The organism is Paradesulfitobacterium ferrireducens (assembly GCF_017310645.1).
Taxonomy (GTDB): Bacteria; Bacillota; Desulfitobacteriia; order Desulfitobacteriales; family Desulfitobacteriaceae; genus Paradesulfitobacterium; species Paradesulfitobacterium ferrireducens.
The window spans coordinates 1-57671 of the sequence record NZ_JAFLRH010000044.1 but is presented as its reverse complement, the minus strand read 5'-3'; the positions used below and the strand labels follow the sequence as shown (position 1 = coordinate 57671).

The following is a 57671-nucleotide window of genomic DNA, read 5'->3' as shown; positions in this document are numbered from 1 at the left end:
TATTCCGGGAGTCACTCAGACCATGTCCATCGCTGTTTACGATGCCATGATGTCCGGAGACATCGTTCAAGCCAACTTTTTGGCTCTGATCATGACCGCCGTGGCTATCATCGTTCTCTTTTTGCTCTACCGTTTGGAACAAAAGGTTCATCACGAGCACGACCGTAATGTGTAGTATTAGTCAATGCATAATCTATTGAAAGGGCTGGCTTCATGAGTTTACCCATCTTCCAGGCTAAGTTTAAGAAAACCTTATACTCTTTTAATCTTGAGCTGGATCTTATTTTGAATGAAGGAGAGACTCTGGGGATCCTCGGTCCCTCCGGCAGCGGGAAAAGTATGAGCTTAAGAGCCATTGCCGGACTCATCAAACCGGAACATGGGGTCATTTCTCTTAAGGGCCGCTTTCTTTTTGACAGTGATAAAGGTTTTGATGCCCCGCCCCAGCAGCGCCGTATTGGGTATGTCTTTCAGCATTACGCGCTCTTTCCTCACATGACCGTGGCCGAGAATATTTCTTATGCTCTTGCGCGCACTCTGAAAGGAGTAAAGCGCAAAGAGCGAATCCATAAACTCCTGGAGGAGATCCGCCTCACCGAACACGCCTCACGCTATCCTTCTCAGCTTTCCGGCGGGCAACAGCAGCGGGTTGCGCTCATGAGAGCTTTGGCGGCCGACCCTGACCTGCTCTTACTGGACGAGCCCTTTTCCGCTCTGGATGCTGAACTGCGCGGCGAGCTTGAAGCTTTGGTCCTGCGTTTCCGTTCCTCCCATAATGTACCCTATATTCTCGTCACTCATAACTTGGAGGAAGCATACCGTCTCTGTGATAAGCTTGTTATTATCGAACAGGGAAAAGTCTTGCAGCTTGGACCGAAGGAAGAACTTCTGCGGCGGCCGCAAACCTTGGAAGTAGCCCGCAAAGTAGGAGCCAAAAACCTGTGGGAAGGTGAAGTCATAAATACTGGTACTTCCGGAGGAACGGTGTATGTCCCTGCCTTAAACGAGGAACTGATTATTCATAGTCTGCCCGAGGCGGCGGCAACACTTGCTCCATCTAAAGTCTGGCTGGGAATCCGGCCGGTGGAAGCCGTGCTTCTCTCCGGACCCGAACCGGGTTTGCCTAACACTTTTCCGATTGAAATCATAAACCAGATTCGGGGGGTTCAGTCCCACACCTTATTCGTTACCCCTTTAGGGAAGAGAGACGGTGAAGCAATCCAGATTGAAGTTCCCGGTCACAGACTTGGGGCCGATCCGCCTTATCTCTATCTCCCGCCCGATAAGCTTTTTGCCTTAACCCATTAAGGAAAATCTTACCGACAAAAAATTAGAAGGAGAATTTGAATGAAATTAGATCAACGTACCGTCGTTATTGCTCAAATTGCCGCTGCGACAGCGGCCAATGCCATGACCGCACTGCGGGCAGCCATCACTGAAGCCCAGTCCCAAGGAATCCCTAAGGAAGAAATCCGTGAGGTTCTGGCCCTGGCCCAGGAGGTACAGCAAGCACCCATCGCCCATACAGATAGTTTGGCCAAACAGCTGCTCCGCGAAAGCACAACCAAGAAGCCGGAACACAAGCCGGAACATACGCATCGCCATCACCATATACATAGAGACGATTGCGACTGCCAGTCCTAAATAAACCCCAGGCAAGATGCCTTGCAGAGCGAACCGTTCGAGCAGAGGAGCGTCGTGAGCGCAGTCGATGAAGCGTTAAGCCGCGCCACGGTTTACTTCAGGTAATACCCTGAGGTTTGGCGCGGTAGCTGAGTCGACAAGTGAGCAGCTCCGGCGCGTGGTGAGCGGGCAAGGCAGCTTGCCGGAATTACTAAAGAGAGGAGAAAAACTCATGGATCTTATGGAAGCCCTCCAACGCCGCCGTAGTATCCGGTCCTATAAGCCGGACCCAGTGGAACCGGAGAAAATCGCCCTAGTCTTGGAGGCGGCACGCCTCGCCCCCTCTTGGAAGAACCTCCAGTGCTGGCGCTTTATGGTTGTCACCCGCCTTGACAAACGCCAGGGAGTGGCGGAAGCCCTTCCGGAGACCAATCCGGGACGCAAGGCTCTGCTTGAAGCACCGGTAAATATTATTCTGTGCGCTAACCCCCAAGAGTCCGAAGTGTGGGAAGGTAAGGATTTCTACATGCTCGATGCCGGTTTAGCCATGGAGCATTTGATCCTGGCGGCCACCGCTCAGGGGCTTGCCACCTGCTGGCAGGGATTATTCAGCGAAGACAAAATGCGCTCAGCCTTAGGAATACCGGACAACTTCCGGGTGATTGCAGTCACTCCGCTGGGGTATCCCGCCCAAGAAAAAAGCCCCCGTCCGCGCAAGGCTTTAGGAGAAATAGCCTTTGGCGAACACTGGGGACAAGCCTGGACTTAAAGAAAAAAGTTTTGTTTTTCCGGACCGGCACTGGCACAGGCTATACATAACTCCGAATGGTCGAAGATTTGCTTGCCGCAGCGGCTGCAATAACGGGAGCTGCCTTCATGCAGCCTGATTTTGCCGCTGAAGAGGCGGGGGGAGATCATTTTAACCGTAAACTTCAGGGCTTGGGGACGGCAAGTTTCCACGCAGCGTCCACACTGCACGCATTGGTAGGGTTCAAAGACCAACTTCAATTTTCCGTTCTCTTCCCGCTTGCTTAAGGCTCCCTGGGGACAGATCAAAGCGCATACGCCGCAACTGGTGCAGGATTCATCAACCAAAAGGGTGGAAAACGGAAAACGAGTGTGGGGACGTTGGTTTAATAATTCCCGTAGCCAAGTCCGCGCCCGCGGAATGTTGTAAGTTTCATCGCGTTTGAGCCCCGGCAGTAATTCTTCAAGTTTTTCTTTGCCGCGCGCCCTTAATCCTATAGGGCGTACCTCGGGTTCCGTGGGTTGGGGGAGTGATTCGATACCGTTGTCAGGTTTCACGATAATTTTAAGAGGCTCATGCTCCGGCCACTCTGCATGAAGAGTATTAAACAATTTAACACTCTGAGCGCAGGCTGCTTTATCCTCACACTCAGAACACACCCCTGTAAAAATCTTTACCGGCTTTTCCTCAGCCAATACCATTAATCCTGTCCATGTGTCCCGGTCAAAAAGACCAAGACAAGGCACTTCAAAACCCGCTTGAACGGCTAACGGGCAATGGAGATTTATCTCGTCCGCACCCGCCAGATAAGTATAGAACGCGTCAACCGTATGGTCCACCATGCCGTCGCTGGGGCAGACAGCCATACAGGCACCGCATTCCGTGCAGGCGCGGGCATTAATCTCCATTCCCGCCGAAATTGCCCGGTGTGGGCACGCTTCCACACAAAGCCGGCACGGCTGTGCATATGGTTTTTTATGATTAAGGCAATTGCCCGGATGATGAATCATTTGGATTAGCATGGTTATTCCTCATTCTGAATTTCTTTTTCCGTTTTATTATTCGCTTTGGGAAGCGTTCTCTCCTTTATTAAGGTTTAATTCGAAACGGCTGCCAAACCCTTTGGAATTATCTGTTAAACGCAAAATCTCCGGCTCAATACAATGCCAACGCGCGGCAATTACTCCTTTGAACTGAGACGGGGCTTCAAAAATATGGCGCACAGCCGGAAACTTGCGGAGATAAGCAGCCAAAGCCAAAGCCTTTTCTGCCGCAGATGTCACCAGGTACGCACGCCCTTGAATCTGTAAGCCTTGAATGGTCTGCCATTCTTGACAGTCTTCAGTGATAGCGGCCGCTATCATTTCATCAAGCTGCAAATTCCGGCTGTGCTTCGTCTTAGCCTCAGACAAAAAATATAGTTTAAAACCACGGTTGACATAAAACACCGGGGTAGCCCAGACTCCGTCAGAACCCACCGTTGCCAGTACCAGGGTGGTATGCTGCTCGATGTAATTAAGAATAAGTTCCACCGTGGACTCGGCCATGCTCGGAATCTCCTTCAGTATTCGTTAAAACCAGCTATAAGCAAAGGGGGAAATCTATATCTCCAGGGAACAGCGTAAACTAGACCACATCAGGTTGGCTCTTCAAACGGCCTGGAACCCGGGTATGAACGGTTTCCGCGATATTTCTTTAGTATATGAAGCCTTGCCTGAACTTAGTTTGGACGAAATCGATCCATCCTTATCCCTATTTAAGAAAAAGCTCCAGGCTCCCCTGTTAATCAACGCGATCACAGGCGGACACCCGAAGGTAAAGGCCATAAACTTAAGCCTGGCCCGCACCGCCCGGCGCTATGGAATCGCCATGGCTGTCGGCTCGCAACGGGCGGGGCTGGATAACCCTCAGGTGCGTGATACTTATACCATTGCCCGGGAGGAAAATCCGGACGGATTGCTTTTCGCCAATTTAAGTGCCACAGCCACCCCGGAAATGGCTTTGGCAGCCATCGAGATGATAGATGCTGACGCCATCCAGCTTCACCTGAACACGGCCCAAGAATTGGCGATGCCCGAAGGAGACCGGGATTTCCGCGGAATCTCAGACAACATTAAAAAGGTCGTTAAAGCCTCCCCCGTTCCGGTGATCGTTAAGGAAGTGGGCTCTGGCCTCAGGTACGAAACGGCCCGCCGCCTCTTGCGGGCCGGAGTCAGCTGCTTAGACATCGGGGGCAGCGGCGGTACTGATTTTGTCCGGATTGAGCACCTGCGCGCGGATCATGCCCACGCATCACCGGAGGTTCGGGGACTCACCTCGGCCGTTAGCTTGCTCGAAGTATTGAGTCTGAACTTGCCGCCTCTGGTTATTGCCTCCGGGGGCTTTAGCGAGCCTTTGGAAATAGCCGCTGCTTTGGCTTTAGGTGCGAAAATCGTGGGGATAGCAGGACATCCTCTACGAGTTTTAATAGAGCAATCCGAAGAAGCCCTAAATCAATGGATTGAACATCTTATTGCGGGACTGCGCCGGACAATGCTTATGAGCGGAGCGCGCACCCTGGAAGATCTCGCCCTTAAACCCGTAGTCATCACCGGCCGCACTGCCGAGTGGCTGCGGACACGCGATATCCCTTATGAACATTACGCCCGCAGGTAAAGTTAGCGGGCGTATTTTTGTTCTAAAGCTTTGAGCTCCTGTTGGAACGATTGACTGAAACGATAGAGTATTCTCTCAAGGTCGAGACGGTGAATATTCACACTCTCCGGACTTAGGAATTCAATCTTGCGAAATTCCGGTTTGAGCAGCAACGGCAGCAAATCTTCAATATTTTCAGCACGTAACGTAAGAACAATCGGAGCAAAGGCAGACTGCTGCAATTTACGCCCGTTGTCTTCCGTAACAGTATAAATATCCAAACTCAGATCCACATCCTCCAGTACAACCCCTTGCAAGGGGACATTGCGCAAGAGATTGACCTGCTCTTCCCGCATGACCTCTGCCATCTCTTCCTTCGTCTTACCTCCGAAAAAGAAACGGCCTGATCTCGCCTCTCCCCGATAATCGAGGCGGATGCGCACCCGGATGTGCTCGGTAAGCACCTCATCTCCGATTCTTATTTTCATCTCCGTTCCCCTCTCTTCAAATAACACCGCCTATCATGAGTTATTATTTCTCCATAAAGCTTGTTTTTTCCTTCTGATTATATCCCAGACATCACGAAACGAAAGGGAACACCAATTTACGCAAAAATAAGCATGGCACTAAGGCCGGTGAGAATTCCCAGTAAGGCGACCGCACCTGCGACAAACAATATCACCTTCATGGGAAATACCCGTTTAATCATAATCAGGGAAGGCAGGCTGACGGCAGGTAGGGTCATGAGCAGAGCAACCCCTGGGCCAACACCCAAGCCATAGGACATGAGGGATTGAACAATAGGGATTTCAGCCGCAGTTGGTATAATGAATAACGTCCCACCAAGCGCAAAAAAGATAATGGCTATCATGCTGTTTGCCCATTCCGGGTCAAGAGCCGGAAATAACCAGGCCCGGATTGCCCCCAGTAAAACTACTACAATGACATATGCGGGAATCGTGTCAAGAATAAGTGCCCACAGGGCTCGAATCCAGCGCATAAGCAAACTGCCTTTTTCCTCCGAAGCCGCTTCTACGGATCTAAATTTTTCGTTCATGACTCCAGGCATGTTTACAAACATGTCCGGTGGCATATCCTTGATCTTCTCCTGGGCGTTTACAAGATAATTGGCCAGATAACTCACTCCGAAAACCAGAATTATTCCGCCAAAGATCCGGACCAAAGCCAACTCCCAAGATAGCACAAAGCCCATAAAAATAATGGTGGCCGGATTAAGCACCGGATTACCGAGCCAATATGCGAGCGCAGCCCCGACTGACGCTTTTCGTTCTCGGAGTCCGACGGCTACAGGAGCCGCACAGCAGGTACACATCATGGATGGCATGCCTGCCAGACCTGCCAAAGCAGTGCTTTTAAAGCCGGAGCTGCCAAAGACTTTCTGAATCCAGTGCTGTGGAAGCAGGACTTGAACTAAAGAACCAAGCAACAGCCCAAGAATAACAGCTTTCCATACCGACTTAAAATAGGTGATGGTGTAACTCCACGCCGCAGACCAGGAAGGAGCAGGCGGTGTTGCTGCCTGTCCGGAGACGATGGACGCCCCCAGCGAATGCTCTGTTGCAGCGATAAGAGCCTTATGATAATATGGATACCATTTGACATACCAGGCCCCGACAAGAAAAATAGCCATAAATATTAAGACAGGTATGAGATATGGGTGGGCTTTATGCACCTGTGTTTGTTTAACGGTTTGTTTCGATTTAACGTCGGGTCTTAAAATATTTTGATCCATGTATTTCTCCTCTTTCAGTAAAAGTACAACCAATTATAACTTATGACTTATATTAACTATTATCATTATATTATAAACGCTCAAGCTCCTTCAAGAGGTTTTTTTAGGCATTTGTAATCAAAAGAGACGTGTCATTACTAACACATCTCTCTATGCAGGATCAATTTAAAGCGTAGAAAGAACGTAAGGAAGATAACCGATTAACTTCCACCTTCAAGTCCGACAAGGGCACCAGTGAAGTCAGAGCCTGGGCCGCAGGTCCCAAGAAATCTTGGCAATCGTCGGACCAAGGATCGGCCCGGAACCGGCGATAGAAGCAAAATGGGTTAAGTACAATTTTCCTGCACATACTAACAAAAAGGCTCAAGGAGGAACACCGATGGAGAGAACGGTAACTGCTATTTTCAAAAGCCCACAACAAACCAAGGAAGCTGTGGAAGAGATCCAGGGAGAATCCCTCGCGAACAGTAAGATTTCCGTATTAGTGCGTACAGAATATATCCACCAGGGAAGTTTTCAGGAAGAATTTGCCGCCGAATTAAACCTTTACCCTCCGGAAGTCAATCTGGACCGCTTTAATTCTTGGCTGGTTCAAGCGCCTCCGATGGAAGTCCCGAATTTGGGAGAGGTAGTTGCCGCCGGGCCTTTGGCCAACGAATTAATGAAAAGGCCCCATGGGGAAGGATTGGTGGAAGCTCTCTTAAGCTATGGCTTGTCCGCAGAGAGGGCGCGCCATTATGAGCATGAGGTGCGCACGGGGCACTACTTGGTTCTGATCACGACAGAACATGAAAAAGTCAACTCGGTTGCCAATGCCCTGCAGAAATTCGGCGGGCGGGATATAGAGAAATGGAATAAAGAAATTGATCACCCGCTTCATCCCGCTCACTAAAGAAGCCCGACTTCCTGTTTGAGCAGGCGTACTTCGCGGTCATTCAGCTTTCGATATTCCCCGGGTTTTAGCCCGGCATCCAGAACCAACGGTCCGAAGCGCACGCGTTTAAGCTTAGCCACGGGATACCCTGCCGCCTCACACATACGCCGGATTTGACGGTTTCTCCCTTCATGAATCGTAATTTCGAGTAATTCCAGCCCGCCTTTCATGGCGGGCTTTAGCCGTTTGACCAAGGCCGGGGCAGTTTTGCCGTCTTCCAGTTCTACCCCTTCTTTTAATTGAGTGACAGCTTTTTCACTCACCGGTCCAGGCAGCCACACCTGGTAAGTCTTATTCACTCCATAGCGCGGGTGCGTCAGCCGAAAGGCCAAATTCCCGTCATTCGTCAGCACGAGCAAACCAGAGGTGTCATAATCCAGCCTGCCCACCGGAAAGAGGCGCGCGGGTGCATCCCCGAACAAATCTAGAACGGTTTTTCTTCCCCGGGGATCGCTGGCACTGGTAATGACCCCAACCGGCTTATTGAGGATGTAGTAATGCAGTTCATGGCTTTTTTTTATGAATTTCCCGTTAACCGCAATCTGATCATGCGGGTTGACTTTGCTCCCCAGGGTGACAATTTTTTCCCCGTTGACCGTGACATGACCGCCCAGTATGAGCTTTTCGGCATGACGGCGGGAAGAAATTCCGGCCTGAGCCAGCACTTTTTGGAGACGCTCAGGCTTATTATCTGAGTCTGGCAAAGGATTCAACTCCTGTCTGCTCTCTTATCTAACCATATTATACCACAGGAGCTCACCTAAGCATGTACCGAGAATTAGTCATGAAAAGACCCGGTGCACAATCCAGATGGAAGCGATCAACCCGACTAAATCCGCCAATAGCCCGACTTTAAGCGCATAGCGGTATTTGCGGATTCCTACCGAACCGAAATACACCGTCAGTACAAAGAAGGTCGTATCCGTACTTCCCTGTAAAGTGGAAGCCAAGCGTCCGATCAGGGAATCCGGGCCATACTGATTAATGAGCTGGGTCGCCACCCCTAAGGCTCCGGAACCGCTCAAAGGCCTGAGAATCGCTAAGGGTATGATGGCGGTCAGATTGGAATCGAGGCCAAAATAATTAAAGACCGGTGCCAGCAAACGGGCTAAAAGGTCCAATGCTCCGGAATCAATAAATACCCGAATTGAAACCAGCATCCCGATCAAAAACGGGAGGATGCGCACTCCGGTTTTGAAACCGTCTTCTGCTCCGGCCACAAAAGATTCATAAACCGGGACTTTGCGCAGGTAGGCCAAGACCGGAATTAATAATAGCAGCAACGGAATAGCCCAGCGTGAGATTTCGGCGATAATACTCATGGCCTCCTCCTCTGCCTGTGCCTGAAGATAAAATCGGCTAGAATGGCGACCGTCATTGCACACCCGGTGGCAAAGATGGTCGTGCCGATAATCTCAGTCGGGTTGAGGGAATTGGCTTTCAGCCTGACACCGATGATTGTGGCCGGGACCAGAGTGATGCAAGAGGTATTGAGGGCGAGAAAAGTAATCATGGCCGGACTCGCCACTTCCGGGTTCGGGTTTTCCTTTTGCAATTCCTGCATGGCTTTCAAGCCGAAAGGCGTGGCTGCATTGCCCAGGCCCAGGACATTGGCGCTTAAATTCATAATAATCGCCCCTAAAGCCGGGCTTTCGGGCTTCAGGGACGGAAACAGCCTGCGGATAGCCGGTCCGAAAAGGCGGGCGACCAGGCGGATAAACCCTGCTTCCTCCGCCAAGCGCATGAGTCCCAGCCATAAGCTCATTACCCCGATTAATTCGATTGCCACTTCAACCCCCAGCTCCGCTGCTTTCATGGCTGAGGTGGTCACCGTATCGATGCGCCCGGTCATAGCCGCTACGATAATCCCAGTCGCCAGCATCACAAGCCAAATAAGATTAACCATCTTCCATCCCCCTCGTCTCAAATTTATGACCGGCGGGATGGGATTAGAATACAAAAGACCGGGTGCATCAATTCTTGCAACCGGTCTTTGTCAAGTTTATTTTTACTTTACATCAGTTTAAATCTTTATCTTCGACGCTAATCACATCATCTATTTCATCATGTTTTTCTTTTTTCTTAAACATCCCGGCTACTTTATCTAAAAGATCAGGAACAGCGTCAATGATCCGGTCTACCACCACATTCCCTTCAACCGGCAATAGTCTTACCTGGCCGTTCCCAACTACCAGGAAGCCGACCGGCTGAACGGACACCCCGGCGCCGCTGCCCCCGCCGAAGGGTAAGGAAGTCTTGTCATTTTCCTCAGAGTCCCCATTCCCTTTATGTCCTTCGGGTGGCGGAAACTCACTGCCGCCGGCAGCAAAGCCGCAAGCCACTCTGGAAACCGGAATAATCACAGAGCCGTCCGGAGTTTCGACCGCATCTCCTACAATCGTATTGACATCCACTATCTGTTGGATGCTCTCCATCGCTGTCTTCATCAGAGCTTCAATTGGATGATTCCCCATCCCGTCTACCCCCTTAATTCACGCACCAGAGTCCGTGCCAAATTTAATCCGGCAAAAATAATATGGCCTATTCGCAGCTTGAATATGCAATGAACGTCACAGGTAAAACCGGGTTTCTGAAAATCCGGAACCACCTCTAATACCGGTCGTCTCACTTCAACTTTAATTTGATGGTAAAGCCTGGCCAGTGAGTATCCAATCAAGGACCAGAAAGCGCCTGCGGCCAGTCCGGTTTGGGCCGGATCTTTAAAGCCTATACATATGCGCCATTCTAAAGCCGTACAATGTATCCCCCGGTAAAAACGAGCTTTTGCCTGCTGCAGCTTGGCCAAGAAATAGGGAAAACGGGGCCAGAACCGGAAAAAGAAGTGCTCATGAAACCGGCGCACGCGCATTTTGGTTTTCGTTTTGCGCTTGCCCACAACGGCAGAACTGACCGTTTGTTTTGCTTCAAGCTCAGGTCCTTTTTCCCACTCTAATTGGACCGTAGGGATTTCCATGTGAAACTTCCAAACCCCTCGCAGCACACTTAATTCCAGCTCGATATGATCATATTCTTCAATTCTGCGGTAACGGAAATCAACCACCGCTCGCAGCGCCAGCACCAGGGCTAACCACAGAAAAAGGGCGATGAGGAACGCCAAGAAGCGCACACAACCACCTCGGATACAGAAGTCAGGTGTCAAGGAGTCAGAAATCAGGAGTCTGGAGTCAGAAGTCAGGCTCTGAAATTTTAATCTTCCCATTATAAGAAAAAATATACCGGGTAATCCCCGGTATATTTCATATTTGGAATTTACGCAAAGGTGCTTGCCGGCTATCTTCAAGGCAGAATCTACTCTTCTTCCTCAGCCGTACCGGCACTTTCAGCAAAGGCCTCCGTGTCCAAGCTCGGCAACTCAGACAGTGAACTTAAACCAAAGTGCACGAGAAACTGTTCCGTCGTTCCGAACAAGACCGGACGCCCTGGCCCGTCTTTACGTCCTACCTCTTTGACCAACCCTTTTTCAACCAAGGTTGCAACCGCCCGGTCAGACTGAACCCCGCGCAGAAAATCAATTTCCCCCCTGGTCGTGGGCTGTTTATAAGCGATAATGGAAAGAACCTCAAGGGCTGCCGCAGACAGACCCTGCGCAGGCTGTTTGTACAAGGCTTCAATATATGGCGCCAGTTCCGGCTTGGTGCCAAGCTTAAAGCCATCATTGATCCGGATAAGGGCCAGCCCATGTTCTGAAGCTTTATACTTCTGTTCTAATTCCTGAACCAGTTCAGCCGCCTCATGAGGCGCTAAATCCACAAGTTCGGCCAAGGTTTCTATGGTTAAAGGATCTTTGGCCACGAACAATAGAGCTTCCAATGCCGCCATTTCTTTCTCGCGAAAGAGCATCCTACATACTCCAATCTACTTGCTATTTACTATTATCCTCATCCAGATCCTGCAAGGCCGTTTCTGTTGGAAAAACGGTGATCTCACTCCGTACCGAAGGTTGCTCCGCCCGGATTTTCCCTGCTTTTAAGAGCTCAAGCACCGATAAGAAGGCCATCACGATCTCCAGACGGGAATTAAAACGTAAAAGCTCCTGAAAACGAATCCCTTTGGCATGAAGGACAACGCGCCGGAGCACATCCTGGGCCATTTCCTCAATGGTGATTGCCTCCGGAGCGATGCGCTGGATTTCCTCACCCTGCTCTGCCCGCTCGAACACGCGTCTGAAAGCTTCTAACAAATCTCCAAACCCCACTTCGGTCAGGGGATCTTCTTTTGAGGAAAAGGATGAGATGATCTCTTCCACATCGATTTCCCGAAAGTAAGGGTGTCCGGAGGCTGACTCATACGAGGCTAGGACCTCAGCAGCCTGCTTAAACGAGCGGTAAGCCAGCAGTCTTTCCAGCAGCTCCCGCCTGGGATCTTCTTCCTCTGTTTCTTCTTTTTCAGGTTTAGGTTTGGGAAGAAGATATAAGGATTTGAGGTACAAAAGCTGGGCAGCTAAGACCAGAAATTCACTGGTCACTTCCATATCCAAATTTTCCATTTCCCGTACCACCTCCACAAACTGGTCGGCAATACGGGCAATGGGGATATCCCATATATCTACTTTTTCCTGCTGAATCAAGTGCAAGAGCAAATCCAAAGGTCCTTGAAAAGCAGGGAGTTCTACATATGGCAGGCGGTGTCCCTCTTCCATTATACACCCATCGCTTGGCGAACTTCCTTCATAGTCTCCTGCGCAGTCACCCGCGCTTTTTCCGCTCCTTCTTGTAAGACTTTGTCCACGCGTTTTCCGTCAGCCCAATAAAGACGCCTTTCCCTGATGGGAGCCAGAAGTTTATCCAAGTTCGCCGCTAAATTCTTCTTGCACGCAACACACCCGATTTTCCCCCCGCGGCAATTCTCCCGGACTTCCTCAATTTCCGGAGTGTATATCTCATGGAACTTGTGCACGATGCACACTTCCGGATGCCCCGGGTCATCCTTGCGCAGGCGGGCCGGATCGGTAATCATTTGCTGCACCCGCGTCCAAATCTCTTCCGGGGAGGCGGCCAAAGAAATCGCATTGTTATAGCTTTTACTCATCTTGCGCCCGTCCACTCCCGGAAGGAGCGGGACTTTGCCGATTAAAGCCTTCGGTTCCGGGAAAACCGGCTCATACATATAGTTGAACCTGCGGGCGACCTCCCGGGTCAGCTCCACATGCGGAATCTGGTCCTCCCCGACCGGCACTGCGTCCGCTTTATATATCAAAATATCGGCAGCCTGGAGCAGAGGGTAACCCAGGAAACCATAGGTGGAAATATCTTTTCCTTCCTGGCCCAGTTGCTGGATTTGGTCCTTGTACGTGGGCACGCGTTCCAGCCAGGATAAGGGAGTAAACATGGAAAAAAGCAAGTGAAGCTCCGCATGTTCGAGCACGTGTGATTGAATAAAGACCGCACTTTGTTCCGGGTCAATCCCGACACTAAGCCAGTCAAGCGCAATCTCCCTCCGCAAAGCCGGCAAATCCAAGGCATCGGCATAACCCGTCGTCAAGGCATGCCAATCCGCAATCGCAAAATAACTTTCGTACTGGGCTTGCAGGGCAACCCAGTTTTGAATCACACTCAAATGTCCGATGTGCAAAGAGCCTGTCGGCCGCATTCCGCTGAGTATTCTTGGCATGGAAATTCACTTCCTTTATTTTAATAACGGCGATAGAATAAGCACCGTGACCGTTTGATAGAGGTTAAAGAGAAACATAACCGCAGGGCTGATAATCCTTCCCAGGACATTGGTAAACAAGAAGAAGATTAGAATGAACATCCCATATTGTTTGATGGCCCAAAAATGTCCGGCAAAGCGGCTGGGCAGTATGCCGCCGACCACAGAAAATCCGTCCAAAGGCGGGATCGGAATTAGATTAAAAACCCCGAGCCCCAAGTTCATAAATACGATTGCCATAAAGACTTCAGATATCACCGGGGCCCAGCTCGTACCATACAACCAGTGGAGGGTCAGAACCCACAATAGCATACTGACAAATGCAATCAGCAAATTCATAACCGGCCCTGCTAAAGCTACGAGCATCTCGCTCCGGAGCGGATTGCCGCGAAAGTTGTTGGGATTGATCAGTACTGGCTTAGCCCAGCCAAAGCGGTAAAAAAGGGCCATCAGAGTTCCGAAAATATCCAGATGCGCCACCGGGTTGAGAGTGAGCCTCCCGGTCAGACGGGGCGTGGGATCGCCTAAACGGTCAGCCATCCAGGCATGGGCAAATTCATGAAAGGCAAACCCGATCAAAAGCGCGGGAACATTCGCAATCAAACTTGGAAGGTCAAAATTGAACAAATTCACTCCATTCCTTTCCTGTGGAATTCTTAAAGCGAATTCCGGTCAGATCCCGATTCTTCTATACTAACATTCAGCGGGGGTTGAATCCCCCTCTGAATGAAGTCTCCTTCAATAGCTTGGCCACATAATTCTGTTCCTCTGCCGGAGTTTTAATCTTTCCTTCAAGCCATGCCCGGCGGACACGCTGAAGCATTTTCCCGACAGCCGGTCCTTCTTTGACCCCCAGGGAAAGCAGAGCATGACCATCAAGATTCATCTTTAAGTTCGCTAACGCATGCTTATAACCCTGCAAAGCGGTTCTTAGTTCTTGGTCAAGTTCCAGCAAATCCACCAGCCAGGACGGAGTATGTGACAGTTTAACATCCATTTCGCTTAAAGTGAGCGGCCCCTTCTTTAATTCAGAGCGCAAGCGTGCGTACTCCAGGGTACGGGCACGTATTTCCCGGCTTAGGCGTAATCTTCCGAGGACATGCTCAATCTCTGCCTGGTTCATTTTGCTTAAAGTTTTGAGCCAATGACAGATCGTTTTAACGTTCCCAACTTTCTCGCTTTTACCTTCTATCTTAGTAGTTATTTCTTCTTCAGTCAGCTCTGAGTTATTTTCTTTGTCAGTATTCCAGGGCAGCTTCCTCTCAAACCAGGCATCCAAAACTTTCGATTCCTGAAGAACCCTTACAATCCCGGTATAGTTCTCTTCCTGAAAAATAAGCATAAATTCATCCGTAAACCGCTCCATGCTAAGCTTTTGCAGGACACCGGCGTCTAAGGCCGTGTGCACGGCATCCACTGTTTCTTTAGCGAGCTTAAAGCCATAGCGGCCGCCAAAACGATGGGCACGCAGCATACGCGTGGGATCGTCGATAAAGCTCAAGTTGTGCAAGAGCCGGATTTCCCCTTGCTGCAAATCGCGCAAGCCGCCATAATAATCTATTAACTCTCCGTAACGTTCTCCACTTAAAGCAATGGCCATGGAATTAATCGTAAAATCACGGCGGAATAAATCATCCCTGAGGCACGACTCTTCTACCTGAGGCAGTGCACCCGGGAAAGCATAATACTCCCAGCGCGTGCTGGCAACATCCAAATGTGTTCCGTCCGCAAAGGAAATGCGCGCCGTTCCGAATTCCGAATGCAGGGTCAGCTCTCCTTGCGGCAAGCGCCGCAGAAGCGCCCGGGCGAAGCGCAGGCCGCTGCCTTCGACCACAAAATCCAGATCCTGGCTGGGTCTGAGTAATAAAAGATCGCGCACAAACCCGCCTACCAGATAGACGGAACACTCTTGCTCCTGCGCTACCTCGCGCACCAGTCCGATGATAGCAGTCAATGTCGCCGGCAGCCGTTCGAAAAGAGCCATAATATCTTCACGCATGGCCTGGCTGCGCTGGCGGGCTAAAGCAGATTCAATCGGGACGGCACTGCCGTGGATAATGCGCAAGACATCCGAACGCGAGACGATCCCAACCACTTTCCCATGATCTACGACCGGAACCCGCCCGATGTCATGCTGAACCATTAATCTCTGGATTTCCTCCAAGGGGGTACTCGGATGCACGCTGATGACGTCCGAGGTCATAAATCCTTTAACCGGAGCATGTTCCAGTCCGTGCTGCAAGGCCTTTTCCACATCCCGGCGCGAGATAATACCAATCACTTTGCGTTCCTGATCTACAACCGGAACACCGGTATGCCCGTATTTGAGCAGGATCTGCTCCACATCCGCCAGCTTGGTCTCGGCCGCGACAGCCTTTACCGGAAAACTCATCATATCCCCGGCCATATACGGGCGGCGCACCCGGCTCCGAATCTCGGAGCGCAGCCGCTCCAAGACACTTTCGGCATCCATCCCTTTTAACGTAGCAGACGCAGCCTTGGGATGTCCGGAACCGCCAAAGACCTGCACGATTTCATGGACTGCCAACCCTTTGCCGCGCGAACGGGCAACCAGATAGAGCCGGTTTTCCATCTGTACCAGTAAAAACCAGGTGTCAGCTCCCTCCAGCTCTCCCACCCGATGGGCAATGAGCGCCAGCCCTCCGATATATTCCTCGCTCCTGGCTTGTGCAATGTAGACCGAAACCCCGTCAAATATTTCCGTCCGCCCCTGATCGAGCAGTTGTTGCAAAAGCTCCTTTTGTTCCTCTGATAAGCCCTTCCGCAGCAGCTCCGCGATCACGCTTAAATTAGCGCCTTGCTCGAGTAAATAAGCGACAGCCCGGACATCACGCACCGTAGTGTTTTCAAAGAGCAGGCTCCCTGTATCATCATAGATCCCCAAAGCCATTAAAGTCGCTTCAAACGCGCTTAACGGAAGACGCAAACCCGACAAGCGCTCAATCAGTAAGGTGGTGCAGGCTCCCACCGGCTCAATCACCCAACCCGGCTGGAGAGTGCCGTTATAGGGATGATGATCAAACACTTCCAGCTCAATTCCAGGCAGGCGGGCAACCTTATCTCCCAGGCCCCCGGCGCGCTTCAGGTCATGCGTATCAACCAGCACTACCCGTGTCACTTCATCCAAATTCACATTTTGCGCCCGCCTGAAAGGAAGCCGGTCCTTGGCTAAGGCTAAGAAGTCCTGGACATATGGGTTTGATTTTCCGTCCATGACAAAAAAACTGTTTGGATAAAGTTTTTGGGCAGCCACCAGTGACGCTAAGGCATCAAAATCCAGTTGGCGGTGGGAAAGAATGATATCCATAGACCCGTCCTTAAAGCATTTCTTAATATTATATCATGAAACAGCAGCTCACCCAAACGCATCAACGACGAAAGCGCCCCCGCTTGATGCAGAAGCGCTTTACCATTTTTTAGTATGATTACATGGCCTCGTTAATTTCTTCAGTCGCTTGGTCAATTTGCTCTTGAGTTAAGCCCCTTTTCAAAAGGTTAAAATTAATGGCATCCGACCAGAAAGCAGATTTCGCAGCCATTTTTTTGAAGGCCTTGGCCTTATTCTTATCCTGTTTGGAACGGGCATCAGCATTGGCTTGCACAATGGAACAGATATAACGCGCTTTAATCAAAGCATCCTGTTCCAGACTCTGAAAATTGGTGTTGAGTTCATCAATCAGCCGGCGGTAGTATTCCGAGAATTCTTCAAACGGCAACTCTTGGTCCATATGTAAGTATTCCTTTAATTTCTCAAACAGCGTATCCATATGCCCTCCTGTAAATTCAAACAATCGGAGATATTATACCCCGGTTTTAATTCGACCGCAAGGCTTACTTCAGCCATTTCTGTTTCCAGAAGTACCAAAAAGCTAAAGCCGCGATTACTAAGCTAAGAGTATAGAAAACAGGGAGGCCATAAGCTTTATGAATCAAGGGCATGTTTTCGAAATTCATCCCGAAAAAACTGGTGAGCAGATTGATCGGCAATAGAATCGTGGCCATAAGGGTTAAAAGCTTCATAATATCATTCGAACGGTTGTCAACTGCCGCTTGATAGGCTTCCCGTAAGTTTTCAACCAAGTCATGCATTTGGCGGACATCATCTAATTCTCTCTGGGTATCAGCCACAAGATCCTTCCACAGCGCCGGCCCCGCCGACTTCTGAAATTCGGACAGCCTGCTGAAAACGGAGAGATGAGAATTCAGAGATTTTTTAAGCCGGAGAACCTTGCGGTGCAAATGAATAATTCTTTCTTGCTGCCACCTGCGCGCGCCTTTTAAGATCTCCACTTCCACATGATCCATCCCTTGCTCTAATTGTTCAAGCCAAGCCTGATGATGCCCTAATACGAAATAACCAAGGTTCAGCGCTAAATCAAGAGGCTCATTTAGCAAGCCGCGTTCGGCCCAAGCAGCAAGCAGTTCAGGCTTAATTTCACCCCAACCCATAAGCACAAACGCGTCTTTGGTGATAAAAAAACGCATCTTATGTTCTTGGCCTTTGTTATTAAGATCGTTAAATAAAACAAAATGAAGATTAGGCCCGATATGTTCAAAAAGCGGGCTGCGCCCCTCCTTACTCTCCCATTCCTTACTAAATTTTATTTCCGAACCGAATATTCGGGATGAGTGCGTCTTTAATTCCGGAGCTTCCGCCACGACCAAGCGGAAACAATCTTGGGCGCAGCCTTCTTGCAGGTGAGCGCCCATTTTTTTTAATCCATTAGTATGTATCAGAAACTCTTCCATCAATTATCCCTTCCCGGCTTGAGAGGGGGCCAGAACCTCCACTTCAACGATAATGCCGTCTTCAACCTGCTGAAGTTTCAAATTCTCGGAATCAAGCTTTTTGTTGCCCAACTCTGCCTTTTCAAATCCAGTCTCTTCTGAGCGGGCCTTCTCTAATTCAGTCTTCTCGGGTCTAATCTTTTCCTGCTTAATATTCGCCTTCTGGGGTTCTTTCTCCTTTAATGCTATATTATCAGTTAGAACAACTTCCGCCTTTTCGCTATTAATCCCCTGAGCGATTTGACTTTCTACTTTATGCGAAAAAATATTCACCGTTTTCCCGGATTCAAAAAAATTACGGGCCACTTCTTTTGTTTCCTGCGTATTAACCTTCCAATAACTTATTCCTTCCTCTGTTACAAAATTTCCCGGCAAGGTCTGAGAAATAACAGTTGCCTTATTAAGACGCACCATCACATTGGCCAGAGTGAGCATTTCCTTGAAATCCAAATCCGTCTTGATTGAGCTGACTATTTGAGGAATAAGCACCGGTAATTTGGGCAAGGTCTTTAACTGAAGCAGTTCCTGAGCGGCCGCCTTTAAGACAGCCTGCTGGCGGACAGTACGTGAGATATCTGCCAAAGCATCATGACGAAAACGGGCATATTGTAAGGCTTGGTCTCCATTTAGACGCTGCGTTCCTTGTTTAAGATTAATGATTCCGTCTTCCGCATCCCCGGTGATATAGTACATGTCTTTCTCAACCGTAAGGGTAACCCCCCCCAGGGTGTCAATCGTTTTCTTGAATCCTGCGAAATCGGTCAATAAATAGCCATCCAGCTTCAGGCCCAATAAATTTTCCACCATCTTCTTCGTGCTTGCCAGACCTGAACCACCCCTGGCTGCCATATTAATTTTTCCCGTTCCGTACTTCGGCAGCTCTACTTGAGTATCCCTCGGTATTGACAAGAGTCCGATTTGGCCCTTCTGGGGATTAACCTGAGCCACCACAAGCGTATCGGTATTGCTAATAGAAGGTTCTCCCGGCCTGATATCTACACCCACCAGAAGCACTGTCAAAGGGCTCACCGAGCCAGGGACCGGGAGCTCCGGTTCGGCTTCCGGTTCATCTTTAATTTCCCCGGTCTCTGAATTTTGGACCAACGGTTCGGGCAACGGTGACCGGAAATCTAAAAGGGACGTCAAATTTAGGAAATAACTTAATGCTATGAGCAATCCCAGTGCAATCAAACTTAAGATTATAGCTCGTTTTCGCATTTTTGACCAAACGGGAATACCCTCTCTTTTCCTTTTCATACCAAAGCGCCCTCACTCTTTTTTCTTGTCCAACTAAGTTATAGCATCGACAAGAAAGAGATAATTATGCTTTGGTATCTTAATTTTTGTAAGAATAAAACCGGCCGTGAAACTACGGCCGGCAAGTAGATATGCGCAAATTCTTTCTCTAAAAATAAAAGATCAGCAAATAAATCATAGATATGGCTACTGAAACGATCATCATTGGGAATGCCAGCTTCATAAATTTAACAAAGCTTATGGCGTACCCGTTTTTCTCAGCCAGGCCGGCGACAATGACATTAGCCGAGGCACCGATAATGGTGCCGTTTCCGCCTAGGCAGGCTCCAAGAGAAAGTGCCCACCATAAAGGTTCCAAAGCCTGGGGGGTAAGCCCTCCCAAGTTCCCCATCTGGTGAATCAAAGGAATCATGGTTGCCACAAAGGGAATGTTATCCACAAAGGCTGAGGCAATGGCTGAAAGCCAGAGAATGAGCATTCCGGTAAATACAAAATTTCCGGCGGTGACATTCAAAGCCCACTGAGCCAGCTTATTGATCAGCCCAGTCTCCACCAGCCCACCGACGACGATAAATAAACCTAGGAAGAAAAAGATCGAAGGCCACTCCACGGCCAATAAGATATCTTCTGGTTCTTCCCGTGCGATAAACATCAGGAGTGCCGCTCCGGACAAGGCAATGGTGGCGGATTCAAGATGCAAGGACTGGTGCAGGACAAATCCGGTAATAATCAAGGCTAAAACAACCAGACTTTTTTTAAGAAGTCCATAATCTTTAATCTCGTCGCGCGGGTTGACATTGGTTACTTTGCGTTTTACCTCATCCGAAACCTGAAGCTTATGACGGTAGAGAAAATAGAAAATCAGCATAGTTACGATATGAATGACGATGATCACCGGAGTCAAGTTCGTAATAAAATCAAGAAAGCCCAGATGTGTCTGGCTTCCAATCATAATGTTGGGTGGATCGCCGATTAGGGTCGCCGTACCTCCGATATTACTGGCTAAGACTTGACTCAATAAAAAAGGAATTGGATTGAGGCCAAGGCTGTCGGCAATGGTAAAAGTAATGGGTACAATCAATAATACGGTCGTTACATTGTCCAGAAAGGCGGATAAGATCGCCGTCACCGTCGCTAAAGCAATCAGGATCCGGATCGGTTCCCCTTTGGCGATACGGACAGCTTTTAAGGCTAAGTATTGGAAGACCCCGGTGCGCCGGGTGATTCCTACCACGATCATCATGCCGATAAGAAGTCCTAGTGTGTTCCAATCGATGTGCTCAATTGCCTTTTCTTGGTCAAGAACCCCGGCTAAAATGAGGATCATGCCGCCAAGCAAGGCTGCGATCGCACGGTGAACTTTCTCTGAAATGATCAAGACATAAGTGAGGATGAAAATAGCGAGAGCAATAGTGGCCTGCACAGAAAATCACTCCTCCAATGTAATGGCTCCAAAAGATACGGCCCCCTTCACCGTTCTTCGGAGAGTGCGATTCATTTGCGCACACAATGAAAGGGTGGTTCTACCACCCCTAATCTTGTCTCCCATTATATTACATCATTCGTGTCCTTTTGTGAAGTACCACGAAACTTTTTACATCAACCCGACTAATTTAGGCAGGGTTAAGACTCCGATCAGGATTATGAAATAAGCGAAAAAGTCCAACCAAAATCCGGTTTTTATCATTTTTGTAACCGGCACTAGGCCTGAACCGTAGACAATGGCATTGGGCGGCGTGGACACAGGCAGCATAAAGGCCATGCTGGCGGCCAAAGTTGCCCCGAGTGCCGGTGGAATCGGGCTTACTTGGGCCTGGGTTGCAATCGCGATGACAATGGGTACGACCATGGTGGCCGCCGCTGTATTGGAAGTCGTTTCAGTCAGTAATACCGAAATGAAAATCGCAAGTGCAGTAATACTGATAAGGCTGTCTGCCCCGGTCAGGCTGACTAAGCCATTGCCTACGGCTTTGGCCAAGCCGGTTTTGAACATGAGATCCCCCAGCGCAATCCCTCCGCCGAAGAGTAAAAGCGTTCCCCAGTCAATATTCAGAGCCTGCTTGGCTGTGATGGTAAACTCCCGTTTTTTCCAGTTGGTCGGAAGCACGAACAGCAAGGAAGCGGCCAATAAGGCAACCACCGATTCCGGAAAAGTGCTGGCAAAATGCACATAATTCGGGCCTTTGGTACCCTCAATAATGGCGAGAATCCCAGGGTAAACCCAAAGCGCAACGGCTACCAAAAAAGCCAGCAAGGCGTTGATTTGCCCTCGGGTCCAAGAGCCCATGGCTTTTTTCTGTTCTGAGATATAGTCATTGCTGCCTGATGCATCTTTAGCCGGCGGCGGGGAAGTCCTGGAAATATAAAAGTAGAGGAAAATAAACATGATGATCATGATAGGTACTGTGACTTCCATCCATTGGACAAACGGAATCTTTACTTTAAGGATCTTTTCCATGCTTGCCAGGCCAATCAGATTCGGGGGAGAGCCAATCGGGGTGCCGATGCCGCCGATGCTGGCCGTGTAAGCTACCATTAGCATCATGCCGGTGCCGAATTTGCTCTTGCCCGCATCCTCCGCTTTGACGTTGGCGATTGCCCCCAAAACTCCGAGGCCGATCGGGTACATCATGGCAGCGGTGGCTGTATTTGAAAGCCACATTGACAAGAAGGTGATAATGGCGCCGAATGCAAAAAGAATTCGATAGGCATTTCCTTTTACCGCGCTTAAAGATAAAATTCCCAGTGCAAAGCGGCGGTCGAGACCTTGCACCGCCATCGCTTCAGCCAGGATAAACCCGCCGAGAAACAACATAATCGTAGGATCAGCAAAGGCAGCAAAAGCCTCTTTGGCTGTAGTCACTCCGAAAATGACAGTTAAGATAGGGCCAAGGATGGCTGCTATCGGAATCGGAACCGCTTCCGTTATCCATAAAGTAACAGTAAAGACAAAGATGGCGGCTAGATTATGGGCAGCAGGAGACAATCCCGCGATGGGCATATAATAAAATAACAAGAATAAGGCAGGAGCCAGAAAAAATCCCACTGTCTTACGGATGCGTTCAAACTTCTCTTCCCCGGCAGAAATCGTCTGTCCGGGGTGTGCTCCCGGGGCCACGTCAACTTTAGTTGCCATTTTCCTCTCTCCTCTTTCCTCTTTTCCAACTTCTCTTTTTCCAATTTGTGGATACATTTTCTACTTTGCCACGATTAAAATCCATACCTCCTTTTACATGATTATTTGCATTTTATGAATGCATCAAGTTTGGCATTATTCATTATTGCAAAATTTATGCCATTTGTAAATAATATATAAATATTTAGATAAAGCGGTCGAGAGTTAATGTACTCTAGCTGCATCGAGATTACGTTATAATTAAAAATTTAATGAATATATTCTAGTTTATAGAAATTATTTATAATTTTTCAGATAAAATTACAAAACATTAATACATTCAGATATGTAAAGAAAACTTGGCTTGTGCCACCAGAGATTTATGCTTTCTGATGGTACAAAAAAAGCGGGGTTGAATCCCGCTTTGGTACAGTATCTAATAACGTTTAGTTCAGTACTTCTTTAAGTAGTGGAATCAGGTCATCAAAACGCTCGAGCACGTGGGCTCCCGCCGCCTTTAGTTTAGCCATCTTTTGCGAAGGCTTGCCTGAACCGCCCGCAATCATGGCCCCCGCATGCCCGAATACTGTTCCCTCCGGCATGCTTTCCGTAAAGCGGCCCGCCACAAAGCTAAATAAAGGTTTGCTAAACTCTCCGGCCTGAATCAGTTCAGCCGCATCTTCTTCGAAACTGGTCCCGGGCTCGGAGAAGGTGACCACAGCCTCGGTTTCCGGGTCTGCCTGATAGAGCTTTAACAAGTCGCTGATACTTGTCCCAATAAGAGCGTCCCCGCCGATGCTTACCGAGGTGCTGACTCCATATCCTGCCCGCTTCACCATCCAGGATGTTTCGGCGGTCATGCCGCCGCTGCGGGAGATTACCCCCACTTTTCCCGGCACAAAACAGCGCTCGACCTTGTCTCCCCCGATGGCCCCGACTTTCACCCGGTCTTTCGGCGTGATCATCCCCACCGAATTGGGGCCGATGACCTGAACTCCGGCCTGTTTGGCCCGGGCCAGAAACTTAAGAGCGTCAGCCTGGGGCACGTTTTCTGTGGCAATAAGAATCAGTTTAACCCCGCAGGCAATGCTTTCCAGCACCGCATCATAGACAAAGGCCGGGGGAACGTAGACAACCGAGGTATTGATTTCGTGTACCTGTACGGCTTTTTTCAAAGTATCATACACCGGCACTCCGTGAACATCCTGCCCTTCCTTGCCCGGTGTGACTCCTGCTAAAATCATGGTCCCGTAGTCCAAGCTGTGCTTCGTAACCATGGCTGCTTCACGGCCGGTGATTCCCTGAATCGCAATGCGTGAATGTTTGTCTAATAAGATGGACATCCTTAGTTCCTCCCCTCGCCAGCCTCAGAAGCCTGTACTCTTTCTACAATCCGCTTGGCTGCTTCAGTAATCGTGGCATCATCCCCATAATACTCAATCCCTGCGGCTGTAAAGATTTCCCGGGCTGCTTCATCGTTTACCCCTGCTTCCCGCACTACCACCGGAAAGGTTGCCGGGTCTTTACCCAGGTCTTTCAAGGCCTGCACCACCCCTTTGGCCATAATGTCCACTTGGGTATTGTTCGTGATATTATGCGCGACAAACAGCCCTTTAACCCCCGGCTTCGAGAGAATACCCTTGGTAATGCCGTAAACCTTGCGTTCGGGCGGGTTGCCCCCAACTTCACTGTAATTGGCAGGCTTACCCCCAAAGGAGATAATCGCATCGAAGGAGAGCAGGCTGCCGCCCCCGCCGCCGCAGAGAAAGCCGATATTCCCGTCATCCATTTCCGTATACCGGGCTGTCCCCCGGTAAGGGTCGGCTTCATTGACCTCAACCATGGCTTTTTCTAATTCAGTGAGCGGACGCCAGGCCCTTTCACTTCCTAACTGCACCATATTGCTCAGCTCAGGATGGCGGTACATGGCACTGTCATCCACACTCATCACTGAGGCTGCGGCCATGACTTCCCCGCTTTCAGTCAGCACGAGCGGGTTAATCTCTAACAAGGTCGCATCTTTTTCACTGAAAACCCGATATAGCCTAACTAAAGCCTGGGTCGCCAAGGTTAGAGGTTTGCCGCTAAGGCCCAGTCCTGCCCAAATTTCCTTAGCTTCATATTCAGCCAGCCCAAAAAGAGGGTCAACATGTCTGGTGCAGACTTTTTCCGGTTTCTCCCGGCTTAATTCCTCTACATCCACGCCGCCCTCCAGGCTGGCGATGATGACCGGGGCTTGTTTGCCCTTGTCCACGGTAATGGACAGGTACCATTCCTGGGCAATAGCTATTTTCTCCTCCACCAACACTTTTTCCACCGGGAAATGCCTTACCGTCACGCTTAAAAGCTCACGCGCCAGGCTTTCCGCTTCTTCCCCGCTTTGCGCGAATTTAATAGCTCCGGCTTTTCCTCTTTTACCGACAGGAACAAGCGCCTTTAACACCACCGGGAAACCAAGCTTTTCACCCTTCTCCCGGGCTTCCTCAGGGGTATGGGCTACCGCACTTTTCGGTACGGCTACGCCATATTCCGCAATGAGTTGTTTGCTAAAATTCTCCAGGATTTTACCCATGGGGTTCTCCCTCCTCTACCATGCTAGTTATGCTTGCCCGTACTGGGCTAAGACTTGTTCGGCACGCTTGAGCACCGGTTCGTCCAGCATTTTTCCTTTCCACTGCACCGCTCCTTTGCCTTCGGCTTGGGCCTGGCGGTACACCTCAACAATTTGGCGGGCCTCTTCGATTTCTTCAGCAGGCGGAGTAAACATCTCGTTCACAATCCCGATTTGGGCCGGGTGGATGATGAGCTTGCCCTTAAAGCCTAAGAGCTTGCCAGCCAGGGTATCTTGGCGCAAGCCTTCTTCATCTTTGAGCGCCGGATACACGGTATCCACCGGCCCTTCCAAACGGGCGGCAGCAGATGCCCCCACCAGGCGGGCTCTGGCATAGGCCAAAGTTGAAGGATCTCCGGTGTAATTGAGTCCCAGATCAAGGGAATAATCCAGGGCGCCAAAGACCAAGCGTCTTACCCTTCTGCTGGCCCGGGCAATTTCCAAAGCCTGTTCCACTCCGGCAGCAGTTTCGATGAGAGGATAAATCCCGGTCTCATTGTCGGCACCGAGCAGCTGCGAGATGGTCCAGCACACTTTCTTGACATCGGTTGCAATTTCCGCTTTCGGCAGCATGACTCCATCCGGATTGAGCGGAAGCACGGCCAGCAAATCTTTTAGGGCCCAAGGGGAAGTAACGGCGTTGATGCGCACCAACACAGGTTTGATTCTTTCACCCTTTAGCAGGGTGGCAATATTGGTCCGGGCCTGATCTTTTTCAGACGGGGCCACCGCATCTTCCAAATCCAGTACAACGATATCCGCTGTTGAGGCCAGCGCTTTTTCAGCCTTCTTTACATCACTGGACGGGGCAAAGAGAAATGTTCGGCCGCGCATGCAATCATCCTTTCTATTTTCCAAACAATTTTTTAAGAGCGTAGGCGGATGTTTCCCGGTTGAGTTTGGCGATTGAGCGAGTTAGGGGTATCTCCTTGGGACAGGCTTTGGCGCAGTTTTGGGCATTGCCGCAGTCGGCGATGCCCCCTTCGCCCATTAAGGCTTCCAGGCGGGCCTCTTTCCGAAAGGCGCCGGTCGGGTGGGAATTCACAAGATCCACTTGAGCGATGGCTGCCGGTCCGATGAATTTGCTCTTGGAGTTAACATTCGGGCAGGCTTCCATGCAGCAGCCACAGGTCATGCACTTGGATAATTCATAAGCCGCTTCCTGCACGTTTTGGGAAATTTTCGGACCCGGACCCATGTCATAGGTGCCGTCAATATCGATCCAAGCCTTAACCTTGCGCAAGTTAGAGAACATGACTTGCCGGTCCACGACCAAGTCTCTCACGAGGGGGAATTTGGTCAGGGGAGCCAGGCGGATAGGCTGGGCCAGATTATCCACCAGAGCTGAGCAGGCCTGGCGGGCGGTGCCGTTGATAATCATGGTGCAGGCCCCGCACACTTCTTCCAGACAGTTGCATTCCCAAGCCACCGGAGTGGTTGCTTCTCCTTTGGCATTGACCGGATTCTTCTGGATCTCCATTAGGGCCGCAACCACATTCATTTTAGGGAAATACGGCACCTTGAATTCTTCCCAATAAGCGACTGCCTGCGGATTGTCACAGCGTTTAATGATAAACGTTATCTTTTTAGACATTGGCCATCGTCACCTCTTTTGCGACATCGTAACGACGCTGGCGTGGTTTGATATAAGCTGTGTCCACCGGTTCATAACTGAAGCTGGGGCCGTCAGGGGTAAATCCCGCTTTGGTGGTTTTAAGCCAGTTTTCATCATCCCGTTCCGGGAAATCCGGCTTATAGTGGGCACCCCGGCTTTCGTTGCGGTGCAAGGCTCCGAGCGTAATGACCCTGGCTAAATGGAGCATCGGCCAAAGCCTGCGCGTAAAGGGCACGATCTGGTTGCCCCAGGGGGCGCCGTTGCCAACCCCGATATTGTGATAGCGCTCGATCAGTTCCTGGATCTTCTCATCCGTGGCTTTCAGGCGGTCATTGTAGCGGACGACTGTGACATTCTCAAGCATCCATTCTCCTAATTCCTGGTGCAGCTTATAGGGATTCTCTTTTCCCTCCATCTTGAAGATAGCCGCATTTTGTTTTTCTTCCCTGGTCTTCGCCGCTTCGAAAAGACTTGGGGGCAAATCTTCGGAACGTTTACTTAAGCCTTCAGCATAGGCAATCGCTTTGGGCCCGGCAACCATTCCCGCATAAATCGCGGCTACTAAGGAATTGCCGCCCAGCCGGTTGGCCCCGTGGTATTGGTATTCACACTCCCCGGCGGCAAAGAGCCCCGGAATATTGGTCATCTGGTCATAGTCGACCCAGAGCCCGCCCATGGAATAATGCACGGCCGGGAAGGTCTGCATCGGCACTTTGCGCGGGTCATCCCCGACGAACTTCTCATAAATATCCACGACACCCGCCAGCTTGCGGTTAATCTCTTTCGGATCGAGATGGGAGATATCCAGATAGACCTTGTTTTCCCCGTCCACTCCCAGCTTCATATCCACACATACTTTGAAAATGGCCCGGGTGGCAATGTCCCGCGGCACCATATTTCCGTAGGCCGGATACCATTCTTCGAGGAAATACCAGGGTTTGCCGTCTTTGTAAACCCAGACCCGGCCCCCTTCTCCCCTGATCGACTCAGACATCAGGCGCAGTTTGTCCCGGCCCGGAATGGCGGAAGGGTGGACTTGAATGAATTCTCCATTGGCGTAAATTGCTCCCTGTTGATATAAGCCGGCTGCCGCCGATCCGGTATTAATGGTGGAGTTGGTGCTGCGCCCGAAAATCATGCCTAAGCCGCCGGTGGCCATGATCACTGCATCTGCAGGAAACACTTGCACTTCTAAATTCTTAAGGTCTTGCACTACAATCCCGCGGCAGCGTCCCTCGTCATCCTGCACAATGGACAGGAATTCCCATTCCTCGTAACGCCTGACCAGACCCGCATCTTCATAACGGCGCACCTGTTCATCCAAGGCGTAAATGAGCTGCTGTCCGGTTGTAGCCCCCGCAAAAACCGTACGGGAATACTTAGCCCCGCCCAGACGACGCACATCAATGAAACCTTCCGTGGTGCGGTTAAAGGTTACCCCCATGCGATCCATTAAATAAATAATGCTAGGGGCCGCTTCGATCATATTTTTAACCGGGGGTTGGTTTGCCAGAAAATCCCCGCCGTAAATCGTGTCATCAAAATGCTCCCAAGTGGAATCTCCCTCGCCCTTGGTATTAACCGCAGCATTAATTCCGCCCTGGGCGCATACGGAGTGTGAACGCTTGCAGGGAACCAGGGAAAACAAGTCGACCTTATGGCCGCTTTCCGCAATCTTAATCGCACTCATGAGCCCGGCCAAACCGCCCCCGACCACAATCACTTTGGTTGTCACAACTCCCCCTCCTTTTCTTGTTATTCGGAAATTTACTTTCTGAAATTTTCCTATTGATCTTTTACCTGTTTCATAAGAACGCGCACATTCGATTTACTTGAAAGCGAGGAGTGCATTAACTCCGACAACGGTTAAAACGACGAAAACTAAGGTGGATAAATAAGCCGCTTTTCTCTGGGCCCCTTCCCCAATCGTAATTCCCCAGCTGATCAGGAAAGACCAAAGTCCGTTGGCAAAATGCACAAACGTGGCAACCAGACCGATCAAATAGAGAACGATCACTGCAGGGTTGCTCAAAGCCTGCGCGACCACGTTAAAACTGATTTCACCGGATGAAAAACGCAAGATCAGGACATGCCAACCCACAAAAATGAGGGTGATAATGGCGGTGACCCGCTGAACATAAAAAAGCCAGTTCCGAAAATAGGAATACGCCAGGACATTGTTGCGCGTCAGATATACAACCCAAATCCCATAGAATGCGTGAAACAGGATAGGAGCAAAAATGATGATAACTTCCAAGGCCCAGAGGTAAGGGATGCTGTGAAGTAGTGCAACCCCTTGGTTAAAGGCCTTTTCTCCTTTAACCGCTAAAGAATTGATGAACATATGCTCCAACAGAAAAATTCCAATCGGGAAAATACCGGATAACGAGTGCAGTTTGCGCCATAAAAACGAATTTGTCACTGCTAAAACCTCCTCTCTTGCTTATATTCGCGTTAAAATTTAGGTTCTATTTTAAGTACTATTTGTAAACTCACTTTACTAATTTCGACTTTTGACTGCTTATTTGGTATCTTAAATCGCGAATGCTTTTTGAAGCATTTCGGATAGATTCGTCACTTTCTCCAGCTCATTCACAGCATTTATGATGTTTTCTACACCTGATAGGGAGAACTTAAACTGAGCCAACCCCCTGAATTTATCCACCAATTGTTCGTGGGTGACAGGATTTTCCGGATCTCCCTGAGGATAATCCGTTCTCCCTGCAAAGGTAGTTCCTGCTGTATCTGTTATTTCGACTACTGCAGGCCATTTCTCCGGGTAAAGAGCCGTAATCTCAGCATCCTCCACCAGTTCTACCTTCGAAAGAAGGGATTGGATCACAGGGTTATTCAGATTCTCCGGACTAAACTCATATAAACCAGCTTTTCTGGCGGTTGCAGCGAGGGAGACACAGAAAGGCAGACTGAATTTTGCTGCATATAGGGAATCCGGGGCAAAATTACCTGTGATGTCAATGGCAATCGGGTAGGTCTTAACCACAATCTTAGCAATTTGTTCCGGCTTGAGGTGATGTTGTTTTACTATGTCCAGGACAACATCAATCGCATGGTGGGTATGACGGCAGGATGCATGGATTTTATAACAGTTCTCAACGATCTTATACCCCCGGCCGAGGCCCGAGGTGATTTTATCCAAGTCATATTCCGCAGCCGTGGCCCGGATAAACCCTTTTTCCCCCTCAAGGATCTTCTTCGCGGCCGTGAATCCTTTCTGCGCCAATAGCGCGGACAGCAGACCGTTAAGGCACGATTTTCCCGGATGCAGGTGCTTGCTCATAGCCCCATCAGCCAGAAACTCCCACAAGCCCGCAGCCTGAGTCCCGGCACTCCCCAAGGCATCAGTCATTTGTTCCTCATTCAGGCTCAGGATTTTACCCGCAGCTGCCGCCGCTCCATAAGTACCGACGGTACCGGTGGTATGCCAGTAATAGTAATGCGCCGGGGTCACGGCTTCCCCGATGCGGATCGCTACCTCATACCCGACCACGATTCCCTCAATTAAGCCCTTGCCCGTGGCCCCGGCCTTCTCAGCCGCAGCCAGCGCTGCCGGAATAATCGCAGCCCCTGCGTGGATAATCGAAGCTTTATGGACATCATCAAGCTCCACGATGTGAGAGATCGCGCCATTAACCAGCGCCGCTAAAATGCTCGAGGTTTTTTTGCCCGTGCTTAATACCGTGGCTTCGGGATTTCCTCCCAATTCCTCAACAACCTGAAGCATGATCTGCCCCGGCACCTTTTCCGCCCCCGCCGCCGCCGAGCCTATCCAGTCAAGGAATGCGTCCTTGGCGGCCTGGATCACTTCCGGCGGGAAATCATCATAGCGGGCATTGACTGCAAAGCGGGCTAACTCTTGTGAGATCGTCACACTCATTCCTCCCCTCAATAGGTCACACTATTTTGAATTTGCAATTTGCGTGCCAACTTCATTTTAGGCGTTATTATCCATAAAAATTTATTTTAGTCCCGGCTTTCGAGTTTTAATGTTAAATATATGAACAAGTATCATTTGTTTTGTTCACTATCTGAACAGTAATCCGCTTTGCTCGATGAAGTTTATCTGAATAAAACCGTGTGGATATTATCCACACGGTTTTATTGGGGGTAAAGAAATCATGAAGCTTGATCTTTAGTGGATGCCGCCCCTAAATAGACATTGCGAATGTCATGTGTATTAATACTGCTGGTCGGACCCTCCATAACCACTTTTCCATTAGCCAAAATAAACGCATAACTCGCTGCGCTAAGGGCCAAACTTGCATTCTGCTCTACCACTAGAATCGTGGTTCCTTGTTCCTCATTTATCTTCTTTAAGATTTCAAACACATTTTCAGCAACCAAAGGCGCTAATCCCAGGGATGGTTCATCAAGCAGGAGCAGTTTGGGTTTAGTCATAAGAGCCCTGCCAATAGCCAACATTTGTTGCTCCCCGCCGCTAAGGTAGCCCGCCGTTTGGTTTCTCCGCTCCTTAAGCACCGGGAAGTAACGGTAAATTACTTCATAAGCTTCTTTTCTCTCGTTTCGTTTTACATTCCCGATTAAGGTTCCCATTTTCAGATTCTCTTCAACCGTAAGGTTTTTGCATATCTCCCTTCCTTCCATAACTTGGCAGATTCCGCTTTTTGCTAAGGAGACGGTAGGCTTTCCAAGAGTTGACATTTGCTCAAACATAATATCCCCTTCAGCCACTCTGCCGTTTTCCAAAGATAGAAGGCCTGAGATTGCTTTAAGGGTTGTACTCTTACCGGAGCCGTTCGCACCGAGAAGGGTTACAATACTGCCTTCATCTACTTTTAAGCTAACCCCTCGCAAAGCCAGTATTACTTGATTATAAAAGACCTTAATATTTTTCACTTCAAGTAATGTTTTCATTGATCTCCCCCTGCAAAAAGTTCCTTAAATACTACTTTGTAACTTGAACCCAATCGTCGATTTCTGTATATTTTCCATTTTTAATTTCAAGCAGCTTAGTTGTGCTAAATCCCTTGTGATCAGCATAGGTAATGTTTCCTGTTGCTCCGCCCGGATTAAAATCCTTAATGCCTTCCAGGGCGTCACGTACCTGTTTGCGGAATTCGGCAAGTTCCGGAAGTTTGCCATTATTCTTCTTGATAACTTGTTTAATAGCTTCGTTGATCAGCATTCCTTCAACCCAGCCTTTAAGATAATACTGATCCTTCTTCTGGATTTGATTCGATTTGCCGAATTCTTCAATGTCTTTCATAGCCGGGAAATCTGAACCCCAAGATTGATACATTTGAAGTGCTTTGAAGCCATTTGCTTTATCGCCAAGATTCTGAATGATGATAGGACTTACACCATAGAAGTTACCAATAAATTTGTCGGCAGGTACTCCAACCTTCGCAGCATCCCGCAAAATCGCGATGATATTGTTGACAGAATCTTGAATATAGACATAGTCAGGGTTTAATTTTTTAATGCTGAGAAGTTGGGATGTCAGGTCTGTAGCTTTCATGGGGTATGAAATATTAGCAACTAATTCCATCCCTTGGCTGGCAACCCATTTTTCCTTCTCAACATTTGTTGTAGGAGCAGTACCATACTCAGCATCATTATGCAAGAATGCAACTTTCTTTGCTCCCTTGGATTTTGCCCATAACATAGCGGCTTTAATTTGATCTTCATAGGATAAGCCTAAGGTGAAGATATAAGGATATTTTTGAGGGTCTATAACATCACTTAACATGGTTTCAGATACAAAAGGAACTTTGACCACATTATTAATCTCATCACGTAAGGCTTTTGTTACTCCAGTGCTCCAACCATTAATGACTACTGCTTTATCAACAGTGGAGAGGCGTTTGAAAAGTTTAATTTCTTCTTCCATTTGATATTTGCCATCAAGCAACAAGGCGTTATACTTGTAACCATCTACCCCGCCTTTGGAGTTTATGAATTCAAAATAATCTTTTGTTCCATAAGACATGCCATTAACATCGCTATCAGGCCCAGTAATTGTACCCCAAATTCCAACAGTAATTTTGTCTTTTTCTCCCCCGGTTGAACCGCCTGTTCCAGATGTGCTGCTGCCGGCAGAACCACATCCAGCTACGACAAGTGAAAGCACTAAAACAATCACAAGAGCTAAACTTATTTTTCTTTTCCTAAAATGCATTTTTTACCTTCCTCCTCGTTTTCAATTTTTGCTTCCGGGAATTTACTGAATATGAGATAGGTTCCTTGACTCACCCCCCTTTTTTAAGAATAAACCCTTAAACCAACGTCCAATTCTTGGGATAATATCTGATAGACCTTTGGGCTCAAATAATAAGAACAGTATGATGAGTAACCCAAAAGTCATATCACGCAGCGCGGCAAACAACGCTTCCATTGGATAGAACTGTGCAAGAATATTGGTTATATATTCAATACCCTGGGGAAGCAATGTGACAAAGATGGCCCCGTAAATGGCTCCTGCAATAGTCCCTGGTCCGCCGATAATTACCATGGCCACATATTGAATTGATACTGATAAGACAAAGGACTCGGGGACAACAAGTGTCAGATAGAGTGCCAAGAGACTACCCGCGACACCGGCATAAAAGGAACTGATGGCGAATGAAATCAGCTTATATTTGAAACTGCTTATCCCAATAATCTCCGCCGCGATATCGCGGTCGCGAATTGCGATAAAAGCTCTTCCGGTTTTAGTTTTGAATAGGTTAGAGGCTGTCCAAATGGCAATTAAAGCAAATCCCATTGCCAGATAATAAAATCTTTGATCCGTTCCGAAGGAAAAACCAAGGATGGACGGAGACTCAATATACATCCCCGAAACCCCGCCGGTTACACTTCTCCAGTTCTTAAACACATACTCCAAGAGAATCTGTGAAGCCAAAGTGGCCATCGCCAGATATAATCCTTTCAATCTTAAAGAAGGTGATCCAAATATAATACCGGCGATTGCACTTGCTATTCCTCCAATAAGAACTGCAAGCAGAAAGGGAAGATGATAGTTCGTCATCAGGTATCCGGCAACATAAGCTCCCACTCCCATGAAAGCTGCATGTCCAAGCGAGATCTGACCGGTATATCCGGTTAAAATATTCAATCCTACTGCACCGGTCACAGCAATAGCCGCAAGATTGACTAAGGAAAGGATATAGTTTCCACTATACAGAGGGACAGTCGCAAGGATCGCTGCTATGACGGCCCATTTAACAAGCGATTTTTTATTTACCATACTCTACTCTCCTCAATTGTAAAGCTATTCTTTAAGAGCCTGCAATTTCGGCAAAAGTCTATCCTCAGGCGGTAGCGTTCCTTATAAGTAGCGCCTTCGGCGATACTGTCGACAGGACAGTATCGTACCGGAGACTTTTGTCTTACAAGCGCTCTACTTCTTTGGTGCCAAACAGGCCTTGGGGCTTAATCAATAAAATTATCAATAATATTGCAAAAGCGACAACTTGATCGATTGCTCCACTTACTATAGTAGCTAAATATCCTCCGGCCACACTTTCAATAACTCCAATTACAAGTCCACCGATGACAGCACCCAGGAGACTGTCAAACCCTCCAAGTATTACAACGGGAAAAGCCTTTAACCCAACATCACTCATATTAATGTTTAGCAAGCTGATGTTAGCCAGGAGGATTCCACCTAAAGCAGCTACAATTCCGGAAAATACCCAAGATAACCCTACAACCGAAAATACATTTACTCCAAGAGATGCTGCTGCTTTTTGGTTATCGGCAACTCCCCGCATGGCTAAGCCTAAATCTGTATATTTGAAGAAAAAGACGAATAAAACAAAGATAATTACAGCCACAACCATACTCCAGAAATATACCTGCGGTAATTTAATTCCTAAGAGATTAATGGTGCTTTCCGGAAAGATTTTAGGGAAAGAATACATACTCGTTCCCCATACTCCGGTTACTCCGCCCTTTAAGAAGATCGATAACCCGAGAGTAACCATAATTACACTGATAAGCGGACCATGGGCAATACGCCGTAACACAAAGCGCTCTGCCAGATAACCAATGACACCGGACAAGAGTAAAGTTACCGGCAAGGCGATAAAGATGGGTAAACCCCAACTGACTAGGGATGTATACCCGATAAAGGCTCCGATCATCACCAATTCGCCTTGGGCAAAATTAATCACGCGGGTCGCTTTATATATGAGGACAGTTCCTAGCGCAATCAGGGCATAGACACTTCCAATCGATATCCCAATTAAAATGAACTGTAAAAGAAGCATTAGCTCACATCCTTTTCATATTGCTTACCCAGATAAATCGTAATGACTTGTTCGTTGTTTTGTATTTCTTGTGGAGTACCTTCAGCAATTTTTTGCCCAAAGTTCATGACCACGATACGGTCGGAAATGCTCATTACGACCTCCATGTCATGTTCAACCAACAAGATTGTGAGATTCCATGCTTTCTTAAAATGGAGCAAACACTCAACCATATCCCGGCTCTCATCATTATTCATGCCGGCCACAGGCTCATCCAGAATCAACAATTCCGGCCGGGATGCTAAAGCCCGCCCCAAATCCACTCGTTTCTGAAGCCCATAAGGCAGCGTTCCTACAAAACGGTTGCGCACCTCATCCAAGCCCAGCCTTTTTAATATTTCTTCCCTGAGGTATTTCTCTTCCTCACGTTCTTCTTTCTTAGCCCATGGTAAATGAAACATCCCGCTTAAGGTGGACGCTTTCAGCCGGTTGTGTGAACCCAGCTTAATGTTGTCCAAGACACTCATACCTGCAAAAAGTTCTGTGTTTTGAAAGGTACGAGAAACACCCAAAGCCGTTATGTTATATGGCTTGAGCGGATTCAGCAGTTTATCCTTAAAGTAGATTTCTCCCTTCGTCGGTTTATAAAAAGAACAAATCGCATTAATTACACTGGTTTTCCCCGCGCCATTGGGACCGATTAAGGAGAATAATTCCCCTTCTTTAATCTCGAAACTCACTCCATTAAGAGCCTGAATCCCTCCGAATGATAAACTGAGTTTGTCTAGTTTTAGTATCATTGTCTTTTCACCCTTACTACAGCTTTTTTAACCAATAATTCGAATAGATTGCCCCTAACGGATTGTGGGCCAGAACTCGGTCCTTTACCACCAGTGTGGTAACAGGCGCTTCGGAATACTTGGTGAACAGGATATCATGGCCCACACAGAGGCCGACGATTATATTTAAGTCAGTTCCAACCTCTGCCAAGTATTTTGCTTGCCCGATCGGATTGCAGCATGCTTCGTAACGTCCATCAACTACATTAGGAAGGCCGAAGGTCTTTTTATCTACTCCGCCTACCTTGCACAAAACGGATTCCACTTTAAAATCCTTACCTAAAATTCCGCTTAGCACCCGCGCTTCCTTTGCTAAACCCACGCAAAATGCCATTCCCAGGCTTTTATATCCCATTTCTTTGGCAAACATCATCAGTTCCTGCAAACGAGTGAGCTTCATATAATGTTCTGCCTCAAGACGGCTGGCGATTTTCAGTATATTGAGATTAATAGGATCTTCATATTCCGGTCTGATCCATCCTTGATCATAACAGCTGTCCCCTTGATAACAGGCATTCGATTTTGCGCACTCAGCGCATTTCATTCTCATCCCTTCACCCCCTCAATTTTGCAGAATTTAGTAAAAATTCCCACCATTTTGATTCTGTTGAATTATTCTAATACCTGGACTTAACCTTCATGAGTTAACCCTCCTGAATTTACGATTCATTAGTCAATTTCCATACTCGTTATTCGTGAATCTTATCAAGTTCTTCCTCACCAACATCAAATACCGAATTAATAGCAGGATTCGGCGTTTCATTAAAGTATTCGGGAAGTCTATCGTCTAAATTCGTAAACCCAGCCCGCCGATTGAACTCACGCTCCCATTTAACGGTTTGATCCGCTAACTTAAAGAGATCCTCTGCGGATAACTGTGTTCCCAATTGTGAATTTACCAAGCGGCTTAGAACCTCAGGGTAAGGGCCAAGCGCTACTACCGCAAACATACATAACCCTAGATCGTCATAAATCGGGATTGTGTACTGCATTTTCTTTGATAAATCTGCCTGACCTTCGCGGGAGTTATGATCCACTTTGGCTCTAGCTGTTGCCCCTGCCGTATGGTCTGCTCCCATGGGTGAGGTAGCATAAGTTACCCCCATGCCTTTTATACCCCTGGGCTCATAACCGGGCATTGCCTGCCCTTTGACCACAGGAAGATTCAACACACCCAAAACCTTGCCCGCCGTCTCAGCACCCATACCAAGAACTCTGCCCTGAAGCGTACCCTTTCCAATCTCGTGCACCAGATTTAGGGCTCCTTCCTGATCCCCGAAAGGAATTAACCCTCCCGCCATCGCTACCCCAAGGGCTGCACCGGTTTCAATCGTATCCAGTCCATAATCATTGCACAGGTAATTTAGCTTAGCGATGACATCCAGATCATCAATGTTCAGATTCGAACCCATAAGGGCAATGGTTTCATATTCGAGGGGGGCGACGATATCTTTTCCGCTTTCATCGACATAAACATTGGAACAACGGATCATACATCCGGGCATACACGCATGGGTTGTTTTTCCTTTACGCTCGCTAATAATATCATGCATTCTTTCTCCACTGATTTTTTCAGCCCACTCAAATTTTCCGGTAGAAAAATTGCGTGTAGGCAACCCCCCTACAGCATTCGTAACCTGAACCATTGCAGCCGTACCATAAATGTTATAGGCCTCTACAACCGGTGATTCTTTTAGAATCTTGCTGTAATCCTGCATCGCTTGATTAAATTCCCGAACATCCGCCGCTTCCAGGACACCTAAACCTTTATCATCCAGGACGATGGCCTTAAGCCCTTTGGAGCCCATCAGAGCGCCAAGCCCCCCTCGTCCGCTATAACGGCTGGGAACGCCATCTATATCCGTATTTGCAATGCCCGCTGCCAAAAATTTATTTTCTCCCGCCGGACCAATACAAGAAACAGCAACATTCGAGCCATACTTTTCTCTTAGTTTCCGGGCCGTCTCATATACACCCAGACCCCAGTACTGCTCTGCCTCAAGCAAGGCAGCACCGTTTGCGTCAACCTTAAGCAGATATTTCCGTTCAGAACTAGGAAGGCCCTCTACCACAATTCCTTTGTATCGCAGTCGGCCAAGCTTTATTCCCACAACTCCGCCCCCGTTGCTTTCTTTAACGCCCCCGGTAAGCGGACTTTTTCCTCCGATCGAAATCCGTCCTGAACTAAGAACTTTGCTCCCGCCTAGCAAACCGGGTGCAAAAATCAACTTATTATGTTTTCCCAACGGTTCGCACGTAGGTTTGACTTCGTCCAGCAAAAGCTTAGCAATGAATGCGCGGCCCCCAAGAAGTTTATACTCTTCTTTAACAGGTTCCTCTTTAATACTTAACTCCGTCATATTTACGCGCAATATTTTATTCAATTGTACAAACCTCCTCAGAAAAACAATGTCTTATTGTATTGTTCAAGTGGATTAAAATTCATAAGTAAAAAAATGGCTTTTCATATACTCGGACAAGCCCGGAGAGTCTCTCAAGGCTCTCCGGTTGCCCATATGATTAAGGAGGGGATCGCCAATATTATGCCGCTTCTGTTAGTCATTTAAGGCATTGCTATAAATTGCTTGAATATCTTTTGCCGTTAAAACATATGGGGTATTACCAAGAAGCCTGGTATCGGTAAACGCCGTTTCTGCAAGGGCCGGAACCAGTTTGGGATCAACTCCGATTGATTTTAACCCAACCGGCAAAGATGCACCCAAACATAAACGGCGAATGGCTTTTAAGAATGCCATGGCACTGTCATATTGAGATAAACCGCCGACTTTTTCACCCATTGCTTCAGCCATATTGGCATAGCGTTCTAATAAAGCGGGTGCGATATATTCCATGGTATGAACGAAGTTTACAACATTGGAGATTCCATGGGAAACGTGATATTCCATAGCGACCGGATAAGCGAGCGCGTGAACCGCCCCTGCACCGGCATTGTTTAGGACGATTCCCGCTAACACACTGCCTAAGGCCATATTATAACGCGCTTCAAGTTTGCTTCCGTTTTTGACTGCGGGAATCAAGTTTGCGGCGATGAGACGGATAGCCTCCAAGGCTATCGGGTCAGTCGCCGGATTTCTATTGACTGCTATATAGGCCTCGACTGCATGAATAAAGGCATCAATTCCTGTCGCAGCCGTAACATGGCCAGGCATTGAAATTGTGAGTTCAGGATCGACAAAGGCAGCCCTGGCCATAATATTCGGGCTAGAAACAGCTGTCTTTCTTTTGATGGCATCGTCCCCGAATAAAGCAAACTTTGTAACTTCAGAACCTGTTCCGGAAGTCGTCGCAACTAAAATTACCGGGGCTGCCGGATTCGGGACTTTTTCGACACCTAGGAAATCCGATACTTCCCCCTCATTTGTCATCATCAGAGAAGCCAGCTTCGTAACATCCATGGCGCTCCCGCCGCCAACCCCGATAAAGAAGCTGAAATCACCTTCTTTGGCAATTTTCACAATCTCATGCAGGCTGTCGAGATTTGGCTCAGGCTGAACTTCAGAATACACCTCAAATTCTATCCCAGCATCTTTTAGAGGCTGTTCAATTTTCGGAAGTATCCCTGCGCTTACAACCCCTTTATCCGTGACAATCAAGACTCTGGAAGCTCCTAATTGTTTAGCCTTAATTCCTATCCCTTTTACAGATCCGTTTCCAAAGTTTAATTCCGGTGTACGGAAAACGAAGCTTTTCATTTCCAATAATCCTCCCTTATTCATCTCGAATCTTCTTCTGCTGCCTCCGAAGAAAATTAATATGCGTTCCGCAAGATTCCTTCTATGTCTGCCGCTGTAAGACGACGGGGATTATTGCGCAATAATCTTCCAACCTCCAGAGTTTTTTCGGCCATATCGGGCAATTGTGCTTCATTTACGCCCAATCCTCGTAAAGTCGCGGTAATTTTAACATCCCGAATTAAACGTTTTACAGCTTTCACACTTAACATCGCAGCTTCAAACTGATTCAAACCCCTAACATTTTCCCCCATGAGTTCAGCGACCTTAACAAAACGGTCCAGCGCAACCGGGACATTGTATTCCATGACATGAGGCAGAAGCAATCCGCATAACACCCCGTGCGGCGCATGGGTAGCTGCCCCGACAGGATAGGCAATCGCATGGGCCGCCCCGACTCCTGCATTGGAAAATGCCATCCCGGCCAACACACTTCCCAAAGCCATGTTATACCGAGCTTTCACATTCTGCCCTTGGTCTACTGCCAGTCTAAGGTTATCACTAACTAGCTTGATTGCTTTCTCTGCCAAAGCATCCGTTAAATCATTGGTTCCTTGATACAACGCTTCGCCCTCAGCCAGCAAATACTCGAACCCAATAGCCGTATAGGCTTCGATAGCGTGAGTTAAGGCATCAATTCCGGTCGATGCGGTTACAGCCGGTGGCATTTTAACCGTCAACATCGGGTCAACTAAAGCGATCATGGGTCTGATATAGTTATCAGAGATTCCGATTTTCAAATTAGCCTGTAAGTCAGTTAACACTGCAGCCGGAGTAACCTCTGTTCCAGTACCAGAAGTAGTGGGAATGGCAACCAAAGGTAAAACCGGACCGGGAACCTTAAACTCTCCAAAATAATCTTTCGGACTGCCGCCGTATGTCAACAGGACTGCAACTGCCTTGGCTAAGTCAATCGAACTCCCGCCGCCCAAACCGATGATTGCGCCGCAATTCTGATTTTTGGCAAAATCATAAGCCTCAACAGCCTTTTCAACTCGAGGTTCAGGTTCACATTGATCATATACCGCATAAGAAACTCCCTCTTGTTTAAGCGACGAGAGTGCTGTTTCGAGAATACCCGCCGCTTTAATTCCCGGGTCTGTCACAACAAGAGCCGTTTTCTCAGATAAGCTCTGCATTAACTTTCCTAAACCTTGAACCGCATCATTTCCAAAAATAATCTTTCCCGCAGTCGAAAAATTCCAAACATTGCGCACAAAGATTCCCTCCTCTTTAAGTTATACTCGTCCTTATTGCAAAAACCATGCCAAAACTCCAAGGCGAGTAGATCTGGTCATTTTGTTCTTACTCATCCTTGGAGCTGTTCATTTCTTAAACATCATGATTTAATTGTTAACGCCCAGATAACACGAACTACTTTTTAAAACCATAAGCTTTATACCGTATTTTCCTCATCGATTGTTATTCACCGTTAATATCCTTTGTCTTCTTCCATAAAGTTGTTCGACTGATACCTAAGATTTTTGCGAGTTCGGATTTATTCTTAACCACGTCTTGAAGCTGCTTAATAATTTCTGTTTCCATGTCCTCTAACTTGGCGGTTCTAATTTTAATGACATTATTCCCGGTTGCTGACTCTACTTGCATATTTTCGGCAACTCCCTCCGAGATGCTGTCCAGGTAATCTGCTTCGACAACTTGGCCCTCGGTGATCACGACACAGCGTTCCACAATGTTTTCCAATTCCCTCACATTTCCGGGCCATTCATAGCGAAGAAACCATTGCCATATCTCCGGAGCAAATTCTTGAATATCTTTATTGAATTTCCTATTAAAAATTTCTAAGAAATGATTGACTAAATGGGGAATATCTTCTCTCCGCTCCCTGAGCGCTGGAATCTTAAGGTTTAAAACGTTGAGACGGAAGTATAGATCCTGGCGAAATTTCATAGTTTCAACCATTTGCTTTAAGTTCTCGTTTGTGGCGGCAATAATTCGCACATCTACCGGGACAATGCGGTCTCCTCCCACGCGTCTTACTTCTTTCTCTTGCAGCACTCTAAGTAAACGCGCCTGAAGGTTTAAAGCAATGGTGCCGATCTCATCCAGGAAAATCGTTCCCCCATGGGCCAGCTCAAACAGCCCGGGTTTCCCCCCTTTTTTTGCCCCTGTAAACGCCCCGTCTTCATATCCAAACAATTCACTCTCCAGCAGATTTTCAGGCAAGGCCGCACAATTGATCGCAACAAAAGGACCGTTTTTACGGGAACTGAACGTATGCAAGCTTTGAGCAAGCAGTTCTTTGCCAGTTCCGCTTTCTCCGATAATCAGCACGGTTGAATCAGTGGCTCCAAATTTTTGGGCCCGTTTCAATAAGTCTTTCATGCTTTGACTTTGAGCAATAATATCAGCGAGAGAGAATTTCGCAACCAGGCCTTTGCGGTAAATCTCTCTCCGGATATGCTGTTCAATGTTCTGAATCTTGGTGACATCCTGTAAAGTATAAACCAAACCAAAATATTCTCCCCCGGAGTTAATGGGGATTCTGTTAAACAACACCTGAAATTGGCCCACTTTTCGGATTTGGTTCCTCAAGTGGCTTTCTTCCTCAAACAATCCATCAGTACTGATAAACTGTGATAAGGCTTGCACACTCATCCCAATCACATCATGAGCTTTGATCCCGAGAATTCTTTCGGCCACCGAATTCAGCACCGTGACTTTGTGCTGCGTGTCAAAGGCAATAATGCCTTCGTAGGTATTATTAATAATTGTTTTTAATTGTTCCTTATTGGCCCGTTCTTTTTGTACAATGTCCAGTATTCCTTGCGCCCTTTGCAGTGCTTGCACCACAGCCCGGCGGCTCGATCGAATTAACCCTCCTTTGATTCCATGCGCTTCAGCAAGACTGACACCATACTCTCCGCCCCCGACCAACGCATCGACCCCGTCATGATAAGCTTTTTGAACTTGCTCTGCAATATGCTGTCTTTTGGTATAGAGGTATTGTTGGACCTCAATTCCAAGTATTTTTTCAATGTAATTAAAATCATAATCAATCTTATGGTACTTATATGCGACAAACCCGATGCGTCGCGCTCCTGATATTTTGGCTTCCCACAGAGCCTGCAAGATATCAAAATCTGTGAGTTCGATTATGACTACCGGCAGATCAACGATTTCCTTAATCGCTTCCGCCGTACCTCCGCGGCTGACAATCACATCAATTCCCTTTTGTTCTTTAAGCATCTCTTTCACAACTTTAGCAGCACTATCTAAAATCTCTTCGATCACAATAATATCAATTTCCAGTTCTTCAGCAACATGCCTGATCAATCCGGTGACCTCGCGATAAGGTGAAGTAACTAAAATACTTGCTTTCAAAACGTATACCCCCAACCTATAATACATATCTGGTATTAAAGTCAGTATTCTAGTTTCATCTTACATATATCAGAATAGTTATTCAATATATAATTTTTTTATTTATGTTATTGCTTTTAGCTTTACTTCTTCAAGAATAAGAAAACAGGTTAACTCCGCGGTAACACTTAAATTACCTCTTCAAAGAATTAACCTGCTTCCAGGGGAAGATATGATTTCAATACAAATACTTTCAAAACGCATGCTTTGCCAACTATTGTAAAATTAACCTATATTCCCTTGAATTCCCTTACTTCATAACCTCTCTCGGAAGATACAAAGAAATATCCGGCCAGATCACTAACACTAGCAGAACGACGATCATAATCGCAATAAACGGGAGTACTCCTCTTACTACTTCCTCAAGTCTTTCTTTGGCCATAGAACTAACCACGAAGAGATTCAAACCCACCGGCGGTGTAATCATAGCCAGCTCCATGTTAACCGTCATAACGATGGCGAAGTGTATCGGGTCAATTCCCAAATGCTTGATAATCGGTAGCAGGATCGGCAAGGTGATAAGGATAATTGAGACCGCTTCCAAGAAAGTTCCCATAATAAAGAACATGAGCTGGGTAACCAAGAAGAACATGAAGACATTTAAGTTTGCCTCCCCAATCCACTGTGCCACCTTGTTCGGAACTTGATTGTTGGTTAAGAAGAGGGCAAAAACCATTGCTGCCGCAATAATCAGGAAAATCATGGAGGAAGTATTGATGGTCTCCCTTAAGACCGGCCGGATGTCTTTGAAGTGCAGTTCTTTATAAACAAACGCCGAAATAATAATGGTATAAAAAACGGCTACAACCGCAGCTTCTGTCGGCGTGGCCACCCCTTTATATATAGTGCCCAGAATCAATACCGGCAAGAACGCTCCGGGAATTGCTTTAACCGTAGCCCGCCAACGTTCTGCCCAAGAATACTTTTCTCCGATACCGTAATTGTTTTTCTTGGCATAAATGATTGCAATGGCAACAAGAATACCCCCAAGCAGAAGTCCCGGCAAAATTCCGGCCATAAACAGCTTGCCGATCGATTCATCCGAAGTAACCCCGTAAACAATCAGCGGAATGCTTGGGGGGATCAGGATTCCTAAAGTTCCGGAAGCTGCTATAAGCCCCATGGTGTAACGTTTGGGATAGCCGCCTTTCTCCATCGCCGGCAGCATGATGGCTCCGATCGCGGCAGCCGTGGCCGGGCTGGACCCGGAAATAGCCGCAAAAATCATGCAGGATAAAATGGTAACGACCGACAAGCCGCCGGGCAAATGCCCAATCCAAGACCGGAGTGCGTTAATTAAATATTTCGAAACCCCGCCTTTGGACATTAAAACTCCGGCCAGCACATATCCCGGAATGGCCATTAAGGGGGCTGAATTTAAGCCGGCAAACATGCGCTGAGGAATCATCATCATATTGAAATCACTGGTCGCCATAATGACGGCAATGGTGGACATGGCCAAGCTGATGGCAATCGGTACATTAAGCAGAAACAGAATAATAAATAAACTAAAGAGTGCTGCTACGATCATGTGAAGTCACCTCCCCATTCTGCCCGGGCGCCCATTCTTTGCCATGGCTGCGTATCATACTGTACAGTTTTACCAAGAACCGAAACGTCAGCATTGTTCCCGCTAAAGGTAAAATGCTGTACACAACATAAAGAGGAATTCCCACATCTGTAGAACGCTGGCCTGTATTATGGACGAAATTTACCAATACATAACCGTAATAAGCCAGGAAAAGACTAAACGCAGTCCCTACCCCATGCGCGAAAATGGTCACATAATATTTCACTCTGGGAGAAAAACGGTCAAAAAGCATATCCACTTTGATATGATGATCATTGCGCAAAGCAACGCTCGTTCCAATCAAGGTACCCCAGATAATCAAATATTGCGACACCTCATCAACCCAGGACTTGGGCGAATTCATAAAATAGCGCATAATCACTCCGTAAAAAATGATCGCAACCCCGGTAAATAAAAGCCCTCCGGAAATGATGTCCTCTAAAAACTCATACACCCGCCAAAACGTCTTCATCACCTGTCACCACCTCTGTTATATCTCTACCCGCCGGTTTTTAACACTAAACTAACATTCAGCGGGGGTTGAATCCCCCTCTGAATGAAGTCTCGTTCAAGAAGGGTCCTTCTGGCGAAGGACCCTGGTGTATACCCTTACTTTTTGCTGGCCGCTTTAGCCGCCTCTATCAAGTCTTTCCCGATGACACTTTCAAATTGGGTGTAGACAGGCTGCATCGCCTGCTGGAAAGCGGCCAACTGCGCTTCATTCAGAACGGTAAATTGCATCTTCCCGCTGTTTTTCAGGTTTTCCATGCTCTTTTGATCCAAAATTTCCGCCTGCTGAATTTCATATTTGGTAGCCTCAGCCATCGCTTCATCCAAGGCCTTGCGGATGTCCGCCGGGAGGCCATCCCAGAAGGATTTGTTCACGATAATCATATAATCAATGCGTCCGTGGTTGGAAACCGTTAAATAGGGCTGTACTTCCTGATATTTCTGAGTGTCAATATTGTTAAACGTGTTTTCCTGTCCTTCAACTGTTCCTTGTTGGAGCGCAGCATACGTTTCCCCGAAGGCAATCGTTGCGGATCCTGCTCCCAGAGCGCTAAACTGGGCTTCTAACACTTTACCGGCTTGAGTTCTGAATTTAATTCCGTTAAAATCTTTGGGTTCAACCAATGGCCTTACTTTATTGGTAAACTGTTTGAATCCGTTCGGCCACATCGCCAACCCCATGACATTGTATTTATCGAGACTGTTCATTAGCTTCTTGTTAACATCACTTTCCCAAAATTTATAGACGGCTTCATTATTCGGGAACAAGAAGGGAAGATCAACATACTGGAACTGCGGATTCATTCCGACCAGTTTGGTAACAGAGGGAGCAATGATTTGCACATTCCCGGACTGGACTGCTTCCAGCTCTTCTTTGTCTCCGTATAGCTGGGATGAAGGATAAACTTCTACTTTCACTTTGCCATTGGTTTTCTGTTCCGCAAGCTCTTTGAACTTGTTGGCAGCCATTCCTTTAGGAGAATCCGGAGTAGTCACATGGGCGAATTTCACAACAATCGGGCCCTTGTCCCCGCCCGCTGTAGAACTGCCGCACCCGGCCAATGTAAGGGATAATGCAGTTACCACGATAACCATGAGTGAAAAATACTTGTTCCTGCGCATTCTTTCTCCTCCTCAACTTAATTTTAAATAGGGTAACGTTCCTCTCGGCTGTTCTTTTAATAATCACCTCCGCGTAATTTAACACTTTATCTCGGCAAAATGCTTCAGCGTCCGTTATTTTTTAATCCACGGATAATATCTGCCCACTCGGGCCCAACTTCTAAAGCCAAGCGGTCATAAACCGGGAGCAATTCTTGCTGCCACATTTTTTCTTCATCCGGGCTTAATAAATGAATCTTTAGCTGGCCCTGTTTTTTTAGCTCCTCCAAATGATTATTGTTCACTTCTTCAGCCTTCCGTTGCTGCCATACCGTCACTTCGATCAGGGTTTCTTCTAAAATCTTGCGCACTTCAGCGGGTAAATTATTCCAAAATTCGGAATTTGACAGTACAACATACCCGATATAACCATGGTTGCTGATAGTTAAATATTTTTGAACTTGGTCAAACCGTTGGGTATAGATGTTAGAAATTGTATTTTCTTCCCCGTCTACACTACCGTCCGCCAGGGCTTGATGCACATCGCTGAATGGCATTGGTAAAGCAGCAGCCCCTAATTGCTTGAATTGATTCTCCAATACCTTAGAAGGCATTACCCGGAAGGTTAAATCCTTGAAATCCTTGACTTGGGCTAAGGGATGTTGATTATTGGTAATTTGTTTAAAACCGTTGTCCCACATGGCCAAGCCAAGCATGCCTTGTTCCTCAAGCCGGGCGAACAATTTCCGTCCGGCCGTGCCGTCCATCATGGCATGTACTTCCGTCAAATTTCTAAACGCGTAGGGCAAGTCCAGAATCTGCCAAGCGGGATCCAGCATCGACATCTTTGAAGTAGCCGGAGCAATCATTTGCACCGAACCGTTTTGCAATGCTTCGAACTCTTCCCCATCTTTGTAAAGAGATGAATTTGGAAATACCTGGACTTCAACATATCCTCCCGTTCTTTGCCTGACTAAATCGGCAAACCTCTGAGCAGCAAGACCTTTCGGTGTATTTTCAGCGACCACATGGGAAAACTTAATGACAATTTTCTCCCCTTTAGCAATTTGCTGCCCGTCGATAACACGTTTACCGCACCCGGGAACTGTGAACAGCAGGAAAAGAAGCGTAACTATAACTGTAACTATAACTGTAACTATAACTGTAACTGTAACTCTTCTGCCCATACTATCTACCTCATGCTGCTTTGTGTGGCGCGATAATTTTATCAATTCTGAGTATCCGTATTTTCTGATATTTGTGATTATTCTAAAGGGAATTTGATAGGAACACAACGATTTGACCATTTTGATATTAATGGTCATTTTGGTCATATCACTTTATACCTGTTTACCGGTCTCCCTACAGAACCATAGCGTGATTCCAACCGGACCTTGCCTCTCTTTTCAAGATACTCCAAATAACGCCTAGCCGTAACCCTTGCCAAGCCTACTCCCTCAGCCACTTCTTCGGCCGAAAAACCCTGCCCTCCCTCAGATAAAAACTTAAGCACCTGATTAAGTGTCAGAGTGCGTAGACCTTTGGGCAGATCTTCGTCACTCCCATTAAGACTCTGCGACCGGTTTGCCGAAGTATTCGAATTGATAAGCGCGTCTAAATCCTCCTGCCCAATCGCTGCCTGATCATTCAACTTCTCCAGATAGTGCCTGTATTTTTCCAGAGCAAGCTTTAAGCGCTCGCACTTAAAAGGCTTAATAATATAATCAACCACTCCGGAGCGCAACAAATCCTGCACCGTCTTTACATCATGAGCAGCGGTAATCATAATGAAATCCGTCGGAATCCCGCAGCGGCGTATTTCCTTCAAAACCTCCACTCCGTCCATATCGGGCAGGTAAATATCTAAAAGGACCAGACGCGGCCGCAGAGATTGAATTAAGTCTAAACCTTCCGCGCCGGACCTGGCTGTGCCGATGATTTGAAATCCGCCTATTTGCTCAATAAAACCTTCATTCACAGCCATCACCATGGGATCATCTTCAACTAGGATTAGATCTATCGGCTCCATTGTACTACCTCCTTCGTTAGCGCTATGCTTTAGCGTTTTGAACTTGAATAGGTATTTTGACCACAAAGCGCGTTCCCCAATTGCCGGATTCGAGTTCCAGTGTACCATGCACTTTGTCAACAGCGGTTTTTATTAAATATAATCCGATACCGCGGTTCTCAAAACCCTTGGTCGTATAACCCCATTCAAATATCCGCTCCTGTCGTTCCGGGGATATTCCCGGTCCCGTATCCTCTACACTGATAATCAATTCTTTTGCTTCTTGCTTGATAGAGCAATGCACTTCCTGCAGTTTTTGACCGATGACCGCTTCCAATGCGTTTTCCACCAAATTGCCAATAATTATCACCAGACTGCTTGTTTCAATATCACAGGGAACTTCCCCTAAAAATGATTCTTCCTCAAAAAACATCTCCACTTTTAGTTCTTTGGCCCGGTTATATTTGCCTAGTAACAGTCCGGCGACAGCAGGATTCAAAATATGCCTGCTCAAAAACTGCGTGACTTCTTGTTGTTCCTCGGTTACTGCAAATACGTAATCCAGAGCTTGTTGATGCTTTCGTAATTGGATAAGCCCGGCAATCGTGTGCAGTTTATTCAAATATTCGTGATTCTGAACCCTCAGGCCCTCGATAAAGGTTTTCACCCCGGTTAATTCTTCAGCCATTTTATTGACCTCGGTCTTGTCGCGAAAAGTGACCACTCCACCAACAACCTTTTCTTTGACCTTGATCGGCAAAAAGTTAGCTAACACGACAGTCTCGTTCAAGGCTAATTCCCGGTTAAGCTGTGCTTCCCCTGAATCCATGGCCCCGTTAATTCCCGCCTGCAGCGGACCTTCCGACAATAATTCACCCACCTCGCCCTGATTATCCCCGGTGATACGGACGGCCTCCATGTTTTTAACCGTAATCTTGAACTCCCGGTCAACCGCAATCACCCCTTCGCCCAAGGACTGGAAAATCGCTACTCTTTCCTCAAGTATCCGGGCAATTTCCTGGGGTTCCAGACTAAACATATTTTTCTTAATATTTCTGGCGAGGAAGATAGAACCCAGTACCCCGAAAGCCACTCCAATAAGAAGAGATGAGTACAACTGCAAGCGAAGTGCTCTCAGAGCCTCCGTAATCGTGGGAACTAAGATTCCCACTGCGACTGCACCGACTTGGCGGGTGCCTTCGTCAGTCATCACCGGCACGAATGCCCGTATCGAAGGTCCGGCTACCCCGACGGCGCGGGATAGGTACTCCTGCTTGCGCAAAGAGGGTGCTTCATCTCCGTCATCAAATTGTGTACCGATCCGGTCTTCCAACGGATGTGAATATCTTACCCGGGCCATATCAAAAGCCACAATATATTCCACACCGGTTGCCAGCCGGATGCGTTCTGCGATCGGTTGAATCGTCTTGGCCCCTTCCGGCTTACCCAGGTTTTCCTGGAGATCTTTCAATTCCGCGACGGTCCGGGCAATAGCCAAAGCACGCATCCCGATTTCATTCTCCTCGGCAGCCGTAGTCCGTTCAACAATGACAACTCCGGCCAGGAGCACAGAGAGAAGCACCAGGGTGAAGGATAAGAGTGCTATTTTGGTGCGGAGTTTTAGTTGAAAAGGAAGCAGCCTCATATGACTCCCTCTTATTTATAAGTTTAATTCTCTAAATTTTATATACCTTATGATATATTCGTCTAATTGTCTGTCTTTCCCTGCCATTGTTTTTAGTGCTTTAACCAGATCCTAAAAATCATCTTAGACAAAGAACTGTTTTAAAGAAAAAGGATACCGTTTTTGACGCTATCCCTTAAGTATTCATATTAGATCAGAGGACGGATTCCAAAATTACGCTAGATTGAGCCTATGATTATATCAACACTTGATGAGTAATTGTTTCCAGGAACTTCACAATTTCTGTATGATCCTGTTGCCCTTCGCCCATAAGCGCGGCGGCCTCATACACTTGCTCGACAGCGGAAGCCAAAAAAACCGGAACCCTGTTATCTTCAGCGAGGGCTGTCACCATTTTTACATCTTTTAAAAGCAATTTCAGGGAAAAACCTGAGTCAAATCTTCGCGGCAGAACAAAGATAGGAAACTTATAGTGGGTAGAGTAGCTTTGTCCCGAACTTGAGTTGATGTTTTCTAAGGCAACCTTTAAATCAAGTCCCAAGGTTTTCGCCAGAACCATTGCTTCCGTGGTCGCATATAGTGAGGTTGCCGATAGATAATTGTTAATCGCTTTAAGTGCATGGCCCGCTCCGGTCGTTCCTACCAAGGTTACCTTTTTCCCCAGGCACTGGAGGACCGGCAATACCGCTTCAAAATCTTTCCTGCTTCCTCCCACCATAATGGTGAGAGTCCTTTCCTTGGCTCCTTTAACCCCGCCTGAGACAGGCGCATCGATAAGGATCAGTCCCTTGGCCTGGGCGGATTGCGCCAGTTTCCTGGTAGATAGGACATAGGAACTGCTCATATCGATAATAACCCCTCCGGGGGCCATGGTTTCAAACAGCCCATCCGGCCCTGCAAGCACATCTTCGACGGCAGCCGAATTCGGGAGCATCGTAATGACAAGCTCATTTTCTCGGCCAATCTCCGCTAGCGAATTCGCTCTTTGGGCGCCCTCTGCCGCTAAAACATCCATTGCCTCCCTCTTGCTGTCAAAAACAGTAACCCTATAACCGGCACTGAGAAGATGAGCCGCCATCCATCTCCCCATCTGTCCCACACCGATAAACCCGATATGCATCAGCTTTGCTCATCCCTTCCAATTAATCCTGCGTTTCTCCTTGAGCATCCAATTCTGCATGAAGGGATCCGATTCGGGGATGAGCCCTGCCTGCAGCCGCAACTGCAGCCGCAATCACGATTTCATCCGCTCTGGGCGCATCCGGAATCCGGAACTCAAAACTCATGTGATGGGAGCGGATTTTTGCGTCCATTTTATGTTTAAGAGCCAAGTCAATTGTGGCTCCGGCCCCCGCCCGTTTTTCTGCTGAAGGCAGAAGTGTTTTAGCATTACCGCAAGTCTGACGAAACTCGTTGCCAAACACTAAGGTATGAATAATCGCCGAACCATGTTCCACTTCACCATCCAACCCTACCAGAGCCGCTTTGCCATACCCCTCGCATTCTTCTCCGCTAAGGCCAAGAACCTGCAACGCCTTCTCCGGCAGCATGCGACCAAGTTGGGCCGAATATTCGTCAATCAGGGGCTGCAGATTTTCAACATATCGTCCGGCAAAAGGATTCTTGATCACTGCCGCGGCCACGGCAACGCGTACAGGTTTTTCCACCGCCTTGAAACCTTCAATATACGTTTCTTCCATGGTGGTAACAATTTTTCTGATTTCCATTGGGTCTTCCTCCTCGGTACAAATTTTGTTTGCTCATTCCTCACATTTCTCACAAAACACTAAAGTACGAATAATAAATCCAGTGAGTGTAATGCCCTCCTTTCCTGCGCTTGTATCGCTTGTTTGCCTTTGTTCCGGTCCTGGGACTTCAACGCTTCAACCTGACGCAAGTGTTCTTCGTACGAATAAGTCAGGTTTTGACCCTGAGCCAATGTTAATATCCTTAACGGTCGGGCGGTGCGACAGAGAGACTGGTAGAACTCTAATAAAACCTTGTTACCGGCAAGGGTAAAAATGATGTTATGAAATTCTTCGTTTAGCTCATAGAAGCTATGGATGTTTTCCTGTTTGACACAGATAGATTGAGCTTGTAAGTTATCTTCCAGTCGGGATATTTCGCTTGCAGACAATTGGACAACACGGGCAGTCACTTTATCCATTGCAATTTCTTCAAACCGGTAAATTGCATCATAAAGCTCGTGAATCTCCTGTTTGGTAAACGTTCGGACGATCACGCCGTGATGGGGCACCCGCTGAACTAAACGATCCCGCTCAAGCATGAGCAAGGCCTCACGCACAGGAGCACGACTAGTACGAAATTCTTCGGCGAGAACAGTCTCAATTAAATGTTCTCCCGGATGAAGCAGTCCTGCGGCAATGCGTCTGGATATTTCCTCTGCAATAACCATCGCTGTTGTCTTCTTCATAACGCCATCCTCTTGGTCTTCAGTCAATGTTACTAAGATAAAAAACTTTTAGATCTATTAATTGGCTAAAAGGGTTCAAGGATTGTTTACAATATTGTCGACAATTCCTAAAAACCACTATACCAGATCCAGAATATTAGTTCAATTAGAAACCATAAAAAGCCTTGAGAACTTAGAAAACCAATAAACTTCATTTTTTAAAATGCTCTATGAAAATAGTTCACTTTTTCATGTGATTAAGGTCACGACTTCACATCCGTCTATTTGCTATATTTAAGCCATAATAATTGTAGTAACTATTTTGCTGCCTTGGAAAGGAGTACCGCCTATGCTACCCGGAAAAGCAATCACCACTGCCATGGGAATTTTACCTCATACGGACCTGGAGAAGGCTCTGGATTTATCTCTTTCTCTGGACATCCCTTTTTGGCCCCAATTGCCGCGCTTTCGCTTCAAAGAAGATATGTACGCCCAGTTCGCGGAGTATTTCCCGGGTATTATTATCGATGAAGACAAAGAGCTTCTGCGTTTTTCCAATGAACTATTCGCCGCACAGCTGGATGAATATCTGGCAACCAGCGCCGATCCGGAAGCATTTGCTCTTTCCCCTGAGTTCTCCGTAGCTTTGCGCGCATTTCTCGATCTTGACCTGTCCCAATACACGATGATCCGGGGACAAACCGTGGGGCCGGTCAGTTTTGGCCTTAAAATCTGCGATGAAGACTTAAAACCTATGATTTATAATGATTTCGTCCGGGAAATCATGTATGACTTTCTTAAGCAAAAGATGACCTGGCAGTACCACGAATTAGAAAAAGTTCATCCCAATCCCTTCGTCTGGCTGGATGAACCCGGTCTGGAAATGATTTTCAACTCTTTCAGCGCTTATACTTCTGAATTGGCACAAACAGAATACCGGGCTTTTCTGGCCCAGCTTCCCGGTCCCAAGGGAGTCCACCTGTGCGGCAATCCGGACTGGTCTTTTCTCCTAAACGCAGACCTGGATATCCTTTCTGTCGATGCCTTTAGCTGGGGACATATTCTGGTGCGTTATCAGGATGAAGTGAAAGAATTCCTGCATAAAGGCGGAATTATCGCCTGGGGTATCACACCTACACTCACCTCAGAATTAGAAACGGAAACTGCGGCTACGCTCACTGACCGCCTGCTCAAGCTCTGGGAGTTTTTGGGGACTCACGGACTGGATGAACAGCTGATTTTCGACCGTTCTTGGCTCGCCCCCTCCCGCTGTTGTCTGATTAACACCGATGGCACGGCCAGTGTCGAACAGTCCTTTAGACTTCTTAAACAAATCTCGGCCAACATTCGTTCTAGTAAGGAGTTTTAGAGAATTTTCTAGGTGTGGCGGCGGCGGGATACGCCGCCTTTTTACATTCCGTAATAAACTTATTTACTAAGCGCGCATCTTTCTTCCCCGCTGTTTCTACCCCCGAACTGACATCTACAATTTCCGGACGTACGGTTTCGATTGCATCCTTTACGTTTTCCGGATTAAGGCCGCCCGCTAAAATTAAGGAAATTCCTGAAGCTTTAATGTTCATAAAAAGGCTCTGAATTTCAGGATTGCTCCATGGCAGCGGCTGCCCCGTCCCTCCGAATTGTCCCATCACAGCGGAGTCAACGAGAATCCCCTGAACCTGCCCCTGCCATCCCTGAAGCTCTGTAATCAAATCCTCTTCAACGTCACCAAAGTCCTCATTCATCCTGTCATTATTCTTAAAAGCGGATTTTTTCTCTGCCAGATCCACCTTAATCGCTTTAATCAAGGGTAAGCCAAGATGGCTGTAATCCGCAGGATTCTCATCCCCATGGAGTTGGATCACCGTCAGACCACTCACCCTCGTAATGCGCTCAACCTCTGCCGGGGAGAAATCCACAAAAACCCCCACCCTGGCTACAAATGGAGGAAGTTTCTTTGTAATCTCCCATACTGATGCCGGATCTATATAACGCTTGCTTTTATGTGCAAAAACAAAGCCCAAGGCATCAGCACCGGCATTCACGGCCGTTAACGCTTCATCTAAAGAACGAATCCCGCAGATTTTTACCCTCACCAAGAAAAACACCTTCTCTATTAGCTATAGCTAACTGCATTATCTATAGCTAACTATTATTACTCTGCCGTACCGTTTTCCGCGACCTTCCGGCTGCCAGCAAGCCCGAGATATGGGCAGCCGGGTTGCCGCTGCGGACACAGGATTCCCCGACTAGAACCGCACTAACCCCAGTTGCCGCCACGTATCCCGCGTGTTCGGGCGAATGAATCCCGCTTTCGCTCACCGCGACGCAGCCAGCCGGTATCATGTCCACAAGCTCCGCCGTGGTCTCTAAACGAACCTCAAATGTTCGTAAGTTCCGATTATTAATGCCGATAGTCCTGGCTCCGGCAGCAAGGGCTATACTTACTTCCTCCCGGTCATGGCATTCGACCAGAGTTTCTAATCCAATCTCTGCAGCCACCTTAAGCAGGGCTGCCAGTTCTTTTTCCCCCAATAGCGCCACGATCAGGAGAATGGCATCGGCACCATAGAACCGGCTTTCCAGCACCTGATATTCAGTGAAAATAAAATCCTTGCGCAAGACCGGAAAGGCGATCTGGTTGCGAACATTAACCAAATCCTCTAGCGTTCCTCGAAAATAATCTTCCTCCGTCAACACGGAAATGACTTTAGCCCCCCCCTGTTCATATGCTTGCACCAATTGAGGGAGAGTACAAGCCCATGGAATGGAGCCTAAGCTTGGAGACGCCCGTTTCACTTCCGCTATCACATCGAACCTATCCGCAGCCAATTCCCAGGGACGCCGGGGCGGAGCTCCTTGTTCAAGCCGCCGCACCAGTTCCGTAAACGGCACCCGGCTTTGGGCCTGGGTCAACCTTTGTTCTTTCTTGGCCATGATTTTCTGTAAGATGTCCGCACTCATCAATCATTTTCTCCTTTATCTCTAAAAATTAGAAAACCGGTACTCAAATGAGTACCGGCCTATTTTAGCACCAGCTTGCTCATCTCAGCTCATCTCTGCTTTGCTCGGCTTTGTTTTACTTTACTCCGCTTTCTCTGCTTAGCTTTGCTATACTTAACTCTTATGTGCGCTCGACTCTACTGTTTATTAAAATTCCCTAATCTCTGCGGCTGAACGCTAGTTTCCTAAAGTTACAATGTCAAATATAATTTCTTCATATCCTAGTATACGAAAGCTTCTATCGGCGGTCAATGTACATTTTTTCAAACATGTACCTTTTCATATGGTAGTTTCATATGGTACATTTCAACAGTCATTTTATCATTTTATCCACTCAATGGCCTGAACAGGGCAAACATCCACACACTTTAGGCACGTAAGACAATTCTTATCGATCTGGCCTCCTTGATGACCGATCGCCCCCACTAGCACCTCCGGTTGCGGACAGACTTTCGTACAGGCCTTACAGCTTGTACATTTCGCGGTGACCAGCAGTTGCGGGGAGCCAAGGGCTACACCGATTGCGCCCCAGGGGCAGATGTAATTGCACCAAGTCCGGCCGCCCTTCCAGAAAGCCAGAATCAGGATGAGCGGGAAGGCGATGATAAACGGACAAATGATCCATAGAATCCAGAATTTCGTAAAGACCGAAGCCCAGTAAGTTTGGGTCATGGATGCGGGCAAAGCCATGTTCCATGGGCTGAACGTTATAATGAAAATTGCCGCAAACAGGGCGACAAAAACTTTGCGCAAGTGCCTCGATTTCAAAATAGAGCCCGCTTTGTTCACCGGATTAATGCCATCCGCAATAAAGCTGGTAGGGCAGTATTGTCCGCAGTAATGCCTGCCGAATTTAGCGGGCAGAATAAAGGCTCCGATAACTCCTAGGACCGAAATAAAGTACCACTCTAAAGGAGCTTTGTACCATGGATTCTGAATTAAAGACAAAAGCATTAGAATAAATAGGATAAGGAACAGAAAAAATGAAGTGCGCTGGTTGCGCCGGCGGATTTCTCCGAATGTAATTTTAGACATCTTGATCTTCCTTCCTCTTACTTTGTTTATCGTTTGCGGCACATCGTTAGAATGAACATTCTTTCTAGAGGCGTCATATAATCTATAAAACCTTTATAATGGTTTCAATAACTTGTACATTGAATTGCTACGATTGCGGCTAAATAGCTGCTACTTTCGAATAGCGCTCCAAGCTAAAGAAAATGTCTCCTCCAAACAATCAGGCAGGCTTTTTTTCAACACTCCCCTGAGTCTAAGCTCTACAACTTTCAAAATGCCTCCCATAAAAATTCCTGCCGCCAGGTCCTCACTTCCGGCACGCACTTCTCCTATTGCTATCCCATCTCTAATCCAGGCCGTAACCGCTGCAAACGGCTCCGAGAGGCAGATAGGCACATGGTCGGGATAGATTTCGGCATGGCGCATGAAGAGCATGTATTCCATACGAAGGGAGTCGTCTTCACAAAGTGCGTATAAATAACGCACCAAAGCCTTAAGCTTAGCCTCCGTACCGGTTAACTCAGCCGTTTGCCTGTGCATCGTTTCTACAAAAGAACGCATCGTCTCCTCGTATAATTCTTTCGCCAACTCCTGTTTATTCTCAAAATGATGATAGATCGAGCCAATGCTCACTTCCGAAGCGCGCACAATATCCGGAATAGACGTGTTAAAATAACCCCTCTGGACAAACAGTTGACGGGCGGTATCCATAATTCTTTGACGGGTGCCATCGGGTTTATGCCTAGCCTTTTCCATGAATTCCTCCTAGAAAGAATGTTCATTCTAATTATACTATAAAAAATAATGTTTATGCACATATTGCTTTGCCGCATCTGTTAATATGACCAACTATAATCTCTCCTCCTCCCGGTCCAGCCTTCTCTCAATTTCTTCATCCGTCAAATCCCATTCCCGCATCATTTGCCGGGCCCGCTCCCGCTGCTCTATATAAAAAGCCCGTCTCTGTTCTCTGTCGTCCAAACGGCCGGAATTCCTTCTGGTAAAGTTGCGCCAAGCGCGGTAGAGCGAATAACTGAGGATAGAAGTTAGAATTAACATCATTAAACTCTCTAGCGGACTGCCAAAACCAAACCCGATAATCATGCGCAACCCTCCCCAGCCTGTTGAGTCACTCTGATTCTAATTATACCCACCGGAAAGTATTTAGCAAATAAGATGACAAATAAAAAGGCTATGTATTTTTACATAACCTCAAACTCCTCGGGTCTTTGACACTTGCGTTTATATAGAAATCCCTACAAGCCTTGAAAACAGGGCTTTTTTTATTGGAAAAATGTCAAATTCTCTTCAATTATTAGTGCGTAATTTTGCGTAATGTGTTATAATGTAAGGGATTGGAGGGGATTGTTGCTATGCGGCTTAGTATATCCAAGTCTAAAAATGCTACTTCGCTTTATGCCATACAATCTGTTTA

Annotated in this window: 57 protein-coding genes (1 of these 57 running past the window's edge); 7 read left to right on the top strand and 50 right to left on the bottom strand. The window is 47.6% G+C overall.

Features of this window, described 5'->3' with window-relative positions; translation table 11 throughout:
- The 4 genes from modB to J0X21_RS15175 all read left to right on the top strand — a co-directional run.
- Positions 1-175, top strand: partial view of a molybdate ABC transporter permease subunit gene (modB, locus tag J0X21_RS15190; RefSeq protein WP_206813061.1) — the 3' portion only. The gene continues 503 nt to the left of window position 1, outside the view; the window shows 175 of its 678 coding nt (coding positions 504-678); its start codon lies off the left edge, out of view; the stop codon is at positions 173-175.
- A 38-nt stretch (positions 176-213) separates the two neighbouring features.
- Positions 214-1308, top strand: coding sequence for a sulfate/molybdate ABC transporter ATP-binding protein (locus tag J0X21_RS15185; RefSeq protein ID WP_206813060.1), 1095 nt, complete (start codon positions 214-216; stop codon positions 1306-1308).
- 39 nt (positions 1309-1347) lie between these two features.
- Complete coding sequence (locus tag J0X21_RS15180; RefSeq protein ID WP_206813059.1) at positions 1348-1644, top strand: hypothetical protein; 297 nt, start codon at positions 1348-1350, stop codon at positions 1642-1644.
- Positions 1645-1855: 211 nt separating this feature from the next.
- Positions 1856-2392, top strand: a complete 537-nt coding sequence (locus tag J0X21_RS15175; RefSeq protein WP_206813058.1) for a nitroreductase family protein — start codon at positions 1856-1858, stop codon at positions 2390-2392.
- Here the strand turns inward: J0X21_RS15175 and J0X21_RS15170 are convergent.
- The gene (locus tag J0X21_RS15170) at positions 2389-3393 is read right to left on the bottom strand and encodes a 4Fe-4S binding protein (RefSeq protein WP_206813057.1); all 1005 of its coding nucleotides are present in this window, start codon (positions 3391-3393) and stop codon (positions 2389-2391) included. The two genes, J0X21_RS15175 and J0X21_RS15170, sit on opposite strands and share 4 nt — an antisense overlap.
- A gap of 36 nt (positions 3394-3429) precedes the next feature.
- Positions 3430-3918: a pyridoxamine 5'-phosphate oxidase family protein gene (locus tag J0X21_RS15165; protein ID WP_206813056.1), complete on the bottom strand. Its 489-nt coding sequence runs from the start codon at positions 3916-3918 to the stop codon at positions 3430-3432.
- A 52-nt stretch (positions 3919-3970) separates the two neighbouring features.
- On the opposite strand from J0X21_RS15165, the gene fni reads away from it, so the two are divergent.
- Entirely contained in the window at positions 3971-5026 is a 1056-nt protein-coding gene (fni, locus tag J0X21_RS15160) for a type 2 isopentenyl-diphosphate Delta-isomerase (protein WP_328813054.1), read from the top strand.
- 2 nt (positions 5027-5028) lie between these two features.
- On the opposite strand, the gene J0X21_RS15155 is transcribed toward fni, so the two are convergent.
- Both J0X21_RS15155 and J0X21_RS15150 read right to left on the bottom strand, forming a co-directional pair.
- The gene (locus J0X21_RS15155; protein ID WP_206813055.1) at positions 5029-5493 is read right to left on the bottom strand and encodes a hypothetical protein; all 465 of its coding nucleotides are present in this window, start codon (positions 5491-5493) and stop codon (positions 5029-5031) included.
- A 116-nt stretch (positions 5494-5609) separates the two neighbouring features.
- Positions 5610-6758: a permease gene (locus J0X21_RS15150; RefSeq protein WP_206813054.1), complete on the bottom strand. Its 1149-nt coding sequence runs from the start codon at positions 6756-6758 to the stop codon at positions 5610-5612.
- A 379-nt stretch (positions 6759-7137) separates the two neighbouring features.
- Here J0X21_RS15150 and J0X21_RS15145 point away from each other — a divergent pair, with 379 nt between their 5' ends.
- Entirely contained in the window at positions 7138-7650 is a 513-nt protein-coding gene (locus J0X21_RS15145) for a hypothetical protein (protein WP_206813053.1), read from the top strand.
- Here the strand turns inward: J0X21_RS15145 and J0X21_RS15140 are convergent.
- The 41 genes from J0X21_RS15140 to J0X21_RS14940 all read right to left on the bottom strand — a co-directional run bounded on the left by J0X21_RS15140 (position 7647) and on the right by J0X21_RS14940 (position 52240).
- Positions 7647-8396: a pseudouridine synthase gene (locus J0X21_RS15140; protein WP_206813052.1), complete on the bottom strand. Its 750-nt coding sequence runs from the start codon at positions 8394-8396 to the stop codon at positions 7647-7649. The genes J0X21_RS15145 and J0X21_RS15140 overlap by 4 nt on opposite strands.
- 78 nt (positions 8397-8474) lie before the next feature.
- On the bottom strand, positions 8475-9014 hold the full coding sequence (locus tag J0X21_RS15135; RefSeq protein ID WP_206813051.1) for a spore maturation protein: 540 nt from the start codon (positions 9012-9014) through the stop codon (positions 8475-8477).
- Positions 9011-9598 carry a nucleoside recognition domain-containing protein gene (locus J0X21_RS15130; RefSeq protein WP_206813050.1) on the bottom strand — a complete coding sequence of 196 codons (588 nt, stop codon included), beginning with the start codon at positions 9596-9598 and terminating at the stop codon, positions 9011-9013. Before J0X21_RS15130 ends, J0X21_RS15135 begins: the two co-directional genes overlap by 4 nt.
- Before the next feature lie 112 nt (positions 9599-9710).
- Positions 9711-10166 (bottom strand): GerW family sporulation protein, encoded by a 456-nt coding sequence (gene ytfJ / locus J0X21_RS15125; RefSeq protein ID WP_206813049.1) that lies wholly within the window; start codon positions 10164-10166, stop codon positions 9711-9713.
- Positions 10167-10171: 5 nt separating this feature from the next.
- Positions 10172-10819: a DUF2953 domain-containing protein gene (locus J0X21_RS15120; protein ID WP_206813048.1), complete on the bottom strand. Its 648-nt coding sequence runs from the start codon at positions 10817-10819 to the stop codon at positions 10172-10174.
- Between the two features lie 182 nt (positions 10820-11001).
- Positions 11002-11553: an SMC-Scp complex subunit ScpB gene (scpB, locus tag J0X21_RS15115; RefSeq protein WP_206813047.1), complete on the bottom strand. Its 552-nt coding sequence runs from the start codon at positions 11551-11553 to the stop codon at positions 11002-11004.
- Positions 11554-11575: 22 nt separating this feature from the next.
- A complete protein-coding gene (locus J0X21_RS15110; RefSeq protein WP_206813046.1) occupies positions 11576-12352 on the bottom strand; it encodes a segregation and condensation protein A in 777 nt (258 codons plus the stop codon).
- On the bottom strand, positions 12352-13323 hold the full coding sequence (gene trpS, locus J0X21_RS15105; protein WP_206813045.1) for a tryptophan--tRNA ligase: 972 nt from the start codon (positions 13321-13323) through the stop codon (positions 12352-12354). Before trpS ends, J0X21_RS15110 begins: the two co-directional genes overlap by 1 nt.
- A gap of 15 nt (positions 13324-13338) precedes the next feature.
- Positions 13339-13989, bottom strand: a complete 651-nt coding sequence (locus J0X21_RS15100) for a site-2 protease family protein (protein WP_206813111.1) — start codon at positions 13987-13989, stop codon at positions 13339-13341.
- Positions 13990-14062: 73 nt separating this feature from the next.
- Positions 14063-16690, bottom strand: a complete 2628-nt coding sequence (locus J0X21_RS15095; protein ID WP_206813044.1) for a CBS domain-containing protein — start codon at positions 16688-16690, stop codon at positions 14063-14065.
- 118 nt (positions 16691-16808) lie between these two features.
- Positions 16809-17150 (bottom strand): hypothetical protein, encoded by a 342-nt coding sequence (locus J0X21_RS15090; RefSeq protein WP_206813043.1) that lies wholly within the window; start codon positions 17148-17150, stop codon positions 16809-16811.
- Between the two features lie 64 nt (positions 17151-17214).
- A complete protein-coding gene (locus tag J0X21_RS15085) occupies positions 17215-18132 on the bottom strand; it encodes a magnesium transporter CorA family protein (RefSeq protein ID WP_206813042.1) in 918 nt (305 codons plus the stop codon).
- Between the two features lie 3 nt (positions 18133-18135).
- On the bottom strand, positions 18136-19428 hold the full coding sequence (locus J0X21_RS15080) for an LCP family protein (RefSeq protein WP_206813041.1): 1293 nt from the start codon (positions 19426-19428) through the stop codon (positions 18136-18138).
- A 148-nt stretch (positions 19429-19576) separates the two neighbouring features.
- Positions 19577-20851: an ArsB/NhaD family transporter gene (locus J0X21_RS15075; RefSeq protein ID WP_206813040.1), complete on the bottom strand. Its 1275-nt coding sequence runs from the start codon at positions 20849-20851 to the stop codon at positions 19577-19579.
- Between the two features lie 171 nt (positions 20852-21022).
- Positions 21023-22564: an SLC13 family permease gene (locus tag J0X21_RS15070; protein WP_206813039.1), complete on the bottom strand. Its 1542-nt coding sequence runs from the start codon at positions 22562-22564 to the stop codon at positions 21023-21025.
- Positions 22565-22989: 425 nt separating this feature from the next.
- Positions 22990-23886 carry a succinate--CoA ligase subunit alpha gene (locus J0X21_RS15065; protein WP_206813038.1) on the bottom strand — a complete coding sequence of 299 codons (897 nt, stop codon included), beginning with the start codon at positions 23884-23886 and terminating at the stop codon, positions 22990-22992.
- Between the two features lie 2 nt (positions 23887-23888).
- On the bottom strand, positions 23889-25115 hold the full coding sequence (locus J0X21_RS15060) for a succinate--CoA ligase subunit beta (RefSeq protein WP_206813037.1): 1227 nt from the start codon (positions 25113-25115) through the stop codon (positions 23889-23891).
- 27 nt (positions 25116-25142) lie between these two features.
- The gene (locus J0X21_RS15055) at positions 25143-25988 is read right to left on the bottom strand and encodes an HpcH/HpaI aldolase/citrate lyase family protein (RefSeq protein ID WP_206813036.1); all 846 of its coding nucleotides are present in this window, start codon (positions 25986-25988) and stop codon (positions 25143-25145) included.
- Between the two features lie 13 nt (positions 25989-26001).
- Complete coding sequence (gene sdhB, locus J0X21_RS15050; RefSeq protein ID WP_206813035.1) at positions 26002-26748, bottom strand: succinate dehydrogenase iron-sulfur subunit; 747 nt, start codon at positions 26746-26748, stop codon at positions 26002-26004.
- Positions 26741-28459, bottom strand: a complete 1719-nt coding sequence (gene sdhA / locus J0X21_RS15045; protein WP_209011456.1) for a succinate dehydrogenase flavoprotein subunit — start codon at positions 28457-28459, stop codon at positions 26741-26743. The genes sdhB and sdhA overlap by 8 nt, the downstream gene beginning before the upstream one ends.
- Positions 28460-28597: 138 nt before the next feature.
- Positions 28598-29191 (bottom strand): succinate dehydrogenase, encoded by a 594-nt coding sequence (locus J0X21_RS15040; protein WP_206813033.1) that lies wholly within the window; start codon positions 29189-29191, stop codon positions 28598-28600.
- 111 nt (positions 29192-29302) lie between these two features.
- Positions 29303-30658 (bottom strand): MmgE/PrpD family protein, encoded by a 1356-nt coding sequence (locus J0X21_RS15035; protein WP_206813032.1) that lies wholly within the window; start codon positions 30656-30658, stop codon positions 29303-29305.
- 245 nt (positions 30659-30903) lie between these two features.
- Positions 30904-31662, bottom strand: coding sequence for an ABC transporter ATP-binding protein (locus J0X21_RS15030; RefSeq protein ID WP_206813031.1), 759 nt, complete (start codon positions 31660-31662; stop codon positions 30904-30906).
- A 31-nt stretch (positions 31663-31693) separates the two neighbouring features.
- On the bottom strand, positions 31694-32926 hold the full coding sequence (locus tag J0X21_RS15025) for an ABC transporter substrate-binding protein (RefSeq protein ID WP_206813030.1): 1233 nt from the start codon (positions 32924-32926) through the stop codon (positions 31694-31696).
- A 42-nt stretch (positions 32927-32968) separates the two neighbouring features.
- On the bottom strand, positions 32969-33994 hold the full coding sequence (locus J0X21_RS15020) for a branched-chain amino acid ABC transporter permease (RefSeq protein ID WP_206813029.1): 1026 nt from the start codon (positions 33992-33994) through the stop codon (positions 32969-32971).
- A 142-nt stretch (positions 33995-34136) separates the two neighbouring features.
- Positions 34137-35018: a branched-chain amino acid ABC transporter permease gene (locus tag J0X21_RS15015; RefSeq protein WP_206813028.1), complete on the bottom strand. Its 882-nt coding sequence runs from the start codon at positions 35016-35018 to the stop codon at positions 34137-34139.
- Entirely contained in the window at positions 35018-35797 is a 780-nt protein-coding gene (locus tag J0X21_RS15010; RefSeq protein WP_206813027.1) for an ABC transporter ATP-binding protein, read from the bottom strand. Before J0X21_RS15010 ends, J0X21_RS15015 begins: the two co-directional genes overlap by 1 nt.
- A 16-nt stretch (positions 35798-35813) precedes the next feature.
- Entirely contained in the window at positions 35814-36386 is a 573-nt protein-coding gene (locus tag J0X21_RS15005) for a DUF1847 domain-containing protein (protein WP_236006294.1), read from the bottom strand.
- Positions 36387-36525: 139 nt separating this feature from the next.
- Positions 36526-38220, bottom strand: coding sequence for an aldehyde ferredoxin oxidoreductase family protein (locus J0X21_RS15000; protein WP_206813026.1), 1695 nt, complete (start codon positions 38218-38220; stop codon positions 36526-36528).
- Positions 38221-38391: 171 nt separating this feature from the next.
- On the bottom strand, positions 38392-39549 hold the full coding sequence (locus J0X21_RS14995) for an iron-containing alcohol dehydrogenase (protein ID WP_206813025.1): 1158 nt from the start codon (positions 39547-39549) through the stop codon (positions 38392-38394).
- A gap of 56 nt (positions 39550-39605) precedes the next feature.
- Positions 39606-40805, bottom strand: coding sequence for an iron-containing alcohol dehydrogenase (locus J0X21_RS14990; protein WP_206813024.1), 1200 nt, complete (start codon positions 40803-40805; stop codon positions 39606-39608).
- 205 nt (positions 40806-41010) lie between these two features.
- Entirely contained in the window at positions 41011-42933 is a 1923-nt protein-coding gene (locus tag J0X21_RS14985) for a sigma 54-interacting transcriptional regulator (protein ID WP_206813023.1), read from the bottom strand.
- A gap of 289 nt (positions 42934-43222) precedes the next feature.
- The gene (locus tag J0X21_RS14980; protein ID WP_206813022.1) at positions 43223-44503 is read right to left on the bottom strand and encodes a TRAP transporter large permease; all 1281 of its coding nucleotides are present in this window, start codon (positions 44501-44503) and stop codon (positions 43223-43225) included.
- Positions 44481-45014, bottom strand: a complete 534-nt coding sequence (locus J0X21_RS14975) for a TRAP transporter small permease (protein ID WP_206813021.1) — start codon at positions 45012-45014, stop codon at positions 44481-44483. Before J0X21_RS14975 ends, J0X21_RS14980 begins: the two co-directional genes overlap by 23 nt.
- Before the next feature lie 137 nt (positions 45015-45151).
- Positions 45152-46174 (bottom strand): TRAP transporter substrate-binding protein, encoded by a 1023-nt coding sequence (locus tag J0X21_RS14970; protein ID WP_206813020.1) that lies wholly within the window; start codon positions 46172-46174, stop codon positions 45152-45154.
- Positions 46175-46278: 104 nt separating this feature from the next.
- Complete coding sequence (locus J0X21_RS14965; RefSeq protein WP_206813019.1) at positions 46279-47340, bottom strand: TRAP transporter substrate-binding protein; 1062 nt, start codon at positions 47338-47340, stop codon at positions 46279-46281.
- 143 nt (positions 47341-47483) lie between these two features.
- Positions 47484-48182 carry a response regulator gene (locus J0X21_RS14960; RefSeq protein ID WP_206813018.1) on the bottom strand — a complete coding sequence of 233 codons (699 nt, stop codon included), beginning with the start codon at positions 48180-48182 and terminating at the stop codon, positions 47484-47486.
- Between the two features lie 22 nt (positions 48183-48204).
- Entirely contained in the window at positions 48205-49806 is a 1602-nt protein-coding gene (locus J0X21_RS14955; protein ID WP_206813017.1) for an ATP-binding protein, read from the bottom strand.
- Positions 49807-50041: 235 nt separating this feature from the next.
- Positions 50042-50926 carry an NAD(P)-dependent oxidoreductase gene (locus tag J0X21_RS14950; protein WP_206813016.1) on the bottom strand — a complete coding sequence of 295 codons (885 nt, stop codon included), beginning with the start codon at positions 50924-50926 and terminating at the stop codon, positions 50042-50044.
- A gap of 22 nt (positions 50927-50948) precedes the next feature.
- Positions 50949-51533: an amino acid synthesis family protein gene (locus J0X21_RS14945; protein WP_206813015.1), complete on the bottom strand. Its 585-nt coding sequence runs from the start codon at positions 51531-51533 to the stop codon at positions 50949-50951.
- Positions 51534-51592: 59 nt separating this feature from the next.
- Positions 51593-52240 carry a GntR family transcriptional regulator gene (locus J0X21_RS14940; RefSeq protein WP_206813014.1) on the bottom strand — a complete coding sequence of 216 codons (648 nt, stop codon included), beginning with the start codon at positions 52238-52240 and terminating at the stop codon, positions 51593-51595.
- A 328-nt stretch (positions 52241-52568) separates the two neighbouring features.
- Here J0X21_RS14940 and J0X21_RS14935 point away from each other — a divergent pair, with 328 nt between their 5' ends.
- On the top strand, positions 52569-53588 hold the full coding sequence (locus J0X21_RS14935) for a uroporphyrinogen decarboxylase/cobalamine-independent methonine synthase family protein (RefSeq protein WP_206813013.1): 1020 nt from the start codon (positions 52569-52571) through the stop codon (positions 53586-53588).
- Here the strand turns inward: J0X21_RS14935 and J0X21_RS14930 are convergent.
- The 5 genes from J0X21_RS14930 to J0X21_RS14910 all read right to left on the bottom strand — a co-directional run bounded on the left by J0X21_RS14930 (position 53572) and on the right by J0X21_RS14910 (position 57340).
- Positions 53572-54315, bottom strand: a complete 744-nt coding sequence (locus tag J0X21_RS14930) for a phosphoribosylanthranilate isomerase (RefSeq protein WP_328813052.1) — start codon at positions 54313-54315, stop codon at positions 53572-53574. The two genes, J0X21_RS14935 and J0X21_RS14930, sit on opposite strands and share 17 nt — an antisense overlap.
- Positions 54316-54364: 49 nt before the next feature.
- Positions 54365-55183 carry an indole-3-glycerol phosphate synthase TrpC gene (gene trpC, locus J0X21_RS14925; protein WP_206813011.1) on the bottom strand — a complete coding sequence of 273 codons (819 nt, stop codon included), beginning with the start codon at positions 55181-55183 and terminating at the stop codon, positions 54365-54367.
- Positions 55184-55543: 360 nt separating this feature from the next.
- Positions 55544-56257, bottom strand: a complete 714-nt coding sequence (locus J0X21_RS14920) for a 4Fe-4S binding protein (protein ID WP_206813010.1) — start codon at positions 56255-56257, stop codon at positions 55544-55546.
- A 150-nt stretch (positions 56258-56407) separates the two neighbouring features.
- Positions 56408-56992, bottom strand: coding sequence for a TetR/AcrR family transcriptional regulator (locus J0X21_RS14915; protein WP_206813009.1), 585 nt, complete (start codon positions 56990-56992; stop codon positions 56408-56410).
- Between the two features lie 93 nt (positions 56993-57085).
- Positions 57086-57340, bottom strand: a complete 255-nt coding sequence (locus tag J0X21_RS14910; protein WP_206813008.1) for a hypothetical protein — start codon at positions 57338-57340, stop codon at positions 57086-57088.
- Between the last annotated feature and the right edge of the window lie 331 nt (positions 57341-57671).

Bases quoted from the DNA above. Each gene is read 5' to 3' on its own strand.
- ytfJ (WP_206813049.1), bottom strand. From the start codon at position 10,166: ATGGGGAATCATCCAATTGAAGCTCTGATGAAGACAGCGATGGAGAGC.
- J0X21_RS15015 (WP_206813028.1), bottom strand. From the start codon at position 35,018: ATGCTTCTTTTACAGTTCATTTTAATTGGGATATCGATTGGAAGTGTC.
- J0X21_RS15170 (WP_206813057.1), bottom strand. From the start codon at position 3,393: ATGCTAATCCAAATGATTCATCATCCGGGCAATTGCCTTAATCATAAA.
- J0X21_RS15175 (WP_206813058.1), top strand. From the start codon at position 1,856: ATGGATCTTATGGAAGCCCTCCAACGCCGCCGTAGTATCCGGTCCTAT.
- J0X21_RS15080 (WP_206813041.1), bottom strand. From the start codon at position 19,428: ATGAAAAGGAAAAGAGAGGGTATTCCCGTTTGGTCAAAAATGCGAAAA.
- J0X21_RS15185 (WP_206813060.1), top strand. From the start codon at position 214: ATGAGTTTACCCATCTTCCAGGCTAAGTTTAAGAAAACCTTATACTCT.
- scpB (WP_206813047.1), bottom strand. From the start codon at position 11,553: ATGCTCTTTCGCGAGAAAGAAATGGCGGCATTGGAAGCTCTATTGTTC.
- sdhB (WP_206813035.1), bottom strand. From the start codon at position 26,748: ATGTCTAAAAAGATAACGTTTATCATTAAACGCTGTGACAATCCGCAG.
- J0X21_RS15070 (WP_206813039.1), bottom strand. From the start codon at position 22,564: ATGGCAACTAAAGTTGACGTGGCCCCGGGAGCACACCCCGGACAGACG.
- J0X21_RS15030 (WP_206813031.1), bottom strand. From the start codon at position 31,662: ATGAAAACATTACTTGAAGTGAAAAATATTAAGGTCTTTTATAATCAA.
- J0X21_RS15025 (WP_206813030.1), bottom strand. From the start codon at position 32,926: ATGCATTTTAGGAAAAGAAAAATAAGTTTAGCTCTTGTGATTGTTTTA.
- J0X21_RS15005 (WP_236006294.1), bottom strand. From the start codon at position 36,386: ATGAGAATGAAATGCGCTGAGTGCGCAAAATCGAATGCCTGTTATCAA.
- J0X21_RS14915 (WP_206813009.1), bottom strand. From the start codon at position 56,992: ATGGAAAAGGCTAGGCATAAACCCGATGGCACCCGTCAAAGAATTATG.
- J0X21_RS15135 (WP_206813051.1), bottom strand. From the start codon at position 9,014: ATGAGTATTATCGCCGAAATCTCACGCTGGGCTATTCCGTTGCTGCTA.
- J0X21_RS14950 (WP_206813016.1), bottom strand. From the start codon at position 50,926: ATGCATATCGGGTTTATCGGTGTGGGACAGATGGGGAGATGGATGGCG.
- J0X21_RS15150 (WP_206813054.1), bottom strand. From the start codon at position 6,758: ATGGATCAAAATATTTTAAGACCCGACGTTAAATCGAAACAAACCGTT.
- J0X21_RS15065 (WP_206813038.1), bottom strand. From the start codon at position 23,886: ATGTCCATCTTATTAGACAAACATTCACGCATTGCGATTCAGGGAATC.
- J0X21_RS15010 (WP_206813027.1), bottom strand. From the start codon at position 35,797: ATGATACTAAAACTAGACAAACTCAGTTTATCATTCGGAGGGATTCAG.
- J0X21_RS15060 (WP_206813037.1), bottom strand. From the start codon at position 25,115: ATGGGTAAAATCCTGGAGAATTTTAGCAAACAACTCATTGCGGAATAT.
- J0X21_RS15090 (WP_206813043.1), bottom strand. From the start codon at position 17,150: ATGGATACGCTGTTTGAGAAATTAAAGGAATACTTACATATGGACCAA.
- J0X21_RS15110 (WP_206813046.1), bottom strand. From the start codon at position 12,352: ATGGAAGAGGGACACCGCCTGCCATATGTAGAACTCCCTGCTTTTCAA.
- J0X21_RS15165 (WP_206813056.1), bottom strand. From the start codon at position 3,918: ATGGCCGAGTCCACGGTGGAACTTATTCTTAATTACATCGAGCAGCAT.
- J0X21_RS15055 (WP_206813036.1), bottom strand. From the start codon at position 25,988: ATGCGCGGCCGAACATTTCTCTTTGCCCCGTCCAGTGATGTAAAGAAG.
- J0X21_RS14920 (WP_206813010.1), bottom strand. From the start codon at position 56,257: ATGTCTAAAATTACATTCGGAGAAATCCGCCGGCGCAACCAGCGCACT.
- J0X21_RS14995 (WP_206813025.1), bottom strand. From the start codon at position 39,549: ATGAAAAGCTTCGTTTTCCGTACACCGGAATTAAACTTTGGAAACGGA.
- J0X21_RS14945 (WP_206813015.1), bottom strand. From the start codon at position 51,533: ATGGAAATCAGAAAAATTGTTACCACCATGGAAGAAACGTATATTGAA.
- J0X21_RS15095 (WP_206813044.1), bottom strand. From the start codon at position 16,690: ATGGATATCATTCTTTCCCACCGCCAACTGGATTTTGATGCCTTAGCG.
- J0X21_RS14975 (WP_206813021.1), bottom strand. From the start codon at position 45,014: ATGAAGACGTTTTGGCGGGTGTATGAGTTTTTAGAGGACATCATTTCC.
- J0X21_RS15130 (WP_206813050.1), bottom strand. From the start codon at position 9,598: ATGGTTAATCTTATTTGGCTTGTGATGCTGGCGACTGGGATTATCGTA.
- J0X21_RS14935 (WP_206813013.1), top strand. From the start codon at position 52,569: ATGCTACCCGGAAAAGCAATCACCACTGCCATGGGAATTTTACCTCAT.
- J0X21_RS14955 (WP_206813017.1), bottom strand. From the start codon at position 49,806: ATGAGGCTGCTTCCTTTTCAACTAAAACTCCGCACCAAAATAGCACTC.
- J0X21_RS15155 (WP_206813055.1), bottom strand. From the start codon at position 5,493: ATGAAAATAAGAATCGGAGATGAGGTGCTTACCGAGCACATCCGGGTG.
- J0X21_RS14965 (WP_206813019.1), bottom strand. From the start codon at position 47,340: ATGGGCAGAAGAGTTACAGTTACAGTTATAGTTACAGTTATAGTTACA.
- J0X21_RS15145 (WP_206813053.1), top strand. From the start codon at position 7,138: ATGGAGAGAACGGTAACTGCTATTTTCAAAAGCCCACAACAAACCAAG.
- trpS (WP_206813045.1), bottom strand. From the start codon at position 13,323: ATGCCAAGAATACTCAGCGGAATGCGGCCGACAGGCTCTTTGCACATC.
- J0X21_RS15020 (WP_206813029.1), bottom strand. From the start codon at position 33,994: ATGGTAAATAAAAAATCGCTTGTTAAATGGGCCGTCATAGCAGCGATC.
- J0X21_RS14940 (WP_206813014.1), bottom strand. From the start codon at position 52,240: ATGAAGAAGACAACAGCGATGGTTATTGCAGAGGAAATATCCAGACGC.
- J0X21_RS15085 (WP_206813042.1), bottom strand. From the start codon at position 18,132: ATGGAAGAGTTTCTGATACATACTAATGGATTAAAAAAAATGGGCGCT.
- J0X21_RS14910 (WP_206813008.1), bottom strand. From the start codon at position 57,340: ATGATTATCGGGTTTGGTTTTGGCAGTCCGCTAGAGAGTTTAATGATG.
- J0X21_RS14970 (WP_206813020.1), bottom strand. From the start codon at position 46,174: ATGCGCAGGAACAAGTATTTTTCACTCATGGTTATCGTGGTAACTGCA.
- J0X21_RS14960 (WP_206813018.1), bottom strand. From the start codon at position 48,182: ATGGAGCCGATAGATCTAATCCTAGTTGAAGATGATCCCATGGTGATG.
- sdhA (WP_209011456.1), bottom strand. From the start codon at position 28,459: ATGAGTGCGATTAAGATTGCGGAAAGCGGCCATAAGGTCGACTTGTTT.
- J0X21_RS14980 (WP_206813022.1), bottom strand. From the start codon at position 44,503: ATGATCGTAGCAGCACTCTTTAGTTTATTTATTATTCTGTTTCTGCTT.
- trpC (WP_206813011.1), bottom strand. From the start codon at position 55,183: ATGAGTGCGGACATCTTACAGAAAATCATGGCCAAGAAAGAACAAAGG.
- J0X21_RS15180 (WP_206813059.1), top strand. From the start codon at position 1,348: ATGAAATTAGATCAACGTACCGTCGTTATTGCTCAAATTGCCGCTGCG.